Below are 42248 nucleotides of genomic sequence, written 5' to 3'. Positions count from 1 at the left end.
CCGCTCCCACTCCGCGCGCTGCTCGGCGAGCCAGTCCTCCACCGCGGCGAAGGCCGCCGGATCGAGTCGGCAGGTGCGCACGCGGCCGCGCTTCGCCGTGCGGATCCAGCCGCCCTGCTCGAGCACGCGCAGGTGCTTGAGGAACGAGGTGAGCGCCATCGGAAAGGGCTCCGCCAGCTCGCCGACGGTCGCCGGACCCCGGCGGAGGCGGCTCACGACGGCCCGGCGCGTCGGGTCCGCGAGCGCACGGAACGCCGTGTCGAGCACCTCGCCATGGTGAGCCATACGGCTCAGTATGCCACCGGCGGCGCGAGCGGGGTGCGCGAGTCTCCTAAAATCGGAGCCATGTCGAAAGTGTTGAGCAGTCTGCCCGTGGGCGAGCGTGTCGGAATCGCATTCTCGGGAGGCCTCGACACATCCGTCGCGGTCGCCTGGATGCGCGAGAAGGGTGCGGTGCCCTGCACCTACACCGCCGACATCGGCCAGTACGACGAGCCCGACATCGACAGCGTCCCGTCGCGCGCCGCGCAGTACGGCGCCGAGATCTCGCGCCTCGTCGACGCGAAGAGCGCGCTCGTGGAGGAGGGCCTCGTCGCCCTGCAGTGCGGCGCGTTCCACATCCGCTCGGGCGGCAAGACCTACTTCAACACCACGCCGCTGGGCCGCGCCGTCACCGGCACGCTGCTGGTCCGTGCGATGCGCGAGGACGGCGTCGACATCTGGGGCGACGGCTCCACCTACAAGGGCAACGACATCGAGCGGTTCTACCGCTACGGACTGCTCGCGAACCCGCGCCTGCGCATCTACAAGCCGTGGCTCGACGTGCAGTTCGTCAACGAGCTCGGCGGCCGCACCGAGATGTCGGAGTGGCTCGTCGCCCGCGGCTTCCCGTACCGCGACGCCACCGAGAAGGCCTACAGCACCGACGCGAACATCTGGGGCGCCACCCACGAGGCCAAGCGCCTCGAGGAGCTCTCGAGCGGCATCGAGCTCGTCGAGCCGATCATGGGCGTCGCGTCGTGGCGCGAGGACGTCGAGATCGCCTCCGAGGTCGTCACCGTGCGCTTCGAGGCGGGCCGGCCGGTCGCGATCAACGGCACGGAGTTCTCGGACCCGGTCGCGCTCGTTCTCGAGGCGAACGCCATCGGCGGCCGCCACGGCCTGGGCAGCTCGGACCAGATCGAGAACCGCATCATCGAGGCCAAGAGCCGCGGCATCTACGAGGCCCCCGGCATGGCCCTCCTCCACCTCGCCTACGAGCGCCTGCTCAACGCGATCCACAACGAGGACACCATCGCCCAGTACCACTCCGAGGGCCGCCGCCTCGGTCGCCTCATGTACGAGGGACGCTGGCTCGACCCGCAGTCGCTCATGCTGCGCGAGTCGATCCAGCGCTGGGTCGGCTCCGCCGTCACCGGCGAGGTGACCGTGCGCCTGCGCCGCGGCGACGACTACACGATCCTCGACACCGCGGGCCCCGCACTGAGCTACCACCCCGACAAGCTCTCGATGGAGCGCGTCGGCGACGCCGCGTTCGGTCCCGAGGACCGCATCGGCCAGCTCACGATGCGCAACCTCGACATCGCCGACTCGCGCTCGCGCCTCGAGCAGTACGCGGCCGCCGGTCTCGTGGGCGGCCCGACCGCCGAGCTCGTCGGGCACCTCGAGATCGGCGAGGGCGAGGCGATCACCGAGGGCGGCGGCTCCGCAGCCGCCGACGCACTCGGACGCGCGACCGACCTGGCCTCGGAGGGCGCGGCGTTCGACGCCGGCACCGACTGACGCCTCCGCTCTCCAGGAGCCCCCGCGCACCCGCCTCCCGAGGCGGCGTGCCCGGGGGCTTCCGTCCTTCACACCTGCGCGTCCCGCACGAGGGCGAGCGCGGCGTCCACGGTCGCGACCGACTGCTCCGGATCCACCCGCGCCAGCACCAGCGCGGCCACCAGCAGCGACACCAGCAGATCGGCCTGCAGCGCCCGCCGCGACGGCTCCGCCCCGGGCCAGCGCGCAGAGGCCCCCGCGCGCATCGCGCGCAGCAGCTCCGCCCGGTACTCGGCGATCACCTCGCGCACGGCGTCGTCGCGCGCGATCGGCGCGCCCGCGGCATTGAGCAGCAGGCAGCCGCTGCGGGAGGAGAGGCTCGCGGCGTCCGAGAGCGCGGCGCGCAGACCCCCGAAGTAGACCTCCAGGGCGTCCGGAGCCACGTCGTCGCGCGTGAGCGGCGCGAGCCGGGGCCGCACCACCTCGTCGAGGTAGCTCTGCACGGCCGCGTCGAACAGTCCGCGCTTGCTGCCGAACGCGTGGTACAGGCTCGACCGGCGCACTCCGGTCGCCGCCTCCAGCTCGGGAACGGACGCCTCCTCGAAGCCGCGCTCCCAGAACACGGAGCGCGCCGATCGGACGACCTCGGCGGTCTCGAACATCTGCGTGCGTCCCATCGGGGCCTCCTTCTCGACTGTTCCATCATGCCGCGTCCAGGCCTATAGTGGATCGAACGTTACACAATCAGGAGGTCCCGCCGTGATCGTCACAGGACTCGTGCTCGCGGCCCTCGCCGCTGTGCTGCACGTCTACATCTTCGTGCTGGAATCGCTCCTCTGGACGACTCCGCGGGCCCGCTCGACCTTCGGCACCTCCGAGGACGAGGCCCGGGCCACGAAGGAGCTCGCCTTCAACCAGGGCTTCTACAACCTGTTCCTCGCGATCGTGACGATCGTCGGCGTCCTCGCCCTCACGTCCGGAGCGACTGCCGTCGGCGCCGCCCTCGTGTTCGCCGGAACCGGTTCGATGGTCGCCGCGGCCCTCGTCCTCCTGCTCTCCTCCCCCGCCAAGCGCCGCGCGGCCCTCACCCAGATGGCGCCCGGCCTGCTCGCGATCCTCGCGCTCGCGATCGGCCTCGCCGCCTGAACCGGCTCCGCGTCCGCTCCGGCTCCGCTCCGCCCCTCTCCGGAAGGCTCCATGACCACCGCCACCAGCACCCAGATCCAGCTCGTCCGCCGCCCCGCGGGCTGGCCGGTCGCCGACGACTTCCGCGCCGTCCAGGTGACCTACGACGCGCCCGCCGCGGGAGAGATCCGCGTCGAGAACGCCTTCGTCTCGGTCGACCCCTACATGCGCGGTCGGATGAACGACGTCAAGAGCTACACCCCGCCGTACGCCCTCGGCGAGACCATGACCGGAGGCGCGATCGGACGCGTGAGCGTGTCGGACGACCCGGAGTTCCCGGTCGGCGCGGCGGTGCTGCACCAGCTCGGCTGGCGCGACGTCGTGCAGGCCCCCGCCTCGGCCTTCCGCGTCGTCCCCGAGCTGCCGGGGGCACCCCTCTCGCTCCGCCTCGGGATCCTCGGCATGACCGGTCTCACCGCGTTCGTCGGCCTGACGACGATCGCCGGGATGGAGGAGGGCGACACCGTCTTCGTCTCGGGCGCCGCCGGAGCGGTCGGCTCGGCCGCCGGGCAGATCGCCCGCCTCCTGGGCGCGGGGCGCGTCATCGGCTCCGCGGGCTCGGCCGAGAAGGTCGAGCTGCTCACCGGGAAGTACGGCTACGACGCCGCCTTCGACTACCACGCGGCACCCGTGCGCGAGCAGCTGGCGCAGGCCGCTCCGGACGGCATCGACGTCTACTTCGACAACGTCGGCGGCGACCACCTCGAGGCCGCGCTGGACGCCTTCAGGGACGGCGGCCGCGCCGCCCTGTGCGGAGCGATCGCCGGCTACAACAGCACCGAGAAGCCGGTCGGCCCCGACAACATGGCGAACATCATCACCCGCGGCCTCACCCTCCGCGGCTTCACCCTCTCCGGCTACCTCGACCGGGCTCCCGAGTTCGACCGGCTCATGGCCGGCTGGTTCGAGGAGGGGAGCATCGCCTACGACGAGACGATCGTCGACGGGATCGAGAACACCGTCGAGGCGTTCCTCTCGATGATGCGCGGCGGCAACACCGGGAAGATGGTCGTCCGCATCTGAGCGCGAAGGAACCCCGGACGCTCGAGGGAGCCTGCAAGTGCGGGTTCCCTCGACCGTCCGGGGTTCCCCCGGTCGATCGTCAGCGCTTCACGGCGTCGATCTTCAGCATCTTGGCGATGACCGAGTCGAGCTCGGAGTCGTCGAAGATCTTCTTCCAGTCGTCCTTGATGAGCGCCTCGCGGCCGTAGCCCATGGCGATGTGGCAGGCCTCCGAGAACGGGTTCGATCCGCGCAGCCCGTTGGTCAGCGCGATCCAGGTGTGGCCGTAGAGCATGGCGCGGGCCGCCTCGTAGGGCACGCCGACGCCGTTGACGGTCTCGTCGAGCGCCTCCTTGAGGAACTCGCCCACCATGCAGGCGATGGTCTCGACCAGGGTCGGCTCGAGCACGGCGAGCTGCTTGACGGTCACCCAGTGCACCGCGATGACGGGCGCGTAGATGGTCGAGATGACCTTCTCGGCGATCGCCCGCACGTCGTCGTCCGGGTCCTCGAGGGCCGCGACGACCTCCTGCGGAGCGGCGATGCCGCCGAACGTGTCGGCCCACTCCTCCGGGGTGGTGCGCTCGAGGAACACCGACGGGTGGCACGGGTGCGCCACGGCGTAGTGGATGTCCTCGCGCTTCGCGAGGAGCCCCGCGTAGGCCGCGGCCGGGTCGAGGGTCAGGATGATCGCGCCCGACTTCATCTGCGGGATCACGTCCTCCGACACCGCGCCGAGCACGACGTCCGGGACGGCGAGGATCACGACGTCGGCGTCCGCGACGGCGTCGGGCGTCGCGGTGATCTCGCGGCCGGCCTCGCGGGTGCGCTCCTGCCCGGCGGGCGAGGCCTCGCTGTAGAGGGCGTTGTAGTCGGACTTCTGCAGGTTGTTCGAGACCCGCATGCCCATCTTGCCGCCGGCGCCGATGACGGCGACGGTGAGGGCGGGGGCGGCGGTGCCCGGGGCGGTGGTGGCGGTGGTGTCGGTCATGGGTTCCTTCTCCTGAGCTGGTCGAGGGTGGTGCGGGTCCACTCGGCTTCGAGCCGGGTGGTGACGAGCGCCTGCTCCGCGGCGGGGACGGTGTCCTGCCAGGGGAGCCAGAACTCGATGATCTGGGTGATGCCGCGCGCGTCCGGATCCAGCAGCGCGCGGAAGCCGTCGTAGTCGAGGCGGCCGTCGCCGAGGGCGGTGCCGGTGTAGACGAAGCCGACCCAGCCCGGGTTGCGGCAGAAGTCGAAGTCCTTGACGTGCCAGTTGGCGACGTACGGGGCGCAGCGCGCGACCACGTCGGCCGGCAGCTCGAGGTTCGCGACCGTGTTGGCGGGATCGAGGCAGATCCGGATCCGCGGATCGTCCAGCGTCGCGACGACGTCGACGAGGTCGGCGGTGCTCACCTGCTCGTACGTCTCGAGCGCGAGCGTGACGCCCGCCGCCTCGAGCTCGGGCGAGATGCTCCGGAGCCGGCGCAGCGTCTCCTCGCGGCCGGGACGGTCCTCCCCCGAGGTCCACATGCTGCGCAGCAGCACGACGTCCAGCGCGCGGGCGATCCCGAGCCAGCGGCGCAGGTGCTCGGGATCCGTGCCGCGCGTGCCGAGCTCGAGGGCGACGCCGCTGCCCGCCGCGAGCTCGCGCAGCGCGGCGAGCCGCTCGGCCGGGAACTCCTCGAGGCCGGGCACATCGCACAGCTGCAGGAGGCCCACGCCGAGATCGGCCGTCTCGCGCACCATGTCCTCGACGCTCATCGGCTCCGGCACCCGGTCGCAGGAGCGCCAGAAGAAGGCGTAGCTGCTGAGTCCGATCGTCACGGGCGGGCCTCCGCGAGCGCGAGCGCCTCGTCGAGGATCGTCCGCACGGCCTCTGGGTCGTGCGCGAAGCGGCCGAGGAAGAGTCCGGGGACGCGGCCGCCGAGCGCGGTCAGCAGACCCGGCCCGGCGCTCCCGCCGTAGATCACGCGGCTGCCTGCGCGACCAGGGAGCGCGGCGAGCGCCTCCTCGAGGGCGGTGACGACTCCGGCGATGAAAGAGGGCTCGGCCGGCTCGGGAGCACCGATCGCCCACACGGGCTCGTAGGCCGCGAGCACCGGGCCGGTCGAGCCCGCGGCGTCGGCCGCCTCGAGCGCCGACGAGATCTGGGCGAGTACGAGGGAGACGGCGTCGTCGACGCTGCCGCGCTCGGTCTCGCCGACGCAGAGCAGCGGCACGAGGTCGTTGCGGAACGCGGCGGCGACCTTCAGCCGGATCCGCTCGTCGTCGTCGCCGAAGAGCGCGCGGCGCTCGGCATGGCCGATCTCGACCAGGCGGCAGCCGATCTCGCGGAGCTCGGAGCCGCTCACCTCGCCGGTGAACGCACCCGCGTCCTCCCAGAACAGGTCCTGGGCGCCGAGGGCGACTCCGGAGCCGTCGACGACCGCGCCGACCGGCACGAGCGCGGGGAACGTCGGCACGACGAACAGCTCGACCACTCCCGACGTCACCGCTTCGTGGACCCGCGCGATCTCGACGACGCGGCGGCTCCACTCCAGGGTGCGCTCGTGACCGAAGTACATCTTCAGGCTCACGCCCACGGTGAAGGCGGGCGAGGCGTCCGGGGTCAGCACGACGCGGGCGAGGACGAGACCGGAGCCTCGTCGGCGCGGCCCTCCTCGTACGCCTCGATGATCTGCACCTTCTCGGCCGAGGCGGAGGAGGTGTCGAACTCGTAGCCGAGCCACTCCTTCGCGAGGCGGCGGGCGAGCTCGATGCCGACGACGCGCTGGCCCATGCAGAGCACCTGCGCGTCGTTGGAGAGTATCGAGCGCTCGACCGAGAAGGAGTCGTGCGCGGTGACGGCGCGGACTCCCGCGACCTTGTTCGCCGCGATGGCGACGCCGAGTCCCGTGCCGCAGATCAGCACGGCTCGGTCGGCCTCGCCGCGGGCGATCATCTCGGCGGCGGCGATGGCGACGCTGGGGTACGGGGTGTGGGAGTCGGCGTCGACCCCCACGTCGATGAGGGTCGCGACGCGCGCGTCCTTCTCGAGATCGGCCTTGATGATCTCCTTGTAGGTGAAACCGGCGTCGTCGGATCCGACGACGATGCGGAACGGTGCGCTCATGGTGCTCTCTCCTTGCTGGCGGGTGACGGTGTGCGACGTTACGCGTCGGTGCTGGACGGGATGGCTGCGCTCTCGCGGAGCACGGCGCCGACGGCGGTGACGATCAGGGCGAGCGAGTGCGCGCCCGCGTCGGGGGTGCCGAGGCTCTTCTCGGCGTGCGGGCGGGCGCGGCCCATCCGGGGCAGCAGCTGCGCGGTGGCGGCAGCGGCGTCGGTGCAGGCCTCGGCTGCACGGGTCCAGGCGTCGGCGAGGGAGACGCCCGCGCCGATCCGCTCGCCGAGCACGTCGGCGAACGGCACGAGGGAGTCGACCATCGTCTTGTCCCCGACGCTCGCGCCGAAGGCGAGGATCGCGGTCCGGGCACCGATGACTCCGGTCAGCACCGCGGCCGCATCGGGCCGGCCCTCGTCTCCGAGAGCCGCGCCCACCGCGCCGAGTGCCGCCCCCCAGAGGGCTCCGGAGGTGCCGCCCGCGCGGTCCGACCAGGCGTCGCCGGCGGCGTCGAGCACGGTGCCGGCTCCCGCTCGCTCCTCGTGGGCGGCCCGGGCGGCTGCGACGGCCGCGTGCACCCCGCGCTGCATCCCGATGCCGTGGTCGCCGTCACCGGCGACCGCGTCGATCCGACCGAGCTCGTCGGCGTTCTCGTCGATCACGCGCTGCGTCGCCTCGAGGGCCGCGAGCACGGTGCCGGCCGCGGCGCGGGACTCCTCGCTGGAGGCTCCGATCTCTGCTCGGGCGCTCTCGACGACCGCCTGCTCCGCCACCTGGGCGGCGGCGCGGACGGCGCCCTTGCGGTAGGCGGGCGTCTCGACGGGAGCCGCCCAGAGCCGCTCGAGCTCCTCGTCGACCCAGAAGAAGGTGAGCGAGACGCCGGCCATGTCGAAGCTGGTCACCAGCTCGCCGACCTCCGGCTCGACGATCTCGACGCCGCGCTCGCGCAGGCGGCGCTCGACGCCCGAGTAGACGACGAACAGCTCCTCGTACTTCACCGAGCCCAGGCCGTTGAGGATCACGACGAGTCGCGCCCCCTCGAGCTCGGCGACGTCGTCCGGGCGCTCGGCGAGGAGCGACTCGACCAGCAGCTCGGCGAGTCCGTCGGCCGAGGGCACGTCGTCCTCGCGGATGCCGGGCTCGCCGTGGATGCCCATGCCGACGGCCATCCGCCCCTCGGGGACGGTGAACAGCGGCTCCGACGCCCCGGGCAGCGAGCAGCCCGAGAACGCGACGCCGAAGGAGCGCGTGCGCTCGTTGGCGCGGATCGCGAGGCGCTCGACGTCGTCCAGGGACGCGCCCTCCTCCGCGGCGGCTCCGGCGACCTTGAAGACCGTCAGATCGCCTGCGATGCCGCGGCGCTTCTGCTTCTCGGAGACGTCGGCGCTCGAGATGTCGTCGGTGACCGTGACGGTGCGGACGTCGATCCCCTCGTCGCGCAGGCGCCGCTGCGCCGCGTCGAAGTTCAGCACGTCTCCCGCGTAGTTGCCGTAGCTCAGCAGCACGCCGCCCCCGTGCTCGGCGGCCGTGGCGACCGAGTGGACCTGCTGCGCGGACGGAGAGGCGAAGAGGTTCCCCATCGCCGCGCCGTGCGCGAGGCCCTGGCCGACCAGCCCGCCGAAGGCCGGGTAGTGGCCGGAGCCGCCGCCGACCACGAGCGCGACCGTTCCGGGGGCGACCTCGGTCGAGCGCACCACTCCTCCGGGCACGCGCCGCACGAAGCGGCGGTTCGCGGCGGCGAATCCGTCGATCATCTCATCGGCGAAATCGGAGGGGTCGTTGTAGAGCCGGGTCATCTCGGGGTCCTTCTCGTGGTGGCGGCGGTGGGCGTCAGTGGGCGATCACGTCGACGCTCGGAGCGTCCAGCGGAGCGTCCTTGTAGCGCCGCGCGAGCAGTGCCATCAGCACGGCCGAGAGCAGCAGGAAGAAGCCGACGACGAACATCGGGATCTCGTAGCCGCCGGTCGCGTCGCTCAGGGCTCCGGTGATGTACGGCGCCGAGAAGCCGGCGAGGTTGCCGACCGTGTTGATCAGGGCGATGCCGGCCGCCGCGGCCGCTCCCGTGAGGAAGCGGGTCGGGAACGTCCAGAAGTTGGGCAGGGCCGAGAAGATCGCCATCGCGGTGACCGTGATCACGGCGATCGTCGCGGCCGGCGAGCCGGCGAACAGCGCGAGCGGGATGCTCAGTCCACCGGCGATCGCCGGGATGACGATGTGCCAGGTGCGCACCCCGCGACGCGTCGCATCGCGCGACCAGAGGTAGAGCGCGATAGCCGCGGGCACGTAGGGGATCGCGGTGATCAGGCCCTTCTCGAAGATGCCGAACGTGGTGCCGTACTGCTCCTGGAAGCCCTCGATGATCGTGGGGAGGAAGAACGCCAGCGCGTAGAGGCCGTAGATGAAGCCGAAGTACACGAAGCTCAGCATCCAGACGCGGCCGCTCCTGAAGGCGGAGGACATCTTCGGGTGGGTCGTGACGCCCTTGGTCTTGACGTCCTCCTCGCGCTGCAGCGCCGTCGTGAGCCAGACCTGCTCCTCACGGGTGAGCCACTTGGCGTCCGAAGGCTTGTCCTTGAGGTAGAACCAGGCGATGAGTCCGACGACGATCGCGGGGAGCGAGACGCCGAGGAACATGAAGCGCCAGCCCTCGAGGCCGAAGATGCCGTCCTGCTCGATCAGGAGACCCGCGAGCGGAGCGCCGATGACCGTGGTGAGCGGCTGCGCCAGGTAGAAGAGCGCGAGGATCTTGGAGCGGTGCTTCGCCGGCACCCAGAGGCTGAGGAACAGGATCGCGCCGGGGAAGAAGCCTGCCTCCGCGACTCCGAGCAGGAAGCGGAGCACCACCAGCTGCTCGAAGTTCTGCACCCACGTGAACAGCAGCGCCACGACGCCCCAGCTCACCATGATGCGGGCGAGCCAGCGGCGCGCGCCGAAGCGGTGCAGCGCCAGGTTGCTGGGCACTTCGAGGAGGATGTAGCCGATGAAGAAGACGCCGGAGGCGAAGCCGAACTGGGCCGCCGAGAGGGCGAGATCGGCCTCCATGCCGTTGGGAGCGGCGAAGCCGATCGCCGTGCGGTCGAGGTAGTTGATGAAGAACATCAGGGCGACGAACGGCACGAGGCGCACCGAGATCTTCCTGATCGCGCTCTTCTCGACGGCGGCGTCGGCCGCGGCCGGACCACCGGCGGTGGTCTGAGAGGGAAGGTCCACGTCGATCTCCAGATCCTTGTCAACGACTGTGTTGGGGTACCGGGCCAAATTGGCTGACCGGTTGACCAATTCGATGATGCTCCGTTCCGCCGCAAGTGTCAACCGGTTCGGCTGTCGCGTGGCGTCTCCTGCCCCACGCGAGCCGTTGCTACGGTCGTCGCATGCCGGCGTATCCCGAAGACGACCCGTCCCTCGTGCGCCTGGAGCTCCAGGTGCTCCCCCGCGGCACCGCGGTCGCCGAAGTGGCGAAGCAGCTGACCTCCCTCCTCACCACGGGTGATCTGGCACCCGGATCGCGCCTGCCCCCCGAGCGCCAGCTCGCCGAGAGCCTCGGAGTGGGCCGCTCGGCCGTGCGCGAGGCCCTCGCGGCGCTCGAGATCCTCGGCATCGTCACGGTGCGCCCGGGCTCCGGCACCTACCTCCGCGACAGCACGTCGGAGCTCCTGCCGACGACGCTGAGCTGGGGGCTGATGCTCTCCGCCGGCCGCACGGCCGAGCTGATCGAGGTGCGGAGCGGGCTCGAGATCCAGGCGGCGATGCTCGCGGCACTCCGCATCGAGGACGCCGATCTGGCGAAGCTGCGCGCGCACCTGGACGCGATGGAGTCGCACCTGGACGACCTCGCGGCCTTCGTCGAGGCCGACGTCCGCTTCCACCTGCAGATCGCGGTCAGCTGCGGCAACGTGGTGCTCCGCGACCTGCTGCAGACCATCCGCTCGCTGCTGCGGCTGTGGGTCGAGCGCGCGCTCAGCGACCCGCAGCAGGCGCGCGACGCCTTCGCCGAGCACCGCGCCGTGCTGGAGGCACTCGAGGCGCGCGATCCGGCCGCGGCCGCGCGGGCGATGGAGTCGCACATGAGCACCGCCTCGCGCCGACTGGCGGACTCGGGGAGCTGACCCGCGCGGACGGTGGCAGACTCGGCGCATGTCGTCCCTCCTGGGCCGGTCGAGCGCTGCGGTGCTCGCGGTCGCCGCCTCCCTCCTCCTGGTCGCCGGCTGCGCGGGTCGCGCCGAGGTCGCCTCCCCCCGGACGCCGCTCCCCACGCCGGTGAGCGCGTCGCCGACGGCGACACCGAGCGCGACGCCGACTCCGGCATCGACGGCGACGCCCGATGCGACGCCGACTCCGGAGGAGCCCACCGCCTCCCCGATCGCGCCCTCCCCCGCAGCGCCTGCTCCTGAGGCATCGGTCCCGGAGGCACCGGCTCCGGCCGCGCCCGCTCCCGCTCCCGTCGCGCGCTGCCACGGGGGCGACCTCTCGCTCGAGTACCTCCCCGATCCCGAGGCCTCCGGCGCCGGCTCCAGCGCGTTCGACCTCGTCTTCACCAACGTGTCGTCGCTGCCGTGCACCCTCGCCGGCATCCCGGGCGTCTACCCGACGGACGCCGACGGCGTGCGCATCGGCGCGGTCGCCGCCGCGGTCGGTCCGAACCCGGGCGGCCTGCTCACCCTGCAGCCCGCCGGCCGGGCCGAGGTCCGCGTCGTCCGCCACTCCCCCGGCGCCTACGGCTGCCCCTCCGCCGTCTCCGCCCGGATCGTCGCCGAGGTCGTCGACGACCTCGATCCCGCGGTCAGCGCTCCGGCCGCCCTCGAGGTGTGCACCGACGGCACGGTCGTGCTCGAGGCGTCGACCTACACGCCGCTGGGCTGAGCCCTCCGCACGACGCGGGCGGCCTCGCCGGGAGCCAGTCGGAGCGGGCCGACGCCGAGGGAGCCGTCGAGCGACCGCCGCCACTCGTGCACGCCGTCCCACGACGGCTCGATCCCGGTGGCGCCGAGGTTGCCGACGAGGAGCAGCTGCTCCCCCTCCCGCTGCACGCCGATCGCCACCAGCGGGAGCGGAGCCGCGTCGACGGTCACGACCTCGCCGCCGCCGATCTCGGCGGCCCACTCCAGCACCCGGCCCGCCGGTGTGCCGGATGCCCCGCGGGGTCCCCACTCCTCGAAGTAGGCGAGCGAGTCGACGCCGGGCTGCGCCAGCGCGGCGACGCTCCCCACGACCCACGCGGCGAGCGCCGGCGAGGACTGCCGCGGGTCGGTCGCGCCGGGCAGGTGCTGCGGTCCGTAGCCGTGGGCGTCGATGTCGGCGTCCCCCGGGTCGAACGGCGACGTCGAGACCGCGTTCATCCGCGCCCCGAGTGTGACCGGGCCGATGCGCAGTCGACGGCCGTCGGCGATCGCCAGGGCGTCCCGCACGACCGCGCGCTGGGTCCCGAGCGACTCCACGAGCTGGTGCCCCGAGGTGTCGTGCATGAAGGCGGTCAGGCTCAAGGCGAGCGGAGCGTCGACGACGGCGAGCTCCTGCGCTCCCCGGTTGAGCTCGGTGAAGTGCGAGCGGACGCCGCCGAGCACCTCGGCCCCCGTCCCGCCCACCGCGCGCCGGGCCGCGTCAAGCAGCTCGGGGGTGCTGCGGTGCCCGTGCGCGGCGTAGACGCCGAGGCGGGCGAGCGGAGCGTCCCCGACGGCGCCGAGGACCCGCGCGACATCGTCCGGTTCCGCCGCGACGATCCGGAGGTCGATGCTCCGCTCCTGCGCGTCCTCGAGGGCGCGGGCGAGTGCCCGCCGCCAACCCGCCCAGCGCGGGTCGCACTCCACGAGCAGGCCGACGCGGCCGATCCAGCTCTCTGCCGGTCGAGCCGCCGACGGTGCGCTCGACGCCCCCGTGAGGATCTCGGGGAACGCGTGCCCGGCTAGCGCGAGGCGCAGCCCGTCCGGTTCGGCCTTCGCCGGGGTCGGCGTCCCGGAGCACTCGATCCGGACGCTCTGCCGGACGACCTCCCCCTCGGCCACCGCGACCGGGAACGGCCGGTCCAGCGGAGTGGAGTACGTCTTGAACGACGCGTCCGTCCAGTTGCGCTGGTCCTCCATCTCGAAGACGTCGCCGTCGAACGCCGCCGTCACCGCCACTCCGCTCGCCGTCCACGCGAGACCGGCGATGTCGCGGGCCGGCTGATGCGGGGCGATGCGCGCCGGGAACCGCGTCTGCTCGAGGGAACCGTCGGTGCGGAGGACCTCGAGCGGCGCGCCTGCCGCGTCCGCCGGGTGCAGCACGACGAGACCGAGTCTGTTGCGCAGCAGCGCGGTGGCGGCGCGCGCCTCGAGCGCGAGCATCAGGGTCGACTCCTCGAACCGCGCGCGCAGGATCCACTCGACGCGGGCGCCACCGCCCTCGCTCATGCCCTCGATCACGAGCTCGTCCTCCTCCGCCCTCAGGTCGGCGCGCGTGGTCGCGAACGTCCCCCAGTCGCGGTCGCGCACGACGAACCGCACTCCTCGGAGGATCCGCGCGCCCTCGAAGCGGATCTCGTCCAGCCGCCCCTCGGCGCTGCGCAGCGCCCACGGGCCGCAGCGCACCTCCCGCTCGTCGCGCTCGGCCGGGAGCAGCAGCGCGGCCGGGATCGTCGGGGCGGCGGGGCTTATTCCGATCGGCCCCATGGTCACAGGGTCGTCATGCCGCCGTCGACGCGGAAGAGCGCGCCGGTGGCGTACGAGGACTCGTCGCTCGCGAGGTAGACCATGATGCCCTCGACGTCCTCGGCCGAGCCGGGTCGCCCGATCGGGATCCGCGAGACGATCGCGGCGCGCGCCTCGGCGTCCCCCGAGATCGCGGTCACCAGCGGGGTCTCGGTGTAGCCGGGCACCACGGTGTTCACGCGGATGCCCTCGCCGGCGTAGGCGGCGGCGACCGTGCGGCCGAGGCCGTGGATGCCGGCCTTGGAGCTGCTGTAGGCGGTGAAATCCTGGCCCTCGCCGTTCAGTCCCGTGGGGCTGCCGGTGAGGACGATCGAGCCGCCGCGGCCCCGCATCGCCCTGACCGCGTGCTTCACGGTCAGGAAGGTGCCGGTGAGGTTGATGTCGATCGTCCTGCGCCACGCCTCGAGGCTCAGGTCGGCGATCTTCGCGTCCTGGCCGAAGAGCTGCACGCCCGCGTTCGCGACGACGACGTCGGGAGCGCGGCCGTCCGCGTCGAGCTGTGCGAAGGCGGCCTCGACGCTCGCCTCGTCCGAGATGTCGAGCGCGACGGCGACAGCATCCGGGTAGGCGCCGGCCGCGTCGCGCGCCGCGTCGAGGTCCCGGTCCGTGAAGGCCACGCGGGCCCCTTCGCGGGCGAACCGCTCCGCGACGGCCCGGCCGATGCCGGAGCCGGCTCCGGTGACGAGGGCGTTCTTGCCGATGAGGCGTCCGGTCATGCGTGCTCTCCTTCGAGTCGATCCAGCTCGATCATAGGAGGCGAACCGGTTGACCGCATTCCCTTCTCTTCCGTGCGTCCGCTCGATTCCGCCCTCCGGCGTCTCCGGGAGCGTCCCGACGCGCCTCCGCGACCCCTTGACCCAGGAGCTGGGAGCGGCGACTCTCGCTAGCACGCACGCTCCCACTCGCATCAGGAGGTCACCCATGAAGGTCGGCTCGCTCGTTCTCCGTCTCGCCGTCGGCGGACTGTTCGTCGGACACGGACTGCAGAAGCTCCGCGGCTCGTTCGGCGGTCCGGGTCTGGAGGGCACCTCGCAGATGATGGAGAGCCTCGAGATGCACCCGCCGCGCCGCAACGCCCTCGCAGCCGCGGTCACCGAGACCGCCGGCGGTGCCGCATTGGCCCTCGGAGCGGTCACTCCGCTCGCCGCCGCGGGCCTGGTGGCCACGATGGTCACCGCGGTGCGGAAGGTGCACTGGAGCAACGGCCTCTGGAACGCGGGCGGAGGCTGGGAGTTCAACGGACTGCTCGTCGCGGCGACCGCCGCGGTCGTCGCCGACGGTCCCGGTCCGCTCTCGCTCGACGCCCTGGTCGGCAAGTCGAAGTGGGGCGCCGGATGGGCGCTGCTCGCTCTCGTCGCCGGCGCCGCCGCCTCGACCGCCGCCGTCGAGGCGGGTCGCCGCTCGGCAAGCGCCGGTGCGTCCGCGTCCACCACGGCCGACTCCTCCGCGTCGACCAGCCCCGACTCCCCCATCTCCGCCGCCGACGGCACCGCCTGACACCGTCGCTCCGGGTTCCGGAGGCTCGATCCCCGCGTCGTGAACGGCGTGCTCGAGCCTCCGGGACCACGTCGGCCCTCGCCCGTCGGCCTCGCCCGCTAGCCTCGCCTCGTGACCGACTCGCCTCGCCCCGCCGACCATCCGCCCCGTCCCGCCGCCGAGGACCTCGACGCCTGGCAGCGGGCGGCGGACCGTCTGCACGAGGAGGGCGACGACGTCGTCGAGCGGATGCGCGTGCTCGCCGCGCGCTACCCGAGCGAAGACGGTCGAGGCCACTTCGAGCTGGGCGGCGCCCTCGACAGCGCCGGTCACGAGACAGAGGCCGCCGCCGAGTACGAGCGGGCGCTGGAGCTCGGTCTCGACGAGGAGCGCCGGGCGCAGCTGAGCATCCAGTACGCCTCGACCCTCCGGAACCTCGGTCGGCACGAGGAGGCCGTCGCCCTGCTGCGTGCGGCGGACCCGCACCCCTCCGTCGGAGCGGCTCGCGAGGTCTTCCTGGCTCTCGCGCTGCACAGCGCGGGACGCCCGGCCGAGGCGCTGCGCACCGCTCTCGAGGCCCTCGCCCCCACCCTGCCCCGCTATCGACGGTCCGTCGCCGCGTACGCCGCCGCCCTGACCGACTGAGCCCTCACTCCGTCAGGAGCGCGTCGATCTGGCCCATCGCCTGGCGCATCCCCTCCTCCATGCCCATCTGGACCATCTGCTCGAGCTGCTCCACCGACTCGAAGGCCGAGCGGACGACCATCCGGGTACGCCCGGCAGCCTCCTCGAGGGCGACGACGGCGTGAGTCGTGCCGTACTCGTCCACCGGGTTCCCGTCGTCGTCGGCGAAGCCGTCGTCGAACTCGAAGCGCACGGGCTCCTCCACCGCGGTCACGAGCCACCATCCCCGGGCCTTCTCCCCACCGGGGCCGGTCATGTAGTAGCTGCTGCGGCTCCCCGGAACAGCCTCGTGCCGCTCGAAGGTCGCCGGCCAGCTCGGCGGCCCCCACCACCGCTCGAGCAGTCGCGGCTCGACCCAGATGCGCCAGACGCGGTCGATCCCCGCGTCGAACTCCGCGGTGATGGTCATGGTCAGGTTCTCGACGTCCTTGACGGACTCCAGCACGGTCATCGTGCGCTCCCTCTCCTCGGTTCTGCGGTCGGCTGCCGCCCCTCCTCGGCGAGGAGGCCGGTGATGCGGTCGACGCGTCCGCGCCAGAGCTCCTCGTAGGCGTCGAGGAGTCGCGCTGCCCGCTGCAGCGCCTCGACCTCTCCGCTCACGAGCTGCTCCCGTCCGCTGCGTCGCTTGCGCACGAGCGACGCGCGCTCGAGCACCGCGACGTGCTTCTGCACCGCGGCGAACGACATCGCGTACTCCGACGCCAGCACCGAGACCGACTGCTCGCTCTGCAGCACCCGGGCGACGATGTCGCGCCGGGTGGCGTCGGCGAGCGCTCGGAACACCCGGTCGATCCGCTCGTCGTCTTCCACATCTACAACCATTTGGTTGCACGTTACTCCTCGGGTCAGCGGGAAGGGAAGACCTGCCGGCCCGGAACCGACGAGCCGGACCTCGCGGCCCGGGTCGCGCGCTCCCCTCTCCCCCTGAATCGTCCCGCCACCCCGGACATCAGCGGCGCTCCGCGGCCGCCAGCAGCCTCCGCGAGGTGCCGTCGAGGACCCAGCCGGGCACGCGCCGGGCGGCGAACAGCGACTCGTAGAGCTGCGCCATCGAGTACGCGGGATCGAGCCTCCGCGCCTCGCCGAGATGCAGTGCCGCGAGGGAGCCGACGCCGCGCGCCCACCAGCACCAGGCCAGCACGGTCAGGACCGGCACGCGCACCCCGGGAGGAGCGAGCGCGGCCGTCCGCGCCAGCGCGGTCGTCGCCCGCTCGAGTCGTCCGCGATCCGGCCCGGGCCCCTCTCCCATCAGCAGCTCGGCGTCGGCGACGTCCCTCGCATCGGTGCGCCCGATCGCCGCCTCCCTCGCGATGATCTCGTCCATCGTCTCGCCGGTGAACTCCTGCTCCGCCTGCTGGCGGACCATGCGGAGGAACGACGACCGCGCACGGTGAGGGCCGAGCGCGATCTGCAGCGTCAGCTGGTCGCGCAGTGGCGGGGACTGCAGGAGCTGGAGGACCCGCCCCTCCCTCCGCGCGACCGAGGGCCCCTGCAGCCATCGCTCGACGACAGCGGTCGGGTCCTCGAGCATCCCTCCCGGCGGCGTCGCGAGCACCGCCTCGACGACGCGGCGGTCGTCCTCCTCGACCACCGGGAGCACGGCGAGCGCCGACACGTCCAGCGGCTCGTCCGCCACCGCTCGCGAGAAGAGGCCGGACTCGCTGTCCTCGATCCCGGCGAGAGGACGCGGAGTCCGCCGCTCCGAGGGGATCGTGTACCTGCCCCAGCCGTCGGACGCCACGCACGCCACCCCCACGATCCCGAGGTCGGTGCGCTCGAGACGCTCGACGAGGGCCCGGCCCAGCTGCGGGCGCGGGATGCCCGCCTCCGCGTCGAAGCTCCGATCGGTGTAGACGACGGCGAGGACTCCGTCCGCCTCGGGGACCGCCGCCAGCGAGGCGACCGCACCCTCTGCGAGGGCGTCGACGTCCGACGGACGCAGCTCCGCGGCGAGCGGGAGGCGGAAGCCGCCGACGGTGCGGCGCCCGAGGAACGGGACGACCACCAGGGACTCCTGCGGGAGGACGCCCAGGAGCGACGGGACGACCGAGAGCAGGTCGGCGAAGCCCTTCGCACGGACGAGCTCGACCTCGCGCAGGAGGTCGGGGTCGGAGGGACGGGAACGGTCGGAGGTGCGATCGAGAGGAGGCATGGCGGACAGCGTCGTCGGTCCGCGACGGGCGCGGACGCGTGAGGTGGGATCCGGTGGAGACCTGCCGCGCCCGCTCGCCTGTGGAGGAGCACTGCTGCGAGCCGGGACCACCGCGCGGCTCGCTGCCTCTGCGCACTGGTGCACTCTCCCGTCCGCGCCGTAGCCTGCCCTCATCCGCAGCTCCGTCGCCCCGTCGGAGCACAGAGAGAGGGAGTCGGATGGTCGAGATGAAGCTCGAGCTCGTCCCCGTGCCGGTCACGGACGTCGATCGCGCGAAGGACTTCTACACCCGCGTCATCGGCTTCGTCGCCGATCACGACGTCGTCGTCCACGACGGTCTGCGATTCGTGCAGCTCACTCCGCCGGGCTCGGCCTGCTCCGTCGTCCTCGGCCTCGGAATCACCGACATGGTGCCGGGCTCCCAGAAGGGACTCCAGATGGTCGTCGCCGATGCGGTCGCCGCCCGCGAGGAGCTCCTCTCCCGAGGAGCCGACGTATCGGAGATCGACTCGCAGCCGTGGGGCGAGTTCGTGCACTTCGCCGACCCGGACGGCAACACCTGGTCCCTGCAGCAGATCGTCGTCCCCGGCTGAATCGGCCGTCCGGTCTCCTCCGGTCACGGGATCGACGCGGAACCGAGACGATCCGCCTCCTGCCGACACTGTCACAGTGAGAGCGGACGAGGGGAGGCGCGATGATCACCGAGGAGGCGACGGACGCCGAGCTCGTCCGCCGGGCGGCGGCGGGCAGTGAGGCCGCCTTCCGCACGCTCTACCGGGCGTACGTCCGCCCGGTCTACTGGATCGCCCACGGCATCCTGCGCGACCCGGGCCACGCCGAGGAGGTCGTGCAGGAGACGTTCGTCCTCGCCTGGAGCAAGCTCGAGGGTCTCGAGCTGGCCAGCGACTCGCTCCTCCCGTGGCTCGTCACCATCTGCCGGTACCAGGCGGCGAACCGGATGAGGGCCGTCCGGCGCGAGCGCGAGCGCACGGTCCAGACCGATGAGGACGTCGCCTCCCCGCACGATCTCGAGCAGCAGATCGTCACCGCCGCCCTGACCGAGGCGGTCCTCCGCGAGACGGAGGGGCTCTCCGAGCTCGATCGCGCTGTCTTCCGCCTGTGCGCCACCGAGGGCCGCGGCTACGAGGAGGCGGCCCGTGAACTGGGCGTCACCCACGCCACCGTCCGCAACCGCCTGTCGAGGGTCCGCCGCAGGCTCCGCCTCGTGGTCGACGATTTCCGAGGAGCAGAGCAGCCATGACCGAGTCCCCCGTCCTCCTCCCGACCCTCGACGACGAGCGCGTCTCCGCGATCGAGACCCGCCTGTTCCGCGCCCTCGCCGCGCAGCGGCAGGCCCGTGCACTCCGCCGACGCAGGGCTGTCGCCCTCACAGGAGTCGCCGCGGGCCTCCTGGCGCTCGCCGTGGTGGTCGGCCCCCTCGTCAGCCTGAACGGCATCACCAGCGGCGCGTCCGACTCCGCCGCGATCGCTCCGCAACCCGCCGGGGACGGCTCAGGCGGCGCGAACGGCGACTCCGGCGCAGGAGGGCGCGAGCAGTCGGCACCCTTCGTCCCGGGCGCGGCGGACGGCCCTCCCGCGGACGGTGCGGCGGAGGCGACCTCACGTGAGATCGTGTCGACCGCCGCGGCCACTCTGCGAGCGGGTTCCGTCGACGAGGCGATCCGCACGCTCTCCGCGAGCGCCTCGGCGCTCGGAGGGTACGTCGAACGCTCGAGTAGATCCGAGCGGATCGACCTGGGGGCGACGGAGCCGGAGGGCTTCGCGGGAGACGACGGATCCGGCGGCCTCGCCTACCCGACGCCGCTGCCCGACGGCGCCGGCTCGATCACGATCCGCGTCCCCTCCGATCGCCTCGCCGAGGCGCGCGACTCCCTCGACTCGCTGGGCGCCGTCACGGCATCGACCCTCGACCAGCAGGACGTCACGCTCGAGGCCGTCGATCTCCGCGCCCGCTCGGAGGCGGCGAGCGCCTCGGTCGACCGCCTCACCCAGCTCATCGCGCAGGCGGGCAGCCTCGCCGATCTGCTGGCCGCCGAATCCGCGCTCACCGAGCGGCAGGGCGAGCTCGAGTCGATCCAGCAGCAGCTCACCGCTCTCGAGAGCCGGGTGGCGCTCGCCTCCCTGACCGTCACCGTCCTCCCCGAGGAGGCCGTCACGTCCGCGAATCCTGCAGGCTTCCTCGACGGCCTCGCCACGGGCTGGAGCGGGCTCGTCGCGGCCGGCAACGCCGCACTCATCGGGATCGGATTCCTGCTGCCGTGGCTCGTCGTCGCCGCGCTCGTCGCAGCGGTGGTCCTGGTGATCCGGCGCCGGAGGGCGACGCCACGACCAGGAGCGCCGGACGAGCTCGGCTGACCGGGGCGTGCGAGTCGCGGAGGGTGCACCGCGGTCGTCCTCGCCTCCCGGCCGCTCGGCTGCGGCGGGGCGAGACGCGGGACTATCCTCCAGGGTGGCCTCCGCGCCTCCCGCCCCACCAGAGAGAACCACCGTGAGCATCCTCCGCACCAAATCCGTCGAGCAGTCGATCTCCGACACCGACGAGCCCGAGTTCCGCCTCAAGAAGTCGCTGTCGGCCCTCGACCTCACCGTCTTCGGCGTCGGCGTCGTGATCGGCGCCGGCATCTTCACCCTCACCGGCCGCGCCGCGCACGACATCGCGGGCCCGGCGATCGTGCTGAGCTTCGTCGTCGCCGCGTTCGCCTGCGCCCTCGCGGCCATGTGCTACGCCGAGTTCGCCTCCACGGTGCCGGTGTCCGGCTCCGCCTACACGTTCTCCTACGCGTCCCTCGGCGAGCTCTTCGCCTGGATCATCGGCTGGGACCTGATCCTCGAGCTGTTCCTCGGGGCGAGCGTGGTCGCCCAGGGCTGGAGCGCCTACCTCGGCTCCTTCCTCGCACAGCTCGGCATCGTCCTGCCCCCGGCGATCTCGTACGGCGGAGTCGTCGACGTTCCCGCGATCCTCCTGGTGCTCGTGCTCGGCGGACTGATGACCTTCGGCATCAAGGAGTCCCTCCGCGTCAACATGGTGCTCGTCGCGGTGAAGCTCTTCATCGTCCTGTTCGTCATCATCGCGGGCATCCAGTTCATCAACACGGCCAACTACTCCCCCTTCATCCCGCCGGCCGCGCCCACCGAGTCGGCCTCGGGCCTCACCCAGCCGCTACTGCAGTTCCTCTCCGGCATCGAGCCCGCCACGTTCGGAGTCGGCGGCATCATCGCCGGCGCCTCCCTCGTCTTCTTCGCCTACATCGGCTTCGACGTCGTCGCGACGACCGCCGAGGAGACGAAGAACCCGCAGCGCGACATGCCCATCGGCATCATCGCCTCGCTCGCGATCTGCACCGTCCTGTACTGCGCGGTCGCCCTCGTCGTGACGGGGATGGTCCCCTACCGCGAGCTCGACCCCTCGGCGGCGCTTGCGAACGCCTTCGCCTACCACGGCCAGACCTGGATGGCGACGGTCATCTCGGCCGGTGCCGTCGCGGGGCTCACCACCGTCGTGCTCACCCTGCTGATCGGCGCCACGCGGATCATCTTCGCGATGTCCCGCGACGGCCTGCTGCCCCAGCGCCTCGCGACGGTGCACCCGCGCCTGCGCACCCCCTGGGTCACCTCGCTCGTCGTCACCGTCGTCGTCGCCCTGCTCGCCGGGCTGACGCCCATCGGCGTCCTTGAGGAGATGGTGAACATCGGCACGCTGTCGGCGTTCGTCCTCGTCTCCGTCGGCGTGATCGTCCTGCGCCGCACCCGGCCGGATCTCAAGCGCGGCTTCCGTGTGCCGCTGAACCCCTGGCTGCCCGGCCTGTCGGCGCTCATCTGCACCTACCTGATGCTCAACCTCTCGATCGAGACGTGGCTGCGCTTCCTGGTCTGGCTCGCGATCGGCTTCGCCATCTACTTCGCCTACTCGCGCAGCCGCGCGAAGATCGCGAAGTAGGCCTCAGGACGCGGGCACCGGGGTCGGTCGGAGCACCTTCTCCATCGCCTTCCCTCTGGCCAGCTCGTCCACGAGCTTGTCGAGGTAGCGGATCCTCTGCATCAGCGGGTCCTCGACGTCCTCCACCCGGATCCCGCAGATCACCCCGGTGATCAGCGGAGCGTTCGGGTGGAGGCGTGCGGCCGCGAAGAAGTCCTCGAACGTCGTGCGCTCGGCCAGATGCCGCTGCAGCTCGGCCTCCTCGAACCCGGTGAGCCAGCGGATCACCTCGTGCAGCTCCTCGACGCTGCGCCCCTTCTTCTCCACCTTGGCCACGTAGTGCGGATGGACGTCGGCGACGGCTGTGCGGAAGATCCTGCTCATGGCGGAAGGGTAGCCCCGGAGGACCCGATCGCACAGGCCCCGCGACCGGCGGGAATGCCGCGCTCCCTAGAGCCCTTGCACTCGGTATGAGAGCGATCGTCTACAGCGCCACCGGCGCCTCCTCCGTCCTGTCCCTCGTCGACCGCGAGCCCGTTGCGCCCGCGGAGGGCGAGGTCCGCGTTCGCGTCGTCGCCTCCGGAGTGAATCCCACCGACTGGAAGGCCCGCGCCCAGGGCGATCTCGCCTTCGACGAGGTCGTCCCCAACCAGGACGGCGCGGGCGTCGTCGACGCCGTCGGCCCCGGAGTGAGCGGTCTCGCTGCAGGCGACCGCGTCTGGTTCTTCCTCGCCGCCCACCAGCGCCCCACGGGCAGCGCGCAGGAGTACACGGTCCTCCCCGCCGAGCGCGTCGTCCGCCTGCCCGAGGGCATCGGCTTCGACATCGCCGCCAGCCTCGGCGTCCCGGCGATGACCGCGCACCGCGCCCTCACCGTCCACGAGCAGGGTCCGTCCCGCCTCTCCCCCGGCGCTCTCGCCGGCCGCACCGTCCTCGTCCAGGGCGGCGCGGGAGCGGTCGGCCACGCCGCGATCCAGCTCGCGGTCTGGGCCGGCGCCACCGTCATCGCCACGGTGAGCAGCGACGCGAAGGCCGAGCTCGCCTCCGCCGCCGGCGCGCAGCACGTGCTGCAGTACCCCGACGACGCGCTCGCCGACCGCATCCGCGAGCTGGCTCCCGACGGTGTGCAGCACATCGTCGAGGTCGCTCCCGCGCAGAACGCCGCGCTCGACGTGGAGGTGCTCGCCAACCACGGCAGCATCGGCTACTACGCGAACATCAACGGCGACGAGTTCACCATCCCGATCGTCGCCAGCTTCGCCAAGAACGCCCGCTGGCAGGGCCTCCTGCTCTACACCGTCGGTCCGGAGCCCCTGCAGGCGGCCGCCGAGGACATCACCGCGGCCCTCCGCGACGGAGCTCTCCCGGTGGGCGACGCCGCAGGACTCCCCCTGACGTGGTTCCCGCTCGAGGAGACCGCCGCCGCCCACGACGCCGTCGAGGCCGGCACCACCGGCAAGATCCTCATCCGCGTCGCCGCCGAGTAGGCCGCGGTCGGACTGCCGGCCACGAGCGGCCACGGAGCGTCGGCCGCGCTCGGTTCACCGCGCCGGGCCTGCAGGGCGAGCCGCCCAGCGGCCGGGCGGTCACTCCAGGATGGGCCGAGCGCCGAACAGGTAGCAGTTGCCGATGTCGATCACGAAGGGTGCCCCGAGCTCGGGAAACCGTTCGAGCATCGTGCGCTTGTAGGCCTCGCCGTCGGTGCCGAGCACATCCGAGGCGACGGCGAGGTACGCCTGCATCTGCTTCAGCACCTCCTGTCCGGCGGGCAGCCCATGGCCGGGCAGGATCGTCTCGTAGGACGGATCAGCGCACGAGAGGAGGATCTCCTGCCAGCGGGCGATGTCGTTGTGCCCGACGAACACATGGGTGCCGTGGTAGACGAGGTCCTGGGCGACGAGGATCCCCTGCTCCGGGAGACGGATCACCAACTGGTCCGCGGTCTCCGCACCGGAGACGGCGTCGAAGACGAAGGGCACGCCGTCGATCACCTCGGTACCCGGAAGGATCCTCTGCGTCGGAGCGACGTCCGCGGCGAGGATCGGCACCCTCTTCAGGTCCCGCAGATCCCCGCGCGCCGCCATTGGTCTCGCACGATCGGAAGTGCGTGGATCGGCGCACCGAACCTCGCTGCTCCCTGGAAGTGGTCGGGATGCTCATGCGAGGTGATGAGTTTCTCCCACGGCTTACCGAGCCGGGCTGCGTACTCCACGACATCATCCGCATCCACGACGGTGAGCTGGCCGTCCACTCCGACGAGCAGATTCGGCGTCTCGATGACGTGTGTCGTCACGTTGATGCTCGAATCCGGCGCGGTGTAGCCGTGCACGCGCACGCCGCCCGTGTCCGTGACCGTCATTGTGCCGCGCACGGTGGCCTCTTCTCTCGGGATGCCAGGTCGGAACCGAAGGGGTACCGACGGCGCTCAGAGTAAACCGACCGGTTTCCACTCGCAAGGGGATCCGTCGCATCAGGTAGTGGCACAGAGGAAGTGATCCGCGGATCGGGGACGTTCGCCGCCGACGGCCAGGAGCCGTCGAAGCACCGGCCGTCCCCGAGTCGGCCATCAGCGAGGCGACCGTGCCGACGAAGATCGCACGGACGAGCGCACACGGCCCTGCCGGTGCCGACCTCAGTCGCGGGCACCGACTCCGGCGTGATCGAGGAGCACCGACGCGGTCGCCGCGGCGAGCCCCGGCGTCGGAGCGGCCTGGACGACAGCACGGGCCGTCACCCCGTCGTGCACCATGGTCAGCTGCTTCGCCAGCACCTCCGAGTCGACGACTCCCGCCCGGACGACCGCGGTCCGGAAGTACTCGGTCAGGGTGTCGTGGAAGCCGCGGGCCACGACCCGCGCCGGATGCTCGGGCTCCTTGATCTCCATCGCAGCAGACACGTACGGGCATCCGCGGAACGCCGGATCCGCGACGACGGCCTCCAGTCGCTCGAACACGTGCATGACACGCTCGCGAGGCGGCAACTCGAGTTCCGGTGCCGGCAGAAGGGCGGCGAGATAGCCCGGTACGGAGCGGGCGAGGCTGGCAGCGAGGAGTTCTTCCTTGCTGTCGAACAGCTGGTACATGGACCGCTTCGAGACTCCCGCCGCGCGGCACAGGGCATCGACGCCCACATGCACGCCCTGGCTGTAGAACAACTCGGCCGCGGCGTCCAGCAGTCGCGTGCGGGTCGCCGGTGATCCAGTGGCACCAGAGGTCATGGACGGATCGTACCGCTGATCTTGTGGAGACGAAACCGATCGGTTTACAGTGGGTGGAAACCGATCGGTTTCCACCCACATCCGAGGAGAAGCAGACATGACCACCACACCTTCCGCCGACTCTGCCGCGATCATCGACGGCGACTCTCCGTCGACCACCCGCGCCTGGTACCTGGAGCAGCGCCCCGTCGGCACGCCGACCGCGGCCGACTTCGCCATCAAGAGCGCTCCGCTCGCAGCGACCGGAGTCGGTCAGATGCTCGTCGTGAACGAGTTCCTCTCCGTCGACCCCTACATGCGCGGCCGGATGAGCGCGAAGAAGTCCTACATCGAGCCGTACGAGGTGGGAGCCCCGATGGACGGGCCGGCGATCGGGCGAGTGCTGTCCTCCCGCGCCGAGGGGTTCGACGTCGGCGACCACGTCTTCCACGGTCAGGGCTGGCGCGAGCACGCCGTCCTCGACGCTGCGACCGTGTACAAGGTGGACCCGGACCTCGCGCCGCTCTCGGCCTACCTGGGTGTACTGGGCGTGCCCGGTATGACCGCCTACGTCGGGATCGAACGCTTCGCTCAGATCACGGGCGGGGAGACCGTCTACGTCTCCGGCGCGGCCGGCGCGGTCGGGAGCACCGTCGGTCAGATCGCCAAGCTGAAGGGCGCAGCCCGCATCATCGGCAGCGCCGGCTCCGACGAGAAGGTCGTCCAGCTCGTCGAGCAGTTCGGATTCGATGCCGCCTTCAACTACAAGTCCCGCGCCATCGCGGAGCAGCTCGCGGAGATCGCTCCGGAAGGGATCGACGTCTTCTTCGACAACGTCGGCGGCGAGGCGCTCGAGGCCGCGATCGGCGCCCTCAACACCCACGCCCGCGTCGTCCTCAGCGGCATGGTCTCCCAGTACAACGACGAGCCCGTCGTCGGCCCCGGCAACATCTGGAACCTCGCGGTCACCCGCTCCAAGCTGCTCACCTTCATGGTCACCGAGGAGATGGACCTCCAGACCCAGTTCTTCCAGGAGGCCGCCGGCTGGCTCGCCACGGGAGCCCTCCGCTTCCACGAGACCGTCGCCGACGGATTCGAGAACACCCTCGAGGCCTACTTCGCGATGATGCGCGGAGAGAACACCGGCAAGATGGTCGTCAAGCTCTGATCCGGAGCCGTGCGCTCCCGGAAGTCGGCGGTCGGCTTCGAGGTCGGCGGCACGGGTCATCGGGGGTGAAGGCTCGATGCGACCGCACCGGGTCGGGTGAAGAACCCGCGGAACGGATCGACGCGGGCAGGCTCGGAGGCTCCACGATCGGGCCGGGCCCCGCCCACGTCGCCCCGTGACCTCCTCTCACCGTCAGGAGGAAAGGAGTCCTGTCGATCCGGGCGGCCCCTCCTTCTGTGGACGACGGCCGTCCCGGTCGGAGCGAGTGGCGCCCCTCCGTCGGAGCGAGTGCCCCGCAGACATCCGGTGCACTCGTCCGGGCTCGTGACGGAACGCGGTACGGGCCTCGGTCAGGAGCATCGACGTGATCCGTCTCGCCGGAGCACCTGCGATCGGGGGCCGGGCGCCGTCTCCCCAGCGAGCAGTGTCCCCGCGACCCGGGCAGTGCGCGGGAACGGACGAAGATCTGCTCTCGAGCGGCTGCGCCATCACCGAGCGACCAGTCGCGGAACACGAGGAATCGGGATCCTGCTCCCGTGGCACCAGCATCGTCGGAGCCCGAGAAAGCACCGCAGCGGCAGAAGGACGAACCCCTCGCGACTCGAACGAGGAGTCTTGCATCGAGGCGCAGCCCGAGCGAGATCTTCTCGCTCGGGCTGTGATGTCGGGCTGACAGGATTTGAACCTGCGACCCCTTGACCCCCAGTCAAGTGCGCTACCAAGCTGCGCCACAGCCCGTGGCAGTCCGGGTTCGTGGCCCGGGCAACTCGACTATCTTAGCGGGTCGCAGCCCCGGAAGTGAAAACGAGCCACGTCCGCGCCTGCGTAGAATCGCTGAGCGCCCGCGCCCCGGAATCACCGGCGGCGGGGCGGACAGCACGGGAGGCGGCATGGACGCGCGGCAGAGACGATCGCAGGAGTCGCTGCACAGGGCGATCATCGATCTCGCCACCGAGCGCGCGGTCTCGGGCCTCACGGTCTCGGACATCACCGACCGCGCCGGAGTGAACCGCTCCACCTTCTACGCGCACGCGGCCTCCGCCGCCGAGCTCCTCACCGCGGCGCTCTCGATCGAGCTCGACGTGATCCGGGTGGACTACCTGGCGCGCCTGGGCGAGGGCGATCCCGCGGATGCGTCCAACAGCGAGGCGACAGTGCGGATCCTGGACCACCTCGAGCGGCACCGCTCCCTCTACCTCGGCGCCTTCGACGACGCCGGAGGAGACTCGGGCCTGCGCGTCATGCTGGCGGGCCACTTCCGCCGATCCGTCAACGACGCGGTCGCGAGCGGTGCGGTCACCGTCCCTCAGGAGGGCTTCCTCCCCGGCGGTGCCGCCGCCTACATCTCGGCCGGTTCCGCCGCGCTGATGGAGGAGTGGCTGCGCCTGCCGGACCCTCGCGACCCCGACCTCTACCTGGACGCGTTCGCGCAGGTCCTGCCGCCCTGGTGGCCGCTGTCGTCGAGCGCCTCCGCCGTCGCTGACGCCTGAGCACCCGCGAGCATGCACGAACGCCTCCGGCCCGCAGGATCCGAGGATCCCGGCGGGCCGGAGGCGTGTGAGGGGACGGGTCTAGCGGGCCCGCTTCTCGCGGACACGCATGTTGACGTTGACCGGCGACCCCTGGAAGCCGTAGATCTCGCGCAGCCGGCGCTGGATGTAGCGGCGGTAGCCGGGGTCGAGGAAGCCGGTGGTGAAGAGCACGAATGTCGGCGGGCGCGAGGACGCCTGCGTGCCGAACAGCACGCGGGGCTGCTTGCCGCCGCGCAGCGGGTGCGGGTGCGCCGCCGTGAGCTCGGCGAGGAACGCGTTGAACTTGCCCGTCGGGATGCGCGTGTCCCACGACTCGAGTGCGAGCTCGAGGGCGGGGACGAGCTTCTCGAGGTGGCGGCCGGTGCGGGCCGAGATGTTGACGCGGGGCGCCCACGCGACGTGGGCGAGATCCGTCTCGATCTCGCGCTCGAGGTAGCGGCGCCGCTCGTCGTCCAGGAGGTCCCACTTGTTGAAGGCGAGGACCAGAGCGCGACCCGACTCGAGGACGAGGTCGATGATGCGGACGTCCTGCTCCGAGATCGGCTCGGAGACGTCGATCACGACGACCGCGACCTCGGCCTTCTCGAGCGCGGTCGAGGTGCGGAGCGACGCGTAGAAGTCCGCGCCCTGCTGCAGGTGCACGCGGCGGCGGATGCCGGCGGTGTCGACGAAGCGCCACACCTTGCCGGCGATCTCGACCTGCTCGTCGACCGGGTCGCGGGTGGTGCCGGCCAGCTCGTTGACGACGACCCGCTCCTCCCCCGCGGCCTTGTTGAGCAGGCTCGACTTGCCGACGTTCGGGCGGCCGAGGATCGCGACGCGGCGCGGCCCGCCGACCTCGCGCTTGGCGACGGCCGACTCGAGGGGCAGGGTCTTGAGGACCGTGTCGAGCAGATCGGCGACTCCGCGGCCGTGGACGGCCGAGACCGGGTAGGGCTCGCCGAGCCCGAGCGACCACAGCGAGGCGGCGTTGGGCTCCTGGCGCGCATCGTCGACCTTGTTGGCCGCGAGGAACACCGGCTTCTTCGTCTTGCGGAGCAGCTTCACGACGTGCTCGTCGGTCGCGGTGGCTCCGACGTTCGCGTCGACCACGAAGATCACGGCGTCGGCGAGGTCGATCGCGATCTCGGCCTGAGCGGCGACGGACGCGTCGATGCCGCGGGCGTCGGGCTCCCAGCCGCCGGTGTCGACGATCGTGAAGGAGCGGTCGATCCACTCGGCCTTGTACGAGACGCGGTCGCGCGTGACGCCCGGGGTGTCCTCGACGACGGCCTCTCGGCGGCCGAGGATGCGGTTCACGAGCGCCGACTTGCCGACGTTCGGACGGCCGACGATCGCGACCACCGGCAGTGCCGGCAGGTAGCGCACCTCGTCGGAGTCGCCGCCCGAGTACTCCAGGAGGGTGAGGTCCTCGTCGTCGAGGTCGTAGTCCTCGAGTCCGCTGCGGAGCGCATTCGCGCGTGAGGAGACGAGCTGCTCGTCGAGATCGCCGAGGCGCTCGACGAGGTCGTCGTCTCCGAAGTTCAGCTCGTCGTCACCGACGTGCGTGTCCTGTGCCATGACCGGCCCTTGCTCTCGAGGTATTGACCTCGGCGATGACCGCGTCGACGGTCTGCTCGAAGTCGAGATGAGTGGAGTCGAGAAGAGTGACTCCTTCTGCGGCGTTCATGAAGTCGACGACCTGGGAGTCGGCGCGGTCCCTCGACCGCAGTGCCTGACCCGTCGCTTCCGCGGATTCCGTGGTGACCTCGCGCGAACGCCTGGCCATTCTAGCCTCTTCGCTCGCCGTGAGCAGGATCCGGACCTCCGCGGTCGGTGCGACGACCGTCGTGATGTCGCGTCCCTCGACGATGATGCCCGCCTTGCGGGTCTCGCCGATGATGCGGCGGAAGAGCAGGGTGACCCGGCGGCGCACCTCCGGGACCTTAGCGACCGCCGAGACGCGACCCGTGACGCGGGGCTCGCGGATCGCTGCGGTCACCTCGGTGCGCCCGACCCAGACCGAGTACGACTCGGGGTCGGTGCCGATGGAGTAGTCGAAGCCGTCGAGGGCGTCGACGATCGCGTTCTCGTCCTCGAAGTCGAGGCCCACGTCGAGCCCGTGCCACGCGAGGGCGCGGTAGGCGGCGCCGGTGTCGAGGAACTCGAAGTCGAGACGGCGGGCCGCCTCGCGCGAGACGCTCGACTTGCCGCTGCCCGCGGGCCCGTCGACGGCCACGACGATCGCGTCGCCGAAGTCGGTGGACTCGTCCGTCCGGGTGCCGCGGTCCGTCGACGGAGAGGCTCCGCCGTCCTCCGGCATGCTCTGCTGGGCACGGCGGGCGGGCGTCATCCTGTTCAGGCCGCCCTCCTGCCTGTTCTGCTCGGTGCTCATCCGGCGATCCTCCAGCCGCGTGCGGTCAGTTCTTCTGTCAGTGGGCCGACCGCCTCGGGCACCACCGAGATCTCGGCGAGGCCCACGCGGCGCCCCTCCGCGTGCTCGAGGCGCACGTCCTCCATGTTGACCCCGGCCTCGCCGATCTCGACGAGGAGCCGACCCAGCGTTCCGGGGACGTCGTCGATCAGCACGATCAGGGTCGCGAAGCGCTGGTCCTGGCCGTGCTTGCCGGGCAGTCGGGCGACGCCCGCGTTGCCCGCGGCGAAGTGCTCGGCCAGAACGCGGCGCGCCCCGACGGCGTCGAGTCCGCGCAGGGCGTCCGTGAAGTCGGCCAGATCCTCGCGCAGCGCGTCGAGGACCTCGACCACGTTGGCGCTGTTCGCCGCGAGGATCTGCACCCAGAGCTCCGGCGCCGAGGCGGCCAGCCGCGTGACGTCGCGGACGCCCTGGCCGGCGAGTCGGAGCGACGCGTGCGGCGCCTCGAGCAGCCGCGCTCCGAGGAGCGAGGAGACCACCTGCGGGACGTGCGAGACGAGGCCGACGGCGAGGTCGTGCTCCTCCGGGTCCATCTCGACGATCGCCGCGCCGAGATCCAGCGCCAGCGCCTCGACGAGGGCGAGGGCGTCGGCGGTCGTCTCCCCGTCGCGGCAGATCACCCAGGGACGCCCGACGAACAGGTCGCCTCGGGCCGCCACGGGCCCGCCCCGCTCGCGGCCGGCCATGGGGTGCGAGCCGATGTAGCGCGCGAGGTCGATGCCGCGCTCGCGGAGCTCCCGCAGGGGCTGGGTCTTGACGCTCGCGACATCGGTCACGACGGCGTCGGGGTGGGCGGCGAGTTCGCGCTCGACGACGCTCGAGACCACGTCGGGCGGCACGCAGACGACGACGAGCGCCGGGCGGTCGTCAGCGGAGGCGGCCCGGCCGGCCCCGTAGTCGATGGCGAGCGAGAGGCTGGCCGGGGACGCGTCGTCGAGGACGACGTCGACCCCGCGCGAGGCGAGGCCGAGGCCGATACTCGCGCCCAGGAGCCCGGAGCCGACCACCCGCACCGTGCCGGTCGTCCGCATCGCGGGCGGGGCGGGGTGCAGGAGCTCGTTCACCCCGACAGCCTACCGATCCGGTCGTCGCAGCTTGTCCGGGCCGCTGCGGCGTCCGGCCGCAGGGCGCCGATCCGCAGCCGGGGAGGAGCGCCGGTCGTCGGCGGACCGACGCTCACCGGAGTCGCGCCGGTCAGCAGGAGGACGCCGGTCGGCGGAATCGCGTCGGTCGTCCGAAGAACGCCGCTCACCCGAATCACGACGATCGGGAGCAGGACGACGCTCCCCCGAGTCACGACGCTCCGGAGCAGGACGCCGCTCCCCCGAGTCACGACGCTCGGGAGCAGGACGCCGCTCCCCCGAGTCACGACGCTCGGGAGCAGGACGCCGCTCCCCCGAGTCACGACGCTCGGGAGCAGGACGCCGCTCGCCGGAGTCGCGCCGCGCCGCCGACGGACGCCGCTCACCGGAGTCGCGCCGCTCGGGAGTAGGACGACGCTCCTCGGAGGATCGCCGCTCCGCGCTGTCGCGCCGCTCCCGCGCGGGCGCGCCGTCCTCCCGGCGATCCTGCCACCGCGGCCGCTCCTCGGACCGCGAGCGCTCCTCCGACCGGCCCTGCTCCTCGACTCGCGGACGCGGACGCCGCGCTCCCGCGCTCGCCTTCCGCGTCGGCTCCGGCTTCTCCGCGGCCACCTTCTCGTGACCCTGGCGCGAGATGGTCAGCAGAGCGCCGAGCTCGTCGCGGGTGAGGTCGCGCAGGTCGCCCGACCGGAGCGCTCCGAGGTGGAGCGGCCCGAACTGACGCCGCACGAGCTCGAGCACCGGGTGGCCGACGGCGGCGAGCATGCGCCGCACCACGCGGTTGCGTCCGGAGTGGAGTGTGATCTCGACGAGAGAGGCGTTCGCCTTGCCCTCCGGTCGGCCGAGCAGTCGCGCCTTGTCGGCCGAGACCGGTCCGTCGTCGAGCTCGACACCGGCGGTCAGCGCGGCGATGGTCTGGGGCAGCACGTGCCCCTGCACCTTCGCGATGTAGGTCTTGGTCACGCCGAACGACGGGTGCGCGAGCACGTGAGCGAGCTCTCCGTCGTTGGTCAGCACGAGCAGTCCCGACGTCTCGGCGTCGAGGCGGCCCACGTTGAACAGCCGCTCCTCGAAGTTCTGGGTGTAGGTGCTGAGATCGGCCCGGCCGTTCTCGTCGGCGAGGGAGCTGACGACCCCGACCGGCTTGTTCAGCATCACGTACCGGCGGGTGGTGTCCAGCTGGACCGCCACTCCGTCGACCTCGATCGCGTCCGTCGCCGGATCGATCCGGCGCCCGAGCTCGTCGGCCACCTCCCCGTTCACCCGGATCCGCCGGGCGACGATCATCTCCTCGACCACCCGTCGGGAGGCCACTCCCGCCGCGGCGAGGACCTTCTGCAGTCGTTCGCCCTCGGGCCCGCTGTCAGGCGTGCTCATCGAATCCGTCCCGTCCGTCGCTCAGAAGTGGTGAGATCTTCGGCAGCTCGTCGAGCGAGGCGAGGCCGAGGTGCACGAGCAGCTGCTCCGTCGTGCCGTAGAGGATCGCGCCGGTCTCGGGGTCGTTGCCGACCTCCGCGATCAGACCGCGGCCCAGGAGTGTGCGGGCGACCGAGTCGACGTTGACGGCGCGGATCTGCGCGACCTGTCCGCGCGAGATCGGCTGCTTGTAGGCGATGACGGCGAGGGTCTCCAGCGCCGCCTGCGAGAGCTTGGTGGGGTTCTGCGTCAGCACGAAGTCCGACACGACCGGGTCGTACTCGCGGCGGACGTAGATCCGCCAGCCCGAGCCGACCTCGCGCAGCTCGAAGCCGCGGCGCACTCCCCCGTCGACTCCGTCGAAGTCGGCGACGAGGCGCTCGATCGACTGGCGCACGATCGCGACCGGCCGCGAGAGCGCGGTGGCGAGGGACACGAGCGACTGCGGCTCGTCCGCGACCATCAGGATCGCTTCGAGCGCGCGGTCGATCTCGAAGGCGACCGTGCCGGGGGCCGCCTCCTCGGTCTCAGCCGTCATAGTCGGCCCCCAGGTGGGCGAGGTTCGCGTCCGACCACGACTCGGCGACCCACTGCAGAGTGAGCTCGCCCAGCGGCTCCGGCTGCTCGAACGTGATCGCGGCGTGGCGGTACAGCTCGAGCACGGCGATGAAGCGCGCCACGATCACGCCCTTCTCATCGGCGGTGGCGATCAGCTCGCGGAACGTCGCCGTCGTCCGAGCGCGCAGCACGCCCACGACGTACGCCGCCTGCTCGCGGATGCTGATGAGCGGCGCGTGCAGGTGGTCGAGACCGACGGTCGGGATCTCCTTCGGCGCGAGCGCGAACGCCGCCAGCGCGGCGAAGTCCTCGGCCGAGAGGGTCCAGACCAGCTCCGGCTTCTTCGCGCGGAACTCCTCCTCGAGGGGCACGTCGCGCACGTGCCGAGACGTCTCGATCCCGATCCGCTCCGCGAACCAGCTCGACACCTGCTTGAAGGCGCGGTACTGCAGGAGTCGCGCGAACAGCAGATCGCGAGCCTCCAGCAGAGCGGCGTCCTCGGCGTCGACGAGCTCGCCCTGCGGGAGGAGGCCGGCGATCTTGAGGTCGAGGAGCGTCGCGGCGACGACCAGGAACTCCGACGCGCGGTCGAGCCCCTCGAGCGTGTCGATGCCGTGCAGGTACGACAGGAACTCGTCCGTGACGGCGCTGAGCGCGATCTCGGTGATGTCGACCTGCTGCTTCGCGATCAGGCTCAGGAGGAGGTCGAACGGGCCCTCGAAGTTCGTGAGCGCGACCCGGAAGCCGCCTGACGACCCGGCGGCCGACTCCGGAGTGAGAACGGCCTCAGGCGACCGCGCCACGCGAGATCAGCTCCCTGGCGAGCTGGCGGTACGCCGCCGCGGCCTTGTGCTCCGGCGCGAACTGCGTGATGGGCACCCCCGAGACGCTCGCGTCGGGGAACTTCACGGTGCGGCCGATCACCGTCTCGAGGACGCTGTCGCCGAACGCGTCGACGACGCGGTCGAGCACCTCGCGCGAGTGCAGCGTGCGCGAGTCGTACATGGTCGGCAGGATGCCGTCGAGCTCGATCGCGGGGTTCAGCCGGTCGCGGACCTTGTCGATCGTCTCGATCAGCAGCGCCACGCCGCGCAGCGCGAAGAACTCGCACTCGAGCGGGATGAGCACGCCGTGGCTCGCGGTCAGCGCGTTGACGGTCAACAGGCCCAGCGACGGCTGGCAGTCGATCAGGATCACGTCGTAGTCGGCGCTCACCTTGCGGAGCACGCGGGCGAGGATCTGCTCCCGGGCGACCTCGTTGACGAGGTGCACCTCGGCGGCCGACAGGTCGATGTTGGCCGGGATCACGTCGAGCCCGGGCACCCGGGTCGAGCGGATCGCCTCGGCGGGGTCCTTCACGGTGCCCAGGAGCAGGTCGTAGATGGTGACCGCGTCGTACGTCGCGACACCGAGACCGGCGGACAGCGCGCCCTGCGGATCGAAGTCGATGGCCAGCACGCGGCGGCCGTACTCGGCGAGGGTCGCGCCCAGATTGATGGTGGTCGTCGTCTTGCCGACGCCGCCCTTCTGATTGCAGAGCGAGATGATGCGGGCCGGACCGTGGCCCGTCAGCTCGACGGGGAGTTCGAAGTCGCGGAGGGGACGGCCGGTCGGGCCGAGCGTCGGGGCTTCGAGACCGGTGAGCTCGGTCCTGTCGTCCGTCTGGCGTGTCACCTGCGTCGTCCTCGCTTCCTGGGGCGTGCGCTCCCGCGCGGCCTGCGTCGAGTCTACCGACCCCCTCCGTCCCCGGCGCCGCGCCCCGCCGCCCGTGCCGGTCGAGCAGTCCCGCAGGGACGTCTCGAGACCCACCGCCGCCGACGTCGCGGATCCGCGCTCCCCCTCAGCGCCGCGCCCGAGGGTGCGCCGTCGTGTACACGTCGCGCAGCGTGTCGGCCGTCACCAGCGTGTAGATCTGCGTCGTGGCGACGGAGGCGTGTCCGAGCAGCTCCTGCACGACGCGCACGTCCGCTCCTCCGGCGAGCAGGTGCGTGGCGAAGGAGTGGCGGAAGGTGTGCGGTGAGATCTCCTGGTCGAGCCCCGCCTTCTCGGCGACCGCGCGGATGACGAGCCAGGCGCTCTGCCGGGACAGCCGGCCGCCCCGCACCCCCAGGAACAGCGCGGGAGTCGCGCGTCCGCGCCTCGAGAGCTCCGGCCGAGCGCGCACCAGGTAGTCGTCGACCGCCTCCCTCGCGTACCGCCCGAGCGGGACCATCCGCTGCTTCGATCCCTTGCCCGTCAGCCGCACGACCTCCGCGTCGAGCACGTCGTCGACGGTGAGGTCGACCGCCTCGGAGATGCGGGCGCCGGTCGCGTAGAGCAGCTCGAGCAGAGCGCGGTCGCGCATCTGCGCGAGCTCCTCGCCGCGGGACGCCTCGAGCAGGGCGCCCATCTGCTCGACCGTGATCGCCTTGGGCAGCGTCATCGGGAGCTTCGGTGGGACGACGTCGTGCGCCACATCGTCCTCGACCAGGCCCTCCTCGAGGGCGAAGCGGTGCAGTCCCCGCACGCTCGACAGGATCCGCGCGCGGGAGGACGCCGCCAGGGGGCGCCCGGGACGTGCGGCGAGCCAGGCGGCGAAGTCCCCCACGTCCGAGCGCCGCAGAGCCGCGAGATCCTGGACCCCGAGCTCCTCGAGACGGCCGAGGTAGAGCTCCAGATCACGACGGTAGGCCGCGATCGTGTGCGCCGAGAGTCCCCGCTCGACACTCGCCTGCCGGAGGAACGCCTCGACGCTCGCCCGGGGGGTCACCCCCGGGGGTGGCGGACCCGCGGGTGGCGCGTCCACGGCGACGACGCGTCGCCGAGGCCCGCCCAGCCGCGCGAGCGGAAGGTGTGCGCGGCGAGTGCTGCGATCGTGAGCGACGGGTTCTGCACGCGCCGCGCGAGGACCGCCTCGACGAGGTCATCGAGCGCGACCCAGCGCAGCTCCATGTCGGCCTCCTCCGCCTCCCGGTCGAAGACCGAGCCGGTGCTCGAGAGGTCGCGGGCGAGGTAGATGCGGATGACCTCGTCGCTGCCACCGGGCGAGGTGGCGAACTCCGAGAGCAGATCCCACCGGCCGGCCTGCAGGTCGGTCTCCTCGGCGAGCTCGCGCTGAGCGGCGACGAGCGCGTCCTCGCCCTCGATGTCGAGGAGACCCGCCGGGATCTCCCACTCTCGGGTGCGGACCGGGTGCCGGTACTGCTTGATCAGCGCGACGCGGTCCTCGTCGTCCAGAGCGAGCACCGCGACGGCACCCGTGTGGTCGAGGAACTCGCGGCGCAGCTCGCCGTCGCCGTAGCGGAAGGTCTCGGCGCGGACGCCCCAGACCATGCCGTCGAAGACGCTCTCGCTCGTCAGGATCTCGGGCTCGACGAGCTCGTCCGAGAGGCCGGAGTCACGCATCGGCGCCCGCCTCCGACGCGGGGAACAGGCGCGAGGCCTCCTGGCGCTCGAGCGCGGCCGTCACGAGCCCGCGGAAGAGCGGGTGCGCGTTGTTCGGGCGCGATCGCAGCTCGGGGTGCGCCTGCGTGCCGACGTAGAAGGGGTGCTTCTCGCGCGGCAGCTCGACGTACTCCACCAGCCGGCCGTCCGGCGAGGTGCCCGAGAACCACAGCCCGGCCTCGGCGATGCGGTCCCGGTACGCGTTGTTGACCTCGTAGCGGTGGCGGTGGCGCTCGGCGGCCTCGGGCGCGCCGTAGACCTCGGCCACGATCGAGCCCTCGGCGAGCTCGGCGGTGTAGAGGCCGAGGCGCATCGTCCCGCCCATGTCGCCGGCGGCCAGGATCTCGACCTGCTCGGCCATGGTGGCGATGACGGGGAACTCGGTGCCGGGGTCGAACTCCGAGGACGACGCCCCCTCGAGACCCGCCTCGTTGCGCGCGTACTCGATCACCATGCACTGCAGGCCGAGGCACAGTCCCAGCGTCGGGATCCCGTTCTCGCGGGCGAAGCGGAGCGCGCCGAGCTTGCCCTCGATGCCGCGGATGCCGAAACCGCCGGGCACGCAGATGCCGTCGAGCTCGGACAGCGCCTTGGACGCCGCCTCCGGGTCCTCGAGTCCGTCCGAGGCGATCCAGCGGATCGCGACCTTCGTCTGCTGGGCGAAACCGCCCGCGCGCAGGGCCTCGGTCACCGAGAGGTAGGCGTCGGGCAGGTCGATGTACTTGCCCACCAGGCCGATCGTGACCTCGTGCTTGGGCTCGTGGACCGCCTCGAGGAGCTTGGACCAGCCGTCCCAGACGACCTCGCCGGCCTCGAGGCCGAGCTGGTCGATGATGTAGGAGTCCAGGCCCTGCTCGTTGAGCATCTCCGGGATCTCGTAGATCGACGCGACGTCCTTGGCGTTCACGACGGCCTGCTCGTCGACGTCGCACATCAGCGCGATCTTGCGCTTGTTCGACTCCGAGACCGGGCGGTCGCTGCGCAGCACGAGCGCGTCCGGCTGGATGCCGATGGAGCGCAGTGCGGCGACGGAGTGCTGCGTGGGCTTGGTCTTCTGCTCTCCGGAGGCGCCCATGAACGGCACCAGCGAGACGTGCACGAAGAAGACGTTCCGCCGCCCGAGCTCGTGGCGCACCTGGCGTGCCGACTCGATGAACGGCTGGCTCTCGATGTCGCCGACCGTTCCGCCGATCTCGGTGATGATCACGTCGGGCTGCGGGTCGTCCTCGGCCTGCAGACGCATGCGGCGCTTGATCTCATCGGTGATGTGCGGGATGACCTGCACCGTGTCGCCGAGGTACTCCCCCGCTCGCTCCCGGGCGATCACGCGCGAGTAGATCTGGCCGGTCGTGACGTTCGCGGCCTGGTTGAGGTTGATGTCGAGGAAGCGCTCGTAGTGACCGATGTCGAGGTCGGTCTCGGCGCCGTCGTCCGTCACGAAGACCTCGCCGTGCTGGAACGGGTTCATCGTGCCGGGATCCACGTTGAGATACGGGTCGAGCTTCTGCATCACGACCCGGAGCCCGCGCGCGGTCAGCAGGTTGCCCAGGCTCGCGGCCGTGAGGCCCTTGCCCAGGGAGGAGACGACTCCACCCGTGACGAAGATGTGCTTCGTGATCTTCGAGGGGGCGGAGTGCCCGGCCGTCGAGGAGTCGTTAGAGGAGTCTGAAGAGCCCGAGTTCGAAATGTCCACCACGGGCTTCCACCCTAACAGCAGTTGCCGCCGACCACTCCGGTCGGGCCGGATCAGCTCCGACGACCGGTCTCGAGCAGCTCGCGCGCGTGAGCCAGTGCGTTCTCCGAGTCGGTCAGACCGGACAGCAGGCGCGCCATCTCCGACACGCGCGCCTCCGGGTCCAGCTGCGTGACCGCGCTCGAGGTGACGGAGCCGTCCGATCCCTTCTCGACCCGCAGGTGGTTGTTCGCGAAGGCGGCCACCTGCGCGAGGTGGGTCACCACGATCACCTGCGACGTCTCGGCGAGACGAGCGAGTCGTCGGCCGATCTCGATCGCCGCGGCGCCTCCCACTCCCGCGTCGACCTCGTCGAAGACGAAGGTGGGCACGGGGTCGTTGGCCGCGACGACGACCTCGATCGCCAGCATGACCCGCGAGAGCTCGCCTCCGGACGCGCCCTTGGCCAGCGGACGGGGAGTCGCCCCGACGTGCGGCGCCAGGAGCATCTCGACGGAGTCGCGACCGTGCGCGGTCGCCTCCCCCGCCGTGCTGACCCGGACGTGCAGCCGGGCGTCGCCCATCGCGAGGGCGGTCAGCTCGTCGCTGACCCGCTCGCCCAGCTCCTCCGCCGCGGCGGTGCGCAGCTCGGTGAGCCGCGTCGCCAGCCGGTCGACCAGGTCCGCGTCGGCCGCGGTGTCCGCGTCGAGTGCCGCGATGCGCTCGTCGTCGCCGTCGAGCTCGAGCAGCCGCAGTCCGGAGGAGTCGACGAGATCGAGCACGTCGTCGAGCGTCGGCCCGTAGGTGCGCGCGAGTTGCGACAGCTCGGCGCGCCGGTTCTCGATCAACTCGAGGTCGTGCGCCCCGTCGAGATCGAGTTCCGCGAGGTAGGACGAGAGGCTGCCGGCGACGTCGACGAGCAGGACGGACGCCTCGCTCAGCGTCTGCACCGTCGGCTGGAGGGCGGCGTCGTGTTCGGCCGCGCGCTCGAGCACCCGGCGGGCGAGGTCGAGCAGCCCCAGGGCGTCCCGGCCGTCGAGCTCCTCGGACGAGATCGACTCGCGCGCCTCGCCCGCCGCCAGTCGCAGCTGCTCGATGCTCCCGAGCCGCTCGGACTGGGCCGCGAGCTCGACGTCCTCCCCGCGCTGCGGAGCGACGACCTCGATCTCGGCGAGGGCGGTGCGGAGGCGCTCGGCCTCGTGGGCGCGCGCCTCGCGAGCCGTGGTCAGCTCGTCCAGCTCCTCCCGATTGGCCCGCCAGCGCTCGAACGCGCTGCCGTAGTCGCGGAGCGCCTCGGCGAGCTCCGCCCCGCCGAACCGGTCGAGCGCGTCCCGCTGCGCGGCCGCCGAGCGGAGGCGGATCTGATCGGACTGCCCGTGCACCACGACGAGCTGGTCGGCCAGCTCCGAGAGCACGCTGACGGGTGCGCCGCGGCCGCCGACGACCGCGCGACCGCGCCCCTCCGCCGACACCGAGCGCGCGAGGAGCAGCTCGGGACCGTCGAGATCCCCGCCGGCATCCCGGACCCGGTCGGCCACAGCGCCGTCCTCCTGCACGACCCAGCGCCCGGACACCCAGGCCTGCCTGCTCCCCGAACGGACGGCGGACGCGTCGGAGCGCGCACCGAGCACCAGCCCGAGTGCGGTCACGACCATCGTCTTACCCGCTCCGGTCTCACCGGTCACGGCGGTGAAACCGGGACCGAGCGGGAGGGTCGCCTCGGCGATGACGCCGAGGTCGCGGATCTGCAGCTCTTCGAGCATCGTGGTGATCACTCCGTCTCCGTCGACCCCCGCCATCCGCGGATGGGGAGACCGAACTTGTGCACCAGGCGGTCGGTGAAGGGGGCGTCGTGGAGCCGCGCGAGTCGCACCGGGAGGGGCGAGCGCCGGAACACGACGCGCGCTCCCGGCGGCAGCTCGTAGGTCCTGCGGCCGTCGGCCCACAGCACGCCGACCCCGTCGGTGCGCTCCTTCACCTCGACGGCGAGGCTCGACTCCGGCCCCACCACGAGCGGACGCGCGAACAGGGCGTGAGCGCTGAGCGGCACCAGCAGCATCGCCTCGAGGGTCGGCCACACGACGGGGCCGCCGCCGGAGAACGCGTAGGCGGTCGAGCCGGTAGGAGTGGAGACGACGATGCCGTCGCAGCCGAAGCTCGAGAGCGGTCGCCCGTCGACGCCCACCATGACCTCGAGCATCCGCTCGCGGCTGCCCTTCTCGACGGTGGCCTCGTTGAGCGCCCACGTCTCGTAGACGACGCGCTCGTCGATCTTCACGCGGACCTGGAGCGTCATCCGCTCCTCCACCCCGTAGTCGCCGTCGAGCGCGCGCGCGACCGCGTCGTCGAGGTCGTCGCGCTCGCTCTCGGCGAGGAAGCCCACGTGACCGAGGTTCACGCCGAGCAGCGGAGCCGTCCCGGTGCGCGCGATCTCGGCGGCGCGGAGGATGGTGCCGTCCCCGCCGAGGACGAAGACGAGCTCGACATCGGACAGGGCGACATCGGAGCCGAGCACGGCGACGTCCGACAGCGACGGGGACGCGGCGACGATATCGCCCTTGTCATCCCCGCAGAGCACCGGCCGGGCACCGGACCCGCGCAGACGGTGGATCACGAGGATCGCCGCTTCGAGGGAGTCCTTCCGGCCCGTGTGGGCGACGACGAGGATGTTGCGCTCCTGCGGAGGGGACTGCATCGAGAGGGTGTCCTCCAGGTAGGTCGACGTCGGCCGACCGCCCGCATCACCCGATGGTGAGCGCGGTGACCGCGTCCCTCCATTCTGTCGGAATCGTTCCGCGGTCGCGGTGGAGGTGCGCGAGATACTCGTGATTCCCAGCGCTTCCGGGTAATGGGGAGGACACTAGGCCGACCACGCCGAGACCCAGGTCCCAGGCGGCCCAGAGCACGTCCGAGAGCGCTTCGCGCCGCAGTTCCGGATCCCGCACGATGCCCTCCTTCACACCCGTCCGGCCGACCTCGAACTGCGGCTTCACGAGCACGACGAAGTCGGCCAGCGGATCCACGCACGCGGCCACCGCCGGCAGCACCATCGTCAGCGAGATGAACGAGACGTCCGACACGACCAGGTCGGGGACCACCGCCGTCCGTGCGGCAGCCGCGAGGGACGCCGCCGTCATGTCGCGAGCGTTGAACCCCTCGACGACGTGGACCCTTTCGTCCGAACGGATGCGCGGCGCGAGCTGCGCATGCCCCACATCCAGAGCGATGACGGATGCTGCTCCTCGTTCGAGCAGCACCTGCGAGAAGCCGCCGGTCGATGCTCCGACATCGAGAGCGTGAGCACCCCGGACGCGCACCGTCGGGAAGCTGTCGAGAGCCCCCAGGAGCTTGTGCGCTGCCCGACTCACGTAGTGATCGAGCCCCGCCACCGTGATGTCCTGATCCGGGCGTACCCGGAGAGAGGGCTTGAGCGCCGGCACTCCGTCGACACTGACGAGCGCGTCGGCGACCAGCCTCGACGCGTGGGTGCGCGAGCGCGCGATCCCACGATCGGCCAGCGCCGCGTCGAGCCGGCTGTCCCCGGGTGCGTCCTCGGAAGCGGAGTCGCTCATCGCCGCGCGTCCGCGCCCTCGAGCCGCATCCGGAGTCGCTGCTGCAGCTCGCTGTAGGACGCCGCCCTCGTGGCGAGAGGCTGATCCTCGATGACCTCGAGTCGGTCGACGAGGCCATCCAGAGGGGCGCTGCCGTGATCGTCGTCCTGCATCGGGTCTCCCGTCATGTCCTCCACCCTAGAACGGGCGACCCCGAGCATCCCGCGCACTCGTCGTCGAGCGCGCTGCATCTTCTCGGAGGCCGACGGATC

Annotated in this window: 44 protein-coding genes, 1 tRNA gene and 1 pseudogene; 14 read left to right on the top strand and 32 right to left on the bottom strand. The window is 71.8% G+C overall.

Features of this window, described 5'->3' with window-relative positions:
* Positions 1-285, bottom strand: a 285-nt coding sequence (locus IOC53_RS12770) for a helix-turn-helix transcriptional regulator (protein ID WP_207406249.1), incomplete at its 3' end; no start/stop codon positions are given.
* A 60-nt stretch (positions 286-345) separates the two neighbouring features.
* Here IOC53_RS12770 and argG point away from each other — a divergent pair.
* Positions 346-1782 carry an argininosuccinate synthase gene (gene argG / locus IOC53_RS12765; protein WP_077224451.1) on the top strand — a complete coding sequence of 479 codons (1437 nt, stop codon included), beginning with the start codon at positions 346-348 and terminating at the stop codon, positions 1780-1782.
* Between the two features lie 68 nt (positions 1783-1850).
* On the opposite strand, the gene IOC53_RS12760 is transcribed toward argG, so the two are convergent.
* Positions 1851-2438 (bottom strand): TetR/AcrR family transcriptional regulator, encoded by a 588-nt coding sequence (locus tag IOC53_RS12760; RefSeq protein WP_207406247.1) that lies wholly within the window; start codon positions 2436-2438, stop codon positions 1851-1853.
* An 82-nt stretch (positions 2439-2520) separates the two neighbouring features.
* On the opposite strand from IOC53_RS12760, the gene IOC53_RS12755 reads away from it, so the two are divergent.
* On the top strand, positions 2521-2907 hold the full coding sequence (locus tag IOC53_RS12755) for a DUF1304 domain-containing protein (RefSeq protein ID WP_207406246.1): 387 nt from the start codon (positions 2521-2523) through the stop codon (positions 2905-2907).
* Between the two features lie 51 nt (positions 2908-2958).
* Complete coding sequence (locus IOC53_RS12750; protein WP_207406245.1) at positions 2959-3969, top strand: NADP-dependent oxidoreductase; 1011 nt, start codon at positions 2959-2961, stop codon at positions 3967-3969.
* A 79-nt stretch (positions 3970-4048) separates the two neighbouring features.
* Here the strand turns inward: IOC53_RS12750 and IOC53_RS12745 are convergent, their stop codons facing one another.
* From IOC53_RS12745 to IOC53_RS12720, 6 genes are read right to left on the bottom strand one after another with little or no spacing between them, the layout of a single operon-like run.
* Positions 4049-4939 carry a phosphogluconate dehydrogenase C-terminal domain-containing protein gene (locus IOC53_RS12745; protein ID WP_207406244.1) on the bottom strand — a complete coding sequence of 297 codons (891 nt, stop codon included), beginning with the start codon at positions 4937-4939 and terminating at the stop codon, positions 4049-4051.
* Complete coding sequence (locus IOC53_RS12740) at positions 4936-5754, bottom strand: TIM barrel protein (protein ID WP_307786185.1); 819 nt, start codon at positions 5752-5754, stop codon at positions 4936-4938. The genes IOC53_RS12745 and IOC53_RS12740 overlap by 4 nt, the downstream gene beginning before the upstream one ends.
* Positions 5751-6545 (bottom strand): triose-phosphate isomerase family protein, encoded by a 795-nt coding sequence (locus tag IOC53_RS12735; RefSeq protein ID WP_307786184.1) that lies wholly within the window; start codon positions 6543-6545, stop codon positions 5751-5753. The genes IOC53_RS12740 and IOC53_RS12735 overlap by 4 nt, the downstream gene beginning before the upstream one ends.
* Positions 6539-7042 carry a ribose-5-phosphate isomerase gene (locus IOC53_RS12730; protein WP_207406243.1) on the bottom strand — a complete coding sequence of 168 codons (504 nt, stop codon included), beginning with the start codon at positions 7040-7042 and terminating at the stop codon, positions 6539-6541. The genes IOC53_RS12735 and IOC53_RS12730 overlap by 7 nt, the downstream gene beginning before the upstream one ends.
* Before the next feature lie 38 nt (positions 7043-7080).
* Positions 7081-8829 carry a dihydroxyacetone kinase family protein gene (locus IOC53_RS12725; protein WP_207406242.1) on the bottom strand — a complete coding sequence of 583 codons (1749 nt, stop codon included), beginning with the start codon at positions 8827-8829 and terminating at the stop codon, positions 7081-7083.
* A gap of 34 nt (positions 8830-8863) precedes the next feature.
* Positions 8864-10243: an MFS transporter gene (locus tag IOC53_RS12720; protein WP_207406241.1), complete on the bottom strand. Its 1380-nt coding sequence runs from the start codon at positions 10241-10243 to the stop codon at positions 8864-8866.
* Positions 10244-10404: 161 nt separating this feature from the next.
* Between IOC53_RS12720 and IOC53_RS12715 the strand changes: the two genes are divergently transcribed.
* Both IOC53_RS12715 and IOC53_RS12710 read left to right on the top strand, forming a co-directional pair.
* Complete coding sequence (locus IOC53_RS12715; RefSeq protein ID WP_207406240.1) at positions 10405-11139, top strand: FadR/GntR family transcriptional regulator; 735 nt, start codon at positions 10405-10407, stop codon at positions 11137-11139.
* A 28-nt stretch (positions 11140-11167) separates the two neighbouring features.
* Positions 11168-11893 (top strand): DUF4232 domain-containing protein, encoded by a 726-nt coding sequence (locus tag IOC53_RS12710; RefSeq protein WP_207406239.1) that lies wholly within the window; start codon positions 11168-11170, stop codon positions 11891-11893.
* Here the strand turns inward: IOC53_RS12710 and IOC53_RS12705 are convergent.
* A complete protein-coding gene (locus IOC53_RS12705; RefSeq protein WP_207406237.1) occupies positions 11875-13677 on the bottom strand; it encodes a hypothetical protein in 1803 nt (600 codons plus the stop codon). The two genes, IOC53_RS12710 and IOC53_RS12705, sit on opposite strands and share 19 nt — an antisense overlap.
* A 2-nt stretch (positions 13678-13679) precedes the next feature.
* On the bottom strand, positions 13680-14432 hold the full coding sequence (locus IOC53_RS12700) for an SDR family NAD(P)-dependent oxidoreductase (protein ID WP_207406235.1): 753 nt from the start codon (positions 14430-14432) through the stop codon (positions 13680-13682).
* A gap of 205 nt (positions 14433-14637) precedes the next feature.
* On the opposite strand from IOC53_RS12700, the gene IOC53_RS12695 reads away from it, so the two are divergent.
* Together IOC53_RS12695 and IOC53_RS12690 are read left to right on the top strand one after the other, a co-directional pair.
* Complete coding sequence (locus tag IOC53_RS12695) at positions 14638-15213, top strand: DoxX family protein (protein ID WP_207406234.1); 576 nt, start codon at positions 14638-14640, stop codon at positions 15211-15213.
* A gap of 111 nt (positions 15214-15324) precedes the next feature.
* On the top strand, positions 15325-15837 hold the full coding sequence (locus tag IOC53_RS12690) for a tetratricopeptide repeat protein (RefSeq protein WP_307786183.1): 513 nt from the start codon (positions 15325-15327) through the stop codon (positions 15835-15837).
* 4 nt (positions 15838-15841) lie between these two features.
* On the opposite strand, the gene IOC53_RS12685 is transcribed toward IOC53_RS12690, so the two are convergent.
* From IOC53_RS12685 to IOC53_RS12675, 3 genes are all read right to left on the bottom strand, one after another.
* On the bottom strand, positions 15842-16327 hold the full coding sequence (locus IOC53_RS12685) for an SRPBCC domain-containing protein (protein WP_207406233.1): 486 nt from the start codon (positions 16325-16327) through the stop codon (positions 15842-15844).
* Entirely contained in the window at positions 16324-16698 is a 375-nt protein-coding gene (locus tag IOC53_RS12680; RefSeq protein WP_207406232.1) for a helix-turn-helix domain-containing protein, read from the bottom strand. Before IOC53_RS12680 ends, IOC53_RS12685 begins: the two co-directional genes overlap by 4 nt.
* 127 nt (positions 16699-16825) lie before the next feature.
* Positions 16826-18028: a DUF4192 family protein gene (locus tag IOC53_RS12675; RefSeq protein ID WP_207406231.1), complete on the bottom strand. Its 1203-nt coding sequence runs from the start codon at positions 18026-18028 to the stop codon at positions 16826-16828.
* Between the two features lie 218 nt (positions 18029-18246).
* Between IOC53_RS12675 and IOC53_RS12670 the strand changes: the two genes are divergently transcribed.
* The 4 genes from IOC53_RS12670 (at position 18247) to IOC53_RS12655 (ending at position 21986) form a co-directional block, all read left to right on the top strand.
* Positions 18247-18621, top strand: coding sequence for a VOC family protein (locus tag IOC53_RS12670; RefSeq protein ID WP_207406230.1), 375 nt, complete (start codon positions 18247-18249; stop codon positions 18619-18621).
* A 101-nt stretch (positions 18622-18722) separates the two neighbouring features.
* A complete protein-coding gene (locus IOC53_RS12665) occupies positions 18723-19289 on the top strand; it encodes an RNA polymerase sigma factor (RefSeq protein WP_207406229.1) in 567 nt (188 codons plus the stop codon).
* The gene (locus IOC53_RS12660; RefSeq protein ID WP_207406227.1) at positions 19286-20404 is read left to right on the top strand and encodes a DUF4349 domain-containing protein; all 1119 of its coding nucleotides are present in this window, start codon (positions 19286-19288) and stop codon (positions 20402-20404) included. The genes IOC53_RS12665 and IOC53_RS12660 overlap by 4 nt, the downstream gene beginning before the upstream one ends.
* Positions 20405-20537: 133 nt before the next feature.
* On the top strand, positions 20538-21986 hold the full coding sequence (locus IOC53_RS12655) for an amino acid permease (protein ID WP_207406225.1): 1449 nt from the start codon (positions 20538-20540) through the stop codon (positions 21984-21986).
* Between the two features lie 3 nt (positions 21987-21989).
* Here the strand turns inward: IOC53_RS12655 and IOC53_RS12650 are convergent, their stop codons facing one another.
* Positions 21990-22349, bottom strand: coding sequence for a DUF2200 domain-containing protein (locus IOC53_RS12650; protein ID WP_207406223.1), 360 nt, complete (start codon positions 22347-22349; stop codon positions 21990-21992).
* An 86-nt stretch (positions 22350-22435) separates the two neighbouring features.
* On the opposite strand from IOC53_RS12650, the gene IOC53_RS12645 reads away from it, so the two are divergent.
* Complete coding sequence (locus tag IOC53_RS12645) at positions 22436-23452, top strand: NADPH:quinone reductase (RefSeq protein WP_207406221.1); 1017 nt, start codon at positions 22436-22438, stop codon at positions 23450-23452.
* 99 nt (positions 23453-23551) lie between these two features.
* On the opposite strand, the gene IOC53_RS12640 is transcribed toward IOC53_RS12645, so the two are convergent.
* The 3 genes from IOC53_RS12640 to IOC53_RS12630 all read right to left on the bottom strand — a co-directional run bounded on the left by IOC53_RS12640 (position 23552) and on the right by IOC53_RS12630 (position 25182).
* Positions 23552-24013 carry a hypothetical protein gene (locus tag IOC53_RS12640; RefSeq protein WP_207406220.1) on the bottom strand — a complete coding sequence of 154 codons (462 nt, stop codon included), beginning with the start codon at positions 24011-24013 and terminating at the stop codon, positions 23552-23554.
* Between the two features lie 5 nt (positions 24014-24018).
* On the bottom strand, positions 24019-24324 hold the full coding sequence (locus IOC53_RS12635; RefSeq protein ID WP_207406219.1) for a hypothetical protein: 306 nt from the start codon (positions 24322-24324) through the stop codon (positions 24019-24021).
* Positions 24325-24597: 273 nt separating this feature from the next.
* Positions 24598-25182, bottom strand: coding sequence for a TetR/AcrR family transcriptional regulator (locus IOC53_RS12630; RefSeq protein ID WP_207406218.1), 585 nt, complete (start codon positions 25180-25182; stop codon positions 24598-24600).
* Between the two features lie 97 nt (positions 25183-25279).
* On the opposite strand from IOC53_RS12630, the gene IOC53_RS12625 reads away from it, so the two are divergent.
* Complete coding sequence (locus IOC53_RS12625; protein ID WP_207406217.1) at positions 25280-26329, top strand: NADP-dependent oxidoreductase; 1050 nt, start codon at positions 25280-25282, stop codon at positions 26327-26329.
* Positions 26330-26993: 664 nt separating this feature from the next.
* Here the strand turns inward: IOC53_RS12625 and IOC53_RS12620 are convergent.
* Positions 26994-27067: transfer RNA gene (locus tag IOC53_RS12620), tRNA-Pro, on the bottom strand.
* Between the two features lie 152 nt (positions 27068-27219).
* Here IOC53_RS12620 and IOC53_RS12615 point away from each other — a divergent pair.
* Positions 27220-27819: a TetR/AcrR family transcriptional regulator gene (locus IOC53_RS12615; protein WP_207406216.1), complete on the top strand. Its 600-nt coding sequence runs from the start codon at positions 27220-27222 to the stop codon at positions 27817-27819.
* A gap of 81 nt (positions 27820-27900) precedes the next feature.
* On the opposite strand, the gene der is transcribed toward IOC53_RS12615, so the two are convergent.
* The 14 genes and pseudogenes from der to IOC53_RS12545 form a co-directional block, all read right to left on the bottom strand.
* Entirely contained in the window at positions 27901-29421 is a 1521-nt protein-coding gene (gene der / locus IOC53_RS12610; RefSeq protein ID WP_207406215.1) for a ribosome biogenesis GTPase Der, read from the bottom strand.
* On the bottom strand, positions 29396-30235 hold the full coding sequence (gene cmk / locus IOC53_RS12605; protein WP_242683292.1) for a (d)CMP kinase: 840 nt from the start codon (positions 30233-30235) through the stop codon (positions 29396-29398). Before cmk ends, der begins: the two co-directional genes overlap by 26 nt.
* On the bottom strand, positions 30232-31305 hold the full coding sequence (locus tag IOC53_RS12600; RefSeq protein ID WP_207406256.1) for a prephenate dehydrogenase: 1074 nt from the start codon (positions 31303-31305) through the stop codon (positions 30232-30234). The genes cmk and IOC53_RS12600 overlap by 4 nt, the downstream gene beginning before the upstream one ends.
* 675 nt (positions 31306-31980) lie before the next feature.
* A pseudogene (locus IOC53_RS18975) lies at positions 31981-32733 on the bottom strand (pseudouridine synthase); the annotation flags it as partial.
* Positions 32720-33310: an SMC-Scp complex subunit ScpB gene (gene scpB / locus IOC53_RS12590; RefSeq protein ID WP_207406211.1), complete on the bottom strand. Its 591-nt coding sequence runs from the start codon at positions 33308-33310 to the stop codon at positions 32720-32722. The pseudogene IOC53_RS18975 and the gene scpB, both read right to left, overlap by 14 nt.
* A complete protein-coding gene (locus tag IOC53_RS12585) occupies positions 33300-34133 on the bottom strand; it encodes a ScpA family protein (RefSeq protein ID WP_207406209.1) in 834 nt (277 codons plus the stop codon). The genes scpB and IOC53_RS12585 overlap by 11 nt, the downstream gene beginning before the upstream one ends.
* Positions 34117-35004, bottom strand: coding sequence for a ParA family protein (locus IOC53_RS12580; protein ID WP_207406208.1), 888 nt, complete (start codon positions 35002-35004; stop codon positions 34117-34119). The genes IOC53_RS12585 and IOC53_RS12580 overlap by 17 nt, the downstream gene beginning before the upstream one ends.
* A 166-nt stretch (positions 35005-35170) precedes the next feature.
* Positions 35171-36079 carry a site-specific tyrosine recombinase XerD gene (xerD, locus tag IOC53_RS12575; protein ID WP_207406207.1) on the bottom strand — a complete coding sequence of 303 codons (909 nt, stop codon included), beginning with the start codon at positions 36077-36079 and terminating at the stop codon, positions 35171-35173.
* Positions 36076-36714, bottom strand: a complete 639-nt coding sequence (locus IOC53_RS12570; RefSeq protein ID WP_207406206.1) for an NUDIX hydrolase — start codon at positions 36712-36714, stop codon at positions 36076-36078. The genes xerD and IOC53_RS12570 overlap by 4 nt, the downstream gene beginning before the upstream one ends.
* Complete coding sequence (locus IOC53_RS12565; protein WP_374070834.1) at positions 36707-38449, bottom strand: CTP synthase; 1743 nt, start codon at positions 38447-38449, stop codon at positions 36707-36709. The genes IOC53_RS12570 and IOC53_RS12565 overlap by 8 nt, the downstream gene beginning before the upstream one ends.
* A gap of 50 nt (positions 38450-38499) precedes the next feature.
* Positions 38500-40188, bottom strand: coding sequence for a DNA repair protein RecN (gene recN / locus IOC53_RS12560; RefSeq protein ID WP_207406251.1), 1689 nt, complete (start codon positions 40186-40188; stop codon positions 38500-38502).
* An 8-nt stretch (positions 40189-40196) separates the two neighbouring features.
* Positions 40197-41120, bottom strand: a complete 924-nt coding sequence (locus tag IOC53_RS12555) for an NAD kinase (RefSeq protein WP_207406205.1) — start codon at positions 41118-41120, stop codon at positions 40197-40199.
* A gap of 46 nt (positions 41121-41166) precedes the next feature.
* Entirely contained in the window at positions 41167-41997 is an 831-nt protein-coding gene (locus IOC53_RS12550) for a TlyA family RNA methyltransferase (protein ID WP_207406204.1), read from the bottom strand.
* Positions 41994-42248: hypothetical protein (locus tag IOC53_RS12545; RefSeq protein ID WP_207406265.1), on the bottom strand; the 255-nt coding region annotated here is incomplete at its 5' end. The genes IOC53_RS12545 and IOC53_RS12550, both read right to left, overlap by 4 nt.

Origin of the sequence: Rathayibacter sp. SD072 (genome assembly GCF_017355185.1) — a bacterium.
Lineage (GTDB): Bacteria > Actinomycetota > Actinomycetes > Actinomycetales > Microbacteriaceae > Rathayibacter.
This window is presented reverse-complemented; position numbering and strand designations above follow the sequence as displayed.

Coding starts and splice junctions, on each gene's coding strand:
- argG (WP_077224451.1), top strand. CDS start 346: ATGTCGAAAGTGTTGAGCAGTCTGCCCGTGGGCGAGCGTGTCGGAATC.
- IOC53_RS12760 (WP_207406247.1), bottom strand. CDS start 2,438: ATGGGACGCACGCAGATGTTCGAGACCGCCGAGGTCGTCCGATCGGCG.
- IOC53_RS12750 (WP_207406245.1), top strand. CDS start 2,959: ATGACCACCGCCACCAGCACCCAGATCCAGCTCGTCCGCCGCCCCGCG.
- IOC53_RS12745 (WP_207406244.1), bottom strand. CDS start 4,939: ATGACCGACACCACCGCCACCACCGCCCCGGGCACCGCCGCCCCCGCC.
- IOC53_RS12730 (WP_207406243.1), bottom strand. CDS start 7,042: ATGAGCGCACCGTTCCGCATCGTCGTCGGATCCGACGACGCCGGTTTC.
- IOC53_RS12725 (WP_207406242.1), bottom strand. CDS start 8,829: ATGACCCGGCTCTACAACGACCCCTCCGATTTCGCCGATGAGATGATC.
- IOC53_RS12715 (WP_207406240.1), top strand. CDS start 10,405: ATGCCGGCGTATCCCGAAGACGACCCGTCCCTCGTGCGCCTGGAGCTC.
- IOC53_RS12710 (WP_207406239.1), top strand. CDS start 11,168: ATGTCGTCCCTCCTGGGCCGGTCGAGCGCTGCGGTGCTCGCGGTCGCC.
- IOC53_RS12705 (WP_207406237.1), bottom strand. CDS start 13,677: ATGGGGCCGATCGGAATAAGCCCCGCCGCCCCGACGATCCCGGCCGCG.
- IOC53_RS12700 (WP_207406235.1), bottom strand. CDS start 14,432: ATGACCGGACGCCTCATCGGCAAGAACGCCCTCGTCACCGGAGCCGGC.
- IOC53_RS12695 (WP_207406234.1), top strand. CDS start 14,638: ATGAAGGTCGGCTCGCTCGTTCTCCGTCTCGCCGTCGGCGGACTGTTC.
- IOC53_RS12685 (WP_207406233.1), bottom strand. CDS start 16,327: ATGACCGTGCTGGAGTCCGTCAAGGACGTCGAGAACCTGACCATGACC.
- IOC53_RS12680 (WP_207406232.1), bottom strand. CDS start 16,698: ATGGTTGTAGATGTGGAAGACGACGAGCGGATCGACCGGGTGTTCCGA.
- IOC53_RS12675 (WP_207406231.1), bottom strand. CDS start 18,028: ATGCCTCCTCTCGATCGCACCTCCGACCGTTCCCGTCCCTCCGACCCC.
- IOC53_RS12670 (WP_207406230.1), top strand. CDS start 18,247: ATGGTCGAGATGAAGCTCGAGCTCGTCCCCGTGCCGGTCACGGACGTC.
- IOC53_RS12665 (WP_207406229.1), top strand. CDS start 18,723: ATGATCACCGAGGAGGCGACGGACGCCGAGCTCGTCCGCCGGGCGGCG.
- IOC53_RS12660 (WP_207406227.1), top strand. CDS start 19,286: ATGACCGAGTCCCCCGTCCTCCTCCCGACCCTCGACGACGAGCGCGTC.
- IOC53_RS12650 (WP_207406223.1), bottom strand. CDS start 22,349: ATGAGCAGGATCTTCCGCACAGCCGTCGCCGACGTCCATCCGCACTAC.
- IOC53_RS12645 (WP_207406221.1), top strand. CDS start 22,436: ATGAGAGCGATCGTCTACAGCGCCACCGGCGCCTCCTCCGTCCTGTCC.
- IOC53_RS12635 (WP_207406219.1), bottom strand. CDS start 24,324: ATGACGGTCACGGACACGGGCGGCGTGCGCGTGCACGGCTACACCGCG.
- IOC53_RS12630 (WP_207406218.1), bottom strand. CDS start 25,182: ATGACCTCTGGTGCCACTGGATCACCGGCGACCCGCACGCGACTGCTG.
- IOC53_RS12625 (WP_207406217.1), top strand. CDS start 25,280: ATGACCACCACACCTTCCGCCGACTCTGCCGCGATCATCGACGGCGAC.
- IOC53_RS12615 (WP_207406216.1), top strand. CDS start 27,220: ATGGACGCGCGGCAGAGACGATCGCAGGAGTCGCTGCACAGGGCGATC.
- der (WP_207406215.1), bottom strand. CDS start 29,421: ATGGCACAGGACACGCACGTCGGTGACGACGAGCTGAACTTCGGAGAC.
- cmk (WP_242683292.1), bottom strand. CDS start 30,235: ATGAGCACCGAGCAGAACAGGCAGGAGGGCGGCCTGAACAGGATGACG.
- IOC53_RS12600 (WP_207406256.1), bottom strand. CDS start 31,305: ATGCGGACGACCGGCACGGTGCGGGTGGTCGGCTCCGGGCTCCTGGGC.
- scpB (WP_207406211.1), bottom strand. CDS start 33,310: ATGACGGCTGAGACCGAGGAGGCGGCCCCCGGCACGGTCGCCTTCGAG.
- IOC53_RS12570 (WP_207406206.1), bottom strand. CDS start 36,714: ATGCGTGACTCCGGCCTCTCGGACGAGCTCGTCGAGCCCGAGATCCTG.
- recN (WP_207406251.1), bottom strand. CDS start 40,188: ATGCTCGAAGAGCTGCAGATCCGCGACCTCGGCGTCATCGCCGAGGCG.
- IOC53_RS12555 (WP_207406205.1), bottom strand. CDS start 41,120: ATGCAGTCCCCTCCGCAGGAGCGCAACATCCTCGTCGTCGCCCACACG.
- IOC53_RS12550 (WP_207406204.1), bottom strand. CDS start 41,997: ATGAGCGACTCCGCTTCCGAGGACGCACCCGGGGACAGCCGGCTCGAC.